The sequence below is a fragment of the Nocardia sp. NPDC057272 genome (genome assembly GCF_042668615.1).
In the GTDB taxonomy this organism is placed as follows: domain Bacteria; phylum Actinomycetota; class Actinomycetes; order Mycobacteriales; family Mycobacteriaceae; genus Nocardia.
Genome location: NZ_JBHUYK010000021.1, coordinates 56,332 through 113,512, shown reverse-complemented (window position 1 = coordinate 113,512; position 57,181 = coordinate 56,332). Strand labels below are relative to the sequence as shown.

Sequence of the window (57,181 nt, the reverse complement as noted above, 5' to 3'; positions counted from 1 at the left end):
GGTGGTGAGGGCGTCGGTGATCCGGCTCAGGCGGGTGTCGTAGCGGTTTTCGTGGATGTGGCGTTCGATGCCCGCTTGCCATTCGGGGGAAAGGCGCGACCAGATCGCGGCGACTCGGGACTGGGCGGCGGGTTCGGATTCGGCGAGTAGTTGCAGCAGTGCGGGCCAGTAGGTGGCGTCGGTGGCGTGCGCGGGCAGGGCGGCTACCGAGGTTTCGTCGAGTTCGGCGAGGGTGGCGGCGATGTGGCGGCGGGCCGGTTCGCTCAGGCGGGCGGACAGGGCGAACAGCCCGCGCCACGGGTCGGCTTCGTCCTTGCCGTCCAGCGAGCGGACCAGCGCGCCGAGCACGTCGGTATTCGCGAATTGCGGGTTCGTCGACAAGGCCCACAGGGCAACAGGATCGAGTCTGCCGATCACGGTGAGCAGCGCGGGCGAGGCGTTCCGGTTGACCGCGGTGAGCAGGAATCGGCCGACCTCGTGTGCGGTGCCGCGGCCGAAGAAGATGTCGCCGAGGGTGCCCGCGATATCGGGGTCGACCTTGCAGAACAGGGCGAGCATCGCGTGATGCAGGGTGGGTGGGCCTGCCAGGACGGTGTGGAGCATGCCCGGCACCCGCTGGCGTGGGCCCGCCAGCAACTGCCGAACGATCCGGCTCAGCGTGTGCGCCGGGTACGCGTAGGCGGCGGTGAAGACCAAGCCCGCGTCATCGAGGACGGTCTGCTCCAATGCCGCGATCAGCGGCTCGTTCACCACTGAGAGGAACCGCGCGGCGGTCACGTAGTCGCGACGCCGCAACAGCTCGTTGATGATGAGGGTGATCGGCTCCGGCCTGCCGTATCGCATCAGCTGTTCGAAGACATTCGGGTCCAGGTACGGCGCTCCGTCGGCCGCGTAGACGGCATCGACCGCGCACAGCGCCTGCGCGCACTTGCGCGGATGTTTGACGCCGACCGCGCCGAGGAATCGGGCGGCGAGCACCGGCGGCACCACCCGCTCGAAGAGCGCGACGCCCACACCCACCGGAAAGATCGGCACGAGCGGGCTGACCCGGCGGAAGGTGTCCGCGTGCTCGGCATGCAGTGCGCGCAGGATCTGCTGCTGAATCGCCGACAGGTGCACCGCGCCGAGACGGGCCAGCGGTGCGAGGCGCTGCGGCGGCACTTTCAGCGTGCGCGCGAGGACCACGAGCTGTGTCTGAGCTTCGAGTTCGGTTTCGATCATCAGCTGCCGAAGAGGATCTTGCGCGAGACTTTACGCAGCGGAGCGGGCATCGCGGTGAGCGCGGCGTCGATCGCCCGGCGCAGCGCCCGCACCTCGTTGGCCCGCGCGGCGCGGAACAGTTCGATCAGCTCCCTGGCCTCGGCCTCGGAGAGCAACTCGAACGCGTGCACCTCCCCGCCGACCTCACGCGCCAGCGCACGTCGATATTCCATACGGACTGACCATGCCCTATTCCATTAGGCCCGTATGCGATTCACCGGAACTTTGTGTGTTCCGACAACACGATGGCCCCTGTCTGCATGGAGCTGACAGGGGCCATCGGGCGAAAGTTTCCGGCTCAGCCGAGCAGGCGCCAGTCCTCGAGACCCTGGTAGAGCGGGACGCTCTGGGCCAGGCGCGACACCCGGCCGCGCAGGGTGTCGACGTCGGAGGTGCCCGCCAGGGCGGCGGCGATGATGTCGGCTACCTCGGTGAACTCGGTGTCGCCGAAACCGCGGGTGGCCAGGGCCGCCGTGCCGATGCGCAGGCCCGAGGTGACCATCGGGGGGCGAGGGTCGAACGGGACGGCGTTGCGGTTGACGGTGATGCCGACCTCGTGGAGGACGTCTTCGGCCTGCTGACCGTCGAGTTCGGAGTTGCGCAGGTCGACCAGGACCAGGTGCACGTCGGTGCCGCCGGTCAGGACCGAAACACCCTTGTCCTTCACGTCGGCGCCGGTCAGACGCTCGGCGAGGATGCGCGCGCCGGACAGGGTGCGGACCTGACGGTCGGCGAACTCCTCGGTGGCGGCGATCTTGAACGCGGCGGCCTTGGCGGCGATCACATGCATGAGCGGGCCGCCCTGCTGACCGGGGAACACCGCGGAGTTGAGCTTCTTGGCGAATTCCTGCTTGGCCAGGATCAGGCCGGAGCGGGGGCCGCCGAGGGTCTTGTGCACGGTGGAGGACACCACGTCGGCGTACGGCACGGGCGAGGGGTGCAGACCGGCGGCGACCAGGCCGGCGAAGTGCGCCATGTCGACCCACAGGTAGGCGCCGACCTCGTCGGCGATCTCACGGAAGCGGGCGAAGTCCTGGTGGCGCGGGTAGGCCGACCAGCCGGCGACGATCACCTTCGGCTTGGCCTTCAGTGCGATGTCACGCACCTCGTCCATGTCGATCCGGTGGTCTTCCTTCGACACACCGTAGGAGTGGACGTCGTAGAGCTTGCCCGAGAAGTTCAGGCGCATGCCGTGGGTGAGGTGACCGCCGTGCGCGAGGTCGAGACCCAGCAGGGTCTCGCCCGGGTTCATCAGCGCCATCAGCACCGCGGCGTTGGCCTGCGCGCCCGAGTGGGGCTGCACGTTGGCGAATTCGGCGCCGAAGAGCTCCTTGGCCCGGTCGCGAGCCAGGGTCTCCACCACGTCGACGGCCTCGCAGCCGCCGTAGTAGCGGCGACCCGGGTACCCCTCGGCGTACTTGTTCGTGAGGACGGAGCCCTGCGCCTGCAGGACCGCGCGCGGCACGAAGTTCTCCGAAGCGATCATCTCGAGGGTGTCGCGTTCGCGGGCGAGCTCGCCCGCCATCGCGGCGGCCAACTCGGGATCGAGCTCACCGAGAGACTGGGTATTCACCGAAGCGGTCGTCTGCGTCACGCCGTCGAGTCTATTGCCGACCGTGTGCGCGCCGAGCACGGGGATACCGCAACACCGTCCCGGCCGCTACCGGAGAGACCGGGGTCACAGCCCGTCTGACCAGGTTCGATAGCCGTCGAACAGGCGAACTCGCTGTTCAACCCCGGCGGCCGCGCCGTCAGCCGGTAGCGACACTCATCCGCCGGATCGCCCCCGGCGTCAGCGGCTCGTCGAGCAGACGCCCGAACCGCTCGACCCGATCCTGGGCGCCGGCCGCACCGTCGAGCCACCCACCGAGCAAGCGGTAACCCTCGACATAGGTGCTGATGTAGGCCCGCCACAGCGGCGAGGACAGAAACCGCAGCGACTGCCGCGCCCGTTCCGGCGTCGCCAGAATCCACCGCTGCAGGAATAGCGCCACCTCGTCCTCGCTGCGATGCTGGTCGTGCAGCAGCAGTGCGGCGTCCTGACGCACGTTCAGCAGTTTCGCCGACGCGGTCGAGAAGCGTTCGGCCCGTTCACCGTCGAAACGAAGGCCGAGGTCGGCGTAGATCTCCTGCGCCCAGACGCCCCAGCCCGGTCCGACGATCGACCGAAGGGCCAGGTCGGCGAGACCCTCGGCCATCAGGCACTGCGGGGTGTTGACCAGGAACAGCGTCTGCTCGTCCTCGCCCGCCGCGACCAGTCCGGCCTCCTTGCGGCAGTGCTCGGTGTGATGACCGGGGTAGGCCTCGTGCGCGATGAGCGCGGGGAGGTTGCCCATGTGCTGTTTGAGGTCGGAGTTGATCGCGACCGTCGAGGCGAAATCGCCCAGGTAGTAGTTGAAGCCGGACCACGGCTTGTCGCCGACCACCTCGTAGGTGACATGCTCGTTGTCGGGCAGCGGATAGCGTTCGCGTACCCGCTCCCGCAGCGCACTCGAGAACGCTTCGACACAGGTAGCGAGCTTTTCCGGAGGGATCTCGCCACCGCGGCGGTAGGCGGCGGCGCGTTCGGCCAACGGTCCGTCGCCGCCGAGCACCTCGTCCATCTGCCGGTGCGCCTCGCGATAGTCGTCGGGGTCGCCCGGTGCGATGTCGACGTCGAAGTAGGCGCGGACCTCGTCGACGAAGCCGATCTGCTCACCGGCGAACTTGCGGGCCGAGCACTCCATCGCCACCAGGTGGGCATCGAGGAATTCGGTGCGCTGAGCCGAGAGCCCGGCATCGGGCAGGGCGGCGCGCAGATCGACGGCGCGCCGGGCCAGCTCCGAGGGCACCGGGACGGGCGCGTTCTCGATATCGCGGCGCAATTGCGGATCGCCGGTGTAGGCGTCGACGAACCCCTCTTCGAGGCGATCGAAAGCCAAACCAAGGCGCAGGTATTCGGTGACAAGTGGATGTGACCCCATCCGCCCGACATTACGTGGTCGATCGGAAAATGGCGTCTTACCTCGGTGTTGTCGCTGGTTACCGACCGGTAGCCAAACCCCCTGTTGCGCGCGGGCAGCGAGCACGGAGCACAATCTCGCTATGCGGTCAGAGTTATCCCGGATCTCACCAGACGGGCAGCCAAGCTGTGCGGATGCGCCCGGACGGAGGGTCGGGTAGGTGGCACGGATGAGTGAACCGAGCCCCTATGTGGAGTTCGATCGAAGCCAGTGGCGCACACTGCGCAAGTCGACTCCCCTGGTACTGACCGAGGACGAGCTGACCGGCCTGCGCGGTCTCGGCGAGCAGATCGACCTCGACGAAGTCGCCGAGGTCTACCTGCCGCTGGCCCGGTTGATCCATCTACAGGTCGCGGCCCGGCAGCGGCTGTTCGCCGCCACCGCCACCTTCCTCGGCGAGAAACATCCCGACAAGCAGGTGCCGTTCGTGATCGGTGTCGCGGGCAGTGTCGCGGTCGGCAAGTCGACCACCGCGCGCGTGCTCCAGGCGCTGCTGGCGCGCTGGGATCACCACCCCCGGGTCGACCTGGTGACCACCGATGGATTCCTTTATCCCACAGCCGAACTCATTCGTCGCGGCATCATGCACCGCAAGGGTTTCCCGGAGAGCTACGACCGGCGCAAACTGCTGCGATTCGTCACCGAGGTGAAGTCGGGCGCCGAAGAGGTGTGCGCGCCGGTGTATTCGCACAAGTCCTACGACATCGTGCCCGACGAGAAGCACTGTGTGCGCCAGCCCGACATTCTCATCGTCGAGGGCCTGAATGTGCTGCAGACCGGTCCGCGACTGATGGTGTCGGACCTGTTCGACTTCTCCATCTACGTCGACGCCCGCATCGAGGACATCGAGAACTGGTACGTGCAGCGCTTTCTCGCGTTGCGCAAGACCGGCTTCGCCGACCCCGACGCGCACTTCCACCACTACGCGGCCTTCGACGACGAACAGGCCACCGCGGCCGCGCGCGATATCTGGCACTCGACCAACCGGCCCAACCTGGTGGAGAACATCCTGCCGACGCGCCCCCGCGCAACCCTGGTGTTGCGCAAGGACTCCGACCACACGATCAACAGGTTGCGGCTGCGCAAGCTCTGATCCGCCCGCGCCCCGACATCGCTCAGCCGGTGGCCGTCGGCGCACCGAGCGAGACGACCTGCTTCGCCAATTCCTCACGGGCATCGCCCTTGTGGACGACCAATACCCCGTGCGGTGTGCCGCGCGCGTCGGTGGGCTCACCGGCGACCACCTCGATCACCGACTCCTGCGTGTGCGGGAGCATGTCGACCACCGGGTACTCCCCGACCGGCGCCCACCCCTGCGCGGCCGACTGCAGCCGGTCGACCATGCTGGGCGCGCCCAGGACATCGGCCCACTTGCGGGTGGCGATCGTGATCGAACCATCGGCGGTCCAGCGCGGGCTGTAGGCCGCCGAGCACTCACCCGGCAGCGTGGGCAGAGCCCGGACGCCGTTGGTGGCGGCGTCGATGGTCGCCACATTGCCACTGCCGCAGGTCGCGCTACGCGCTGTCGCTCCGGCCAGCACGAAGGTGTGCCCATCGGGGCCGGCCGCGGCCGAGAGTCCGGCGTCGATGCCGGGCACCCGCCCCAGCGGCAGGATGACATCGGCGCCGATCGCGTAGAGGTGGCTCTTCTCCCACCACAGGCCGCGCGATTCGACCCGGGCCAGCAGCACGAATTCGTCGGTGGCCGCTACCAGCTTGGCCCCGTCCCACGCGCCACCGGTCAGCGGGCTCGGCGAATCCGGCAGGACGATCTCCCGTTCGGCCGCGGCGGGTTCGGCACCGGCCAGGTCCATGCTCATGATCTCGCCCGGCTCCCGCCACCAGCCGACCACCGATCCACGCAGCGCCACCGCGTCGGTGCAGTCACACGGTATGCGCGTCACCGACCGGTCCCGCACCCCCAACGCGACCAGCGTCTTGCTGCTGGTCTCCACCGCGAAGGCGTATCGCCCGTCCCTGGTGAACATCACCGCGGCCGACGAGTAGCCGAAACTGCCCGGTGCCCGCACGGTTTCGGCACCGCGCACCACCGCCAGCTCGGCGTCGGTGCGATAGGCGAACACCGCACCCTTCGCGGCCTGCTCCTCGGCGGGCGTCAGTCGCGGCGGCGCGGGCTGGTCGACCCCACCGCAGCCCGCGACGACCGCCACGGCACCGCACACGGCGCCGAGCACCACGATCCGCGCCCGCCACCCGCTCGCCTTCGTCGCAATTCCCACAGCTCACACCCCTGCAATGTGTCGTCGGGCCCGGTCTCGCGCAGCAGCCTAGCGGGGGGTGGCGCCGGATCGGGCCTACTCCGCTACAACTTCCAGGCCGCGTCGAGCCTGGTCGCCACGTCGATATTGCGGACCGCCGCGATCTCGGGTTTGCGGATCTCCTGTGCGACGTACCGGGCGACGAACCGGCGGATCTCGTGGTCGACGCTGGCCAGCACCCGCAGCAACTCACCGCGCTTGGAGCTGCTGGCGACATTGACCCGCACATCGCCCGGACGCGGCTCGGCGATATCGATGACCACCCGCAACGGGTCGGCGGTGCGCGCGGTGAGATGCAGATGCACGGTGCCGTCGACCCGGAAACGCGACCGGTCGACCGCCAGATCGAGAACCAGATCCACGCGCAACGGGATGGTCAGTTCGAAGGAGATGAACGCGTCGACGAAACGCAGGATTCGTGGCTGCCCGAGCTCCACCTGCGCGGTGACCTTCGCCAGCCGACCCGGCCCCACGCCTATCGGCCCGAAATCGAAAGCGGCACCGGTGAGTTGGCCGAACGCGTCGGCGATGCGCTGCTCGGAGACGGCGTATTCCAGGAAACGCCTGCCGAATTCCTCATAGCTGATGTAAGAAGGCTGGTCGGGTTCCACTGACCGCAGAGTACGCGACGGTTACGACATCACACGCCGAAACGGCGGTGGCGCGCGGCGTAATCCCTTAGTGCGCGCAGGAAGTCGACACGCCGGAATTCCGGCCAATACGCCTCGGTGAACCAGATCTCCGAATAGGCGCTCTGCCACAACAGGAACCCCGAAAGTCGCTGCTCACCAGAGGTTCTGATCACCAGATCCGGGTCGGGCTGACCGGAGGTGTAGAGATGCTGGCCGATCGCGTCGACCGTAATCGACTGCACCAGATCCTCACCCGACTCGCCCGAGGCGATCTCCTGGCGCACCAGCGACCGCACCGCGTCGGTGATCTCCTGACGGCCGCCGTAACCCACCGCGACATTCACGTGCACGCCGTCGCGCCCGCTCGTTCGCTCGGCAGCCACCCGCAGCCGCTTGGCGATCAACTCGGGGAAACCCTCGAGCGACCCGACGATCCGCACGCTCCAGTTCTGCTCCGGGGCGGACAGTTCCTCGACGACATCGGTGATGACCTCGAACAGGGTCTCGAGCTCGTCGGGGTCGCGGCGCAGATTCTCGGTGGAGAGCAGGTAGACGGTGACCATCTCGATGCCCTGATCGGAACACCAGCCGACGAGCTCGGCGATCTTCAGGGCGCCGACGCGATGGCCGTGGCTCACATCGGTGAACCCGTTCTCACGCGCCCAGCGTCGATTGCCGTCGCACATGACGGCGACGTGGCGAGGGTGCTGCTTGTCTGCCAGCTGCTGCGACAGCCTGGCTTCGTAGATGCGGTACGGCAATCCACGCACCCGACCAAGAAACTCCACGCCCGCACCCTACGCTTGCCCGCCTCCCCGAGTATTTTGCCGGTCGTGAGTAGGGGGTGAGATCCGTGCCGGGCCGACGGCACGGGCAAGGCCGGGTTTCGGGGTGGTCGGGAAGTTACCCATGTCCTCCCGAGATCAGCCGGTCGGGTTTTGTGTGGCCAGGGGCACGTTTGTGGTGTCGAGATAGGCGTTTGACGTACGGTTGGGGCACAACCTACGGTACCGTAGGTTCCGGCTCGGGAGGTTACGTGGACGATGTCCTGACTGAGATCGCCACGGTGATCAAGCCCCGTTTTCGTGGCTGGATCCATACGTGGGCGGTCGGCGTCGCCGCTGTCGCGGTGACGGTGCTCGTGGTGTTCGGGTTCCTCACGTCGTTGACCGCGGGTTGGTCGACGCTGCTCTACGGGATCTCGGTGTGCGCGCTGTTCGGGGTGAGCGCGGTGTATCACCGGGTCACCTGGGCCAGCGTGCGGACGCGGGTGCGGATGAAGCGGGCCGACCATTCGATGATCTTCCTGTTCATCGCCGGTAGTTACACGCCGTTCGCGCTGCTCGGGTTGCCCGGGCGGACCGGGCAGATCCTGCTGGCCGTGGTGTGGGCGGGGGCCGTCGCCGGGGTCGCGTTGAAGTTGCTGTGGCCTACCGCGCCCGCATGGGTGGGGGTGCCGCTGTACCTGTTGCTCGGGTGGGCGATCGTGCCGGTGGTCCCCGAGCTGCTGCACAACGTCGGAGTGGCGCCGCTGGTGCTGCTCGCGGTCGGTGGCGTGATCTACAGCGTGGGCGCTGTTCTCTACGCGACCAAGTGGCCCAACCCCTGGCCCGACTTCGGGCACCACGAGTTCTTCCACGCCGCGACGGTGGTCGCGGCACTGTGTCACTACATCGCGATCTGGCTGGTCGTGCTCGGCTGAACGGCGCGTGCGCGTGGCCGCTACCCGCGCGCCTTCTATGCTCGGTAGTTGTGTCACCCGTCAGCGCAGCTCGTGATGCCCGGGCGTCCTCGGGCGCCGGGCTCGGGCGTGCGCGGTGAACCGGCTGGTCCGGTGGGCGCTGCAGTCCTACTGGGGACTCGCGCTGGTGGTCATCACCGCCAACATGGTCGGGGTCGCGGCCATCTTCCTGGTCAGCTGGGCGGGTGGCGTGTTCACCCGGATCGGCGACGACTGGAGTGACGCGGCGGTACTGATCCTGATCTACCCGGTGCTCGCCTTCTCCCTCGGGATCGGGATCGCGCTCTACGACCGGCGCCGATATATGCGCTGGCTCGACGACAACCGCAAACCGACGCCGGAGGAAGCACGGGTCCTGATCCGGCTACCCGCCGCGATCACCCTGCGCGCGATCATCCTGTGGACACCGGGCGTCGCGTTGACCGTGTGGCTGGTCGACCGGTTCACCGACTATCACAACATCACCGTGCTGCTGGCCGGATTCACGCTCGGCGGGCTGGAGGCGGCGGGCGCGATCTACCTGATCCTGGACCGCCTGATCCGCCCGGCCGTGCCGATCATCACCGCGGTGCTCGGGCCGACGGTGCATCCCAGCTCGACCGTGCTGGTGCGGGTGCTCGTCACCTGGGCGGTATCCAGTGCGCTGCCGGGGCTGATCATCATCGTCGTCCTCAGTGACACGACCACACCGGCCTCCGACCGGGTGCGTGCGGCGTGGTTGTTCTCCATCGTCGCGCTCGGGGTGGGCGCCCTGGCCACCGCGCTGCTCGCGCGCTCGGTGGCCACGCCGATGCGCACGATGTACCGGGCGCTGGACCGGATCACCCGCGGCGAACTCGATGTGCGGGTGCCCGTCAGCAGCGCGAGCGAGATCGGCCGCCTCGAACACTCGGTCAACGAACTCGCCGCCACCCTGCGCGACCAGATGCACACCGAGGACGTCTTCGGCAGGCACGTCGGATCCACGGTGGCCGAACGGGCCCTGTCCGGCAGCTCCGACCTCACCGGCGATGTGCGCATCGTTTCGGCGCTGTTCGTCGACGTCACCGGCTCGGTGCAGCTCTCCGCCGAAATGGCCCCCGAGGATTTCGTCCACAAACTCAACCGGCTGCTCGCCACCGTGGTAGCGGCCACCGAGGACAACGGCGGCCTGGTGAACAAGTTCGCCGGCGACGCCGCGCTGTGCATCTTCGGTGCGCCGTCCGCACTCCAGGACAACGCCACCCCTGCCCTGCGCGCCGCCCGCCGCATCCGCGACGAAGTAGTGGCCACCGGCGAGCTCGATGTCGGCATCGGTGTCGCCCGCGGCCAGGTCTTCGCCGGCGACGTCGGCGCCGACACCCGCCTCGAATTCACCGTCATCGGCGACGCGGTCAACGAAGCGTCCCGCCTCACGTCGGTGGCGAAGGAAGCACCGCGGCGGGTGTTGGTCAGCGATGCGATCTGGCAGGCCGCGACCCCGGCCGAACGAGCCAAGTGGAAGCGCTACAAGGACTTACGGCTGCGTGGGATCCCCGGCCGGACCCGGACCTGGACAGACATCTCACCGAGAAAGTGAGACCCGGGTCCGTTACCGCCGCAGCGAAGCCGTCAGCGCGGCGGGATCGGTGACCGGGAGGTCGCAGACCGAGCCACGGCAGACATAGGCGGCGGGGGCGCCGTTGACGAGGGGGCGGTCGTTCAGAAGAGGTGCGGTGTTCGGTGGGGCCGCGAGGACGATCGAGCCGCCAGGGGCGCAGGCACGGGCAGCGGCCAGGAGTTCCATTGCCGTGGAGGACTTCTCGGTGGCCGCGATGGCCACCTGGTACGGGCCGCGGACCGATGCTTCGGCGACGGAGAGCCAGTTGCCCGCGGTGCGGGGTGCGCGGGCCAGCAGGATCGCGCCGAGGGCGAGGGTCTGGTCGGCGAGTTCGCGATAGCGGATGGCACGGTCGGGGTCGGCGACCGCCGAGGCGGTGAGGAGCGCCTCGGCCAACGCGGAAGCGCCGGACGGGGTGGCGCCGTCGACGGGGTCGCGGGGGCGGGCGACCAGGGTTTCGGCGTCGTCGGCGGTGTCGAACCAGCTGCCGGGGCGTTCGGGGTCGGCGAAGTGGTCGATCGTGTTGTCCAGCAGCAGCTGTGCGGCGGCGAGCCAGTCGGGTTCGCCGGTGGCCTGGTAGAGGGCGAGCAGGCCGGTGACGAACCAGGCGTAGTCCTCGAGGACGCCGGGCGGGGTGCCCGCGACACCGTCGAGGGAGGCGCGTCGCAGTCGGCCGTCGACGAGGTGGACGTCGAGCAGGTAGCGGGCGCAACGCACGGCGGCGGCGATCCACGACGGTTCTTCCAGTGCCGCACCGGCTTCCGCGAGCGCGGTGATGGTCATGCCGTTCCAGGCGGTGACCACTTTGTCGTCACGGGCGGGCTGTGGGCGCCGGGTGCGGGCCTCGAACAACTGGGCGCGCAGTCGATCGAAACGTGACGACTGCTCGGTGTCGACGGGATCGCTGTGGCGGGTGAGCACCGAGGTGCCCTGTTCGAAATTGCCGCCGGTGCTGACGCCGAAAGCGTCGGCGGCCCACATGCCGTCGAGCGGGCCGAGTTCGCCGATCAGCTCGGCCGGCGTCCACACATAGGTCGCACCTTCGACGCCGGGCCCGTCCGGTTCGAGGTGGGTGTCAGCGTCGAGCGCGGAGGCGAAACCGCCCTGTGCCGTGCCGAGATCACCGAGCAGGAATTCGACCGTCTCCCGGGTCACCCTGTGCGGCAACGACTCCAGCGGGGTCACGGGCGCGCGACGCGCGAGATGGGCGTAGGCGCGCAGCAGCAGGGCATTGTCGTAGAGCATCTTCTCGAAGTGCGGCACGAGCCACCCGGCGTCGACCGAGTAGCGCGCGAACCCGCCGCGCAACTGGTCGTAGATCCCGCCACGCGCCATCGCCTCGGCCGTGCGCTCGACCACGTCGAACACCGACTGGTCGCCGGTCCGCTCCCAGTGCCGCAGCAGCCCTTCCAGCAACGCCGACGGCGGAAACTTCGGCGCCCCACCGAATCCACCGTGCGTCGTGTCCTCATCGGCGACGATGGCGGGCACGGCCTTGTCGAGAAGATCAGGGGCAATGGCGAATTCGGCGTCGGGCAGACCCGATGCCTGCGCCTGGAGCGCATCGGTCACCTGCCGCGCGGCCTTGTCCACATCGTCGCGCCGGTTGCGCCAGGTCTCGGTCACCGCGCTGAGCAACTGCGTGAACGACGGCATGCCGCCGCGCGGCTGCTTCGGGTAATAGGTACCGCAGTAGAACGGTGCGCCGTCGGGGGTGAGAAAGCACGTCATGGGCCAGCCGCCCTGCCCGGTCATGGCCACGGTGGCGTTCATGTACACCGCGTCCAGATCGGGACGCTCCTCCCGGTCCACCTTCACGCAGACGAAGTCGGCGTTCATCTGCTCGGCCGTGGCGAGGTCCTCGAAGGACTCGTGGGCCATCACATGGCACCAGTGGCAGCTCGCATAACCGATCGACAGCAGGATCGGCACATTGCGCTCGGCGGCCTCGGCTAACGCGTCGGCATCCCACTCCCGCCAGTGGACGGGGTTGTCGGCGTGTTGACGCAGATAGGGCGAGGTCGCACCGGCCAATCGGTTCACGAGTTCCACCCTGCCATACGCGACAAGCGCCGGCTTCGCCCCATGTGGTGGACGCGCCCTTCGCCCGGCCTGCGGTGCTCAGGCAATTTCTTCGCATCCCCCACGCGGCCCACCGCGCGGTCACGAATCCGCCATCGATTATTAACCTTTCCCGCTGAAATCAACGCGATCGCAACGGTGTTCGACCGCTTCGCCTGGCCGTATACCTAGAACTCGGATCCAGCATCCTGCGTGATTCGCTCGGCCATAGGGGAGTGCATTGTCTGTGCAAGCGGAAACCGGCGAAATTCCGGCTTCCGCGGCAACACGCCGAGCAGTTGTCACAACGGCATGTGTCGCGGTCGCGGTCGCCCAAATGGCGACCACCATCTACCTGCCGAGCATGCCGGCGCTGGGCGCCGACATCGGCGCCGGCGACAGCGTCCTGCAGCTGTCGGTGGCCGTGTTCGTGGTGTTCGCCGCGCTCCCGGTCGTCGCGTGGGGCAGAGCGGCGGAACGGTTCGGCCGGGTACCGGCCTTCGTCGCGGCCGGGCTGTGCTTCGTCCTCGCCAGCGCGGGCCTCGCGCTGATCACCAACGCGCCCGAGTTGCTCGGGCTGCGCGTGGTCCAGGCGATCGGGGCGGGCGGGATCGCGGTGGTCGGCCGGATGATGATCAAGGATCTGTTCACCGGCGCGGAGCTCGCGCGCCAGCTCGCGCTGCTGTCGATGGCGTTCGTCGTCGCGCTCGGTGGCGGGCAGGTGATCGGCGGCATCGTCACCTCGACGGTCGGGTGGCGATACGGGTTCGTCGTGCTGGCCGTGCTGGCCGCGGTGCCGGTCGCCTTCGCCCTGCGCATCTCGCTGCCCCGACGCGAACCGGGGCCGAGAGACAAAGGCACAGCAAGACGCCTGTTCACCGACCGGATCTTCGTCGTCAGCGCGGTAGCGGGCGGCATCGGATTCGCCGTCATCGTGATGATCCAGCAGAAGTCCGCGTTCATCTTCACCGACCGATTCGCGCTCTCACCGTGGGTGTTCGGCCTGTTCGGCGTCTTCTACGGTGCCGCCTACCTCGGCGGCGCGACCTACGTCCGCCGGCGTGTGCGACAGGTGGGAGCGCACGCCATGATGCGGCAGGGCGCCGCGATCATGCTCGCGGGCTGCGTGCTCGTCACCGTCGTGTGGGCCGCTGATCTGCCCCGGGCGATCGCGCTGCCGGTCTTCCTCGCCGGGTACGTCACCACGACCTTCGGCCAGGCGACGCTGTTCCCCAACAGCGCCGCGCACGCTGTCAGCCACCTCGCCACCGGCGCCGCCATCGCCGTCTCGTGGTGCGCGCTGGTGCAGCAGGGCCTCGCGGGCATCGCCTCGCTGGCAGGCCCCACCCTGTCCGGGCTCCTCGCCTGGTCCATCGCCATCACCCTGCTCGCCGCGGTGAACGTACTCGTCGTCGCGGCGCCCGAGAAAACTGACGCACCTTCGCCAACAAAGGAATGAACGGCAGTGGCCAGAAACCAATTCGCAAATATCCGCAGGCAGTTGCAACTGAGCAACACATTCTGGGACGACAGCACCACGCACGGACTGGTCGACATCATCGCCGATGATATGCGCGAGGGAATTGTCCATTCCCGCGACGGTCGAACGATCGTCAACTTCTCGTCCTATTCCTATCTCGGTTTGGACAGCGATCCACGAATCATCGAGGGCGCCCATCGCGGGCTCGACGAAACCGCGACGATCAATTCTTCTATTTCCCGGATGCGCATCCGGCTCGGTCTGCTGGAGGAGGCCGAACAGCGGCTCTCCCGGACCTTCGACGCGCAGGCGGTCACCGTGTCGTCGTGCGCGGCCGCCGCGTGGGCGACCTTGCCGCTGCTCGCCTCCGGTGAGCTCACCGACGGGCACCCGCCGCTGGTGGTCTTCGACAAGAACGCGCACTTCTGCCTGAACGCGATGAAGCCGCTGGTCGCCGACGAGACCGAGTTGGTCACGATCGAGCACAACGACATCGCCGCCTTGGAAGAGTTGTGCCGCACGCATTCCCACGTGGCCTACGTGGCGGACGGGGTCTACAGCACCGGCGGTGGCGCACCACTGGCCGAGCTGCACCGGCTCCAGGATCGCTACGGCTTGTTCCTGTATTTCGATGAGGCGCACGGCATTTCGACATTGGGTAGCCACGGCCGCGGATACGTTCTCGGAGCCTACGAGGGCTGGCGCGAACGGACCCTCGTGATCGCCTCGCTCAACAAGGGTTTCGGCGCCAGCGGTGGCGTGATCTTCTTCGGCGCGGCGGGCGACGCGTCCCGCACACCCACCTTGTTGCGCACGAGCGGCCCGCTGATGTGGTCGCAGCGCGTCAACACCGCCGGACTCGGCGCGATCATCGCCGCCTGCGACCTCCACGACGACGGCACCGTCGACCGGCTCCAGGTCGCGCTCCAGGAGCGGGTCCGCCTGTTCGACTCGCTGGTCGACACCGACCTCGCCGGTGACGGCCTGCCGATCCGATTCGTGAGCATCGGCCAGGAGGACGTCACCGTCGCCGTGGCCAGGGACATGCTCGACGCCGGTTTCTACACCTCGCCGGTGTTCTTCCCGATCATCCGCCGCGGCAGCGCGGGCCTGCGCCTGATGCTGCGGGCCGACCTCGACCCCGACACGATCCGCCGCTTCGCCGACACCCTGAGCTCGAGTCTCGCCGCGCATCAGGACCGGGAGGAACTACCAGCATGACCGCCGTCATCGAGAACACCCTCGGATTCGAAGCCCAACGCGCTCTGCTGCGTGACCACACCGCCGAGATCGTGGCACCGCGCCGGCGCCCAGGCGACGCGAAACTGCCGGTGCGCGAACGGGTCAACCGCATCCTGGATCCGGGGACGCCGTTCCTCGAGATCGGTCGCCTCGCCGCGCACGAGGTCTACGACACCGATCTGCCCGCGGCCGCGCTGATCGTCGGCATCGGCACCATCCACGGCAGGCCGTGCATGGTGTTCGCCAACGACCCGCACGTGAAGGGCGGAACCTTCTATCCGCTCACGATCAAGAAGCACCTGCGCGGGCAGAAACTGGCCAGGGAGTACCGGCTGCCGTGCGTGTACCTGGCGGACTCGGGCGGCATCTACCTGCCGTTGCAGGAGGAGATCTTCCCCGACGAGGAGCACCTCGGAAAGATGTTCCGCAATATCGCGGAGATGTCGGCCCTCGGCTTGCCGCAGATCTCGGCCGTGCTCGGCATCTGCACGGCGGGTGGCGCCTACATCCCGGCGATGAGCGACGAGACCGTGATGGTCAAGGATCTGAGCACCGTCTTCCTCGGCGGGCCGCAGCTGGTGGAGGCCGCCACGGGCGTGGTGGTCGACGCGCAGACTCTCGGCGGCGCCGATCTGCACGTCCGCGAAACCGCGGTGGCCGATCATCTCGCGGCGAACGAACTGGAAGCGCTGGCGATGGTGCGCGACATCGTGTCCCGTACCCCCGGTGACCGTGTGCATCCGCCGGCGTTCGAGGCGCTCGAGCCCGCCGACGATCCAGCGCGGCTCCCGGATCTGATTCCGGCGACCACCAAGAAGGAGATGGACGTCCGCGCGATTCTGCGCTGCGTGGTCGATGCGGGCTCGTGGGTCGAATACCGCAAGGACTACGGCATCACGATCGTGTGCGCGACCGCCCGGATCGCGGGTTACGAGGTCGGGATCATCGCCAATCAGGGCGTGATCTTCCCCGACAGCGCGCTCAAGGCCACCAACTTCATCCAGATCTGCGAACAGCGCCGCATCCCACTGTTGTTCGTGCACAACGTGAGTGGGTTCATGGTCGGCGAGGAGTACGAACGGGCCGGGATCGCCAAACACGGCGCGAAGATGGTGAACGCGGTCTCGTGCGCCACGGTGCCGAAGATCTCGCTGGTGATCGGCGGCAGTTTCGGCGCCGCCAATTTCGCGATGTCGGGGCGGTCGATGGGCGGCCAGTTCATGGCGATGTGGCCGAATGCCCGCTCCACCGGGGTCGGTGGCGAGCAGGCCGCGGCGGTGATGGCGATCCTCAAGCGTGACCGGCTGCGCCGCGAGGGCAAGGAGCTCAGCGCCGCCGAGGAAGCGGCCATCAAGCAGCCGATCATCGACAGCTTCGAGCGCCAATCGCTGCCGACCTACATCGCGGCCCGCATGTGGATCGACGCCGTGGTCGAACCGGAGGACACCCGCTCGTGGCTGGCGCGCTGCCTGTCGCTGGCGCACGAGCGCTGGGACCGGCCGCAGCCCGCGGGTTCGAACTTCGGGGTGTTCCGGCTGTGATCTCTCGACTACTCATCGCGAACCGGGGCGAGATCGCCGCCCGGATCGCCCGTACCTGCGATCGCCTCGGCATCGAGTATGTGACGGTGAGCGTGGCGGCGGACCGGTCGCTCACCTATCACGCGGCGGCGGTGTCGACCGTCACGCTGCCCGAGGGGTATCTCGATATCGGCGCACTGGTGCACGCCGCCACCGAAACCGGTTGCGACGCAGTACATCCCGGATACGGATTCCTGTCCGAAAACGCCGATTTCGCGCGGGCGGTCCGTGCGGGCGGATTGGTGTTCGTCGGCCCGAGTTCGCGGGTGATCGAGACGATGGCCGACAAGTCCTCCGCGCGCCAGATCATGGCCGAGGCGGGTGTGCCCGTGCTGCCCGGCACCGTGCGGGCGAGCGAAGATCTCGATGCCCTGGTGGGCGCGGCGGCCGACATCGGGTACCCGCTGATCGTCAAGCCAGCGGGCGGTGGTGGCGGCAAGGGCATGTCGGTGGTGCGCGCGGCCGCCGGACTGCGCGAGGCGCTGGCGTCTGCTTCCCGCACCGCGACAGCGGCTTTCGCCGACGGCCGACTGCACCTGGAACGGTACGTCGAGCGCGCACGTCACATCGAGGTACAGGTCTTCGGCGACGAATTCGGCCACGCTGTCCACCTTTTCGATCGCGACTGCTCGCTGCAACGGCGGCATCAGAAGGTGATCGAGGAAGCGCCTGCCCCGCGGATTCCCGCCGCGGTGCGCGCGGCCATGTTCGCCGCCGCGGTCCAGGGCACGAAGGCTTTGCAGTACGTGGGCGCGGGCACTTTCGAGTTCCTGCTGGTCGGGGACGAGTTCTTCTTCATCGAGATGAACACCCGGCTGCAGGTGGAGCACACCGTCACCGAGGAGATCACCGGCCTGGACCTCGTGGAGTGGCAATTGCTGGTCGCCGCGGGCGAACCGCTGCCCGCCGACCAGGCGGCTATCGGGTACTCGGGCGCTTCGGTGCAGGTGCGGATGTACGCCGAGGACCCCTTCCGGTCGTTCCTGCCGTGCCCGGGCGAGCTCGAGGTCACCCACTGGCCGGATGTTCGCGTCGAACGCGCCTTCGCCCGCCACCTCGATGTCACCGGCGGGTTCGATCCGATGATCGCCAAACTCGTCGCCACCGGCGCCACCCGCGACGATGCGCTCGCCGCCGCCCGGCGGGCCTGCGAAGACCTTCGCTGGCAGGGCATTTCGACCAACCTCGGCTTCGTCGCACGTGTCCTGGCCGCCCCGATCGTCGCGGCGGCCGAGCACGACACCGCCTATCTGGACCGGATCGATCCGGTCGCCGAGTTCGGCGATCCCGACGAGCTCAGTGCCCTCGCGGTGGCCGCGGCGCTCACCGCCCCCGACCGCGCGACACCCTGGTCGACCGGCGCGCCCGGCGGTGATCGGTCCTGGCTCGATCCCACCGATCGCGACCTCGGCGGTCTCGACCTGTCGGTCGACGGGCGCGCGGTGACGGTGCGAGTCGGCGGCTACGAGGGCGACGCGGTGCTCGTGCGCGCCGAGACCGCCGACCCGAGCGGCCCCGCTGTGCAGACCACCGACCGCAGCGCCACCACCCGGCGCACGACCGAGGTGGGCGTCACCGCTCGACGAACCGACCGCGACACGATCACCGTCGGCTCGACCCCCTGCGTCGTACAACGCGTAGGCGAAGGCTGGATCTGCCAGGTAGCCGGGGTTTCCCGGCAGGTGCGCTACGCCGAATACCGCTCGCTCGGCACGACCGCGACGGATCCCGAGATCCGCTCGCCCATGCCGGGCACCCTCGTGCAGCTCCACGTCGAATCGGGCAACCCGGTCGAGAAGGGACAGCTGCTCGGCGTGGTCGAGGCCATGAAGCTCGAACACGAACTGACCGCCACCCATGCGGGGATCGTCACCGTGACCGCGGCCGAAGGCGCCGTGGTCACCACAGCTCAATCATTGTTTCTCATCGAAGAGAGGGGCGCCGCGCTGTGATGCGACATCGGCGACTACTTGCCACAGCTCTGGTATCGGCGGTGGCCGTGCTGGCCACCGCGTGCGGTGGAACGGACACCGCGGCACGCGAATCGGCGCAACCGGTCAGCGGTGGCTCGTTGACGTGGGGGGTGGAGACCGAACCGACCACGTTGAACCCGCACCTCAACGGGCAGAGCAATACGCACCTGATGTTGCGCAACGTCTTCGAGTCGCTCCTCGCGCGCACCACCGAGGGCGGTTTCGTCTCGTGGCTGGCCACCGGCCACGAGATCTCGCCCGACGGGCTCACCTACACCTTCCCCCTGCGCGAGGGCGTGAAGTTCACCGACGGCAATCCGCTCACCGCGACCGCCGTGGCCCGCAACTTCACCACGATGCAGGACGTGTCCTATTCCGGCGGCTGGTCCGCCGGGCCGCTGTCACATCTGGCCGCGGTCACGGCCCGCGACGAGCGCACCGTGGTGTTCACCCTGAAGGACCCGTACGCGCCGTTTCTCGACTTCGCCGCCGGTTTCCCCATCATCTCCTCGGCCGCGTGGGACAAGCCGCAGCTCAAGGCCGGTGGGCCGGAGATCGCCGGTACCGGTCCGTTCATCCTCGACCGCTACGTGAAGGGTCAGGAACTGCACTTCCGCAAGAACCCCGACTACAACTGGGCGCCACAGAGCGCCAAGCATCAGGGTCCGGCCTACCTCGACGAAGTGACCTACCGTTTCCTGCCAGAGTCGTCGGTGCGCACCGGCGCGCTCACCTCCGGTCAGGTCGACCTCATCGAAGGCGTCTCCGGCAACGACGCCTCGCTGTTCCGGGACAACCCCGACTTCACCTATACGACCGGGCTGAACAACGGCAGCCCGTACACGCTGTACTGGAACGCGACCTTCGGCCCGGCCACCGATCAACGAGTCCGCAAGGCGCTCAACAACTCCGTCGACGTGAACGCGGTGCTGCAGTCGATCTATCGCGGCGAGCGCACCCGCGGCTGGGGCATCGCCTCCAGCGTCGACACGCTGTTCTACGACAAGAGCATCGAGGGCACCTACGGCGCCGACAAAGCCGCCTCGAACCGGCTGCTCGACGAAGCGGGCTGGACGGCAAAAGATTCCGAAGGGTTCCGGACCAAGGCCGGCCAGCGGCTGACCATCGAACTGGTGCAGGCCCAGTCGACGGTGCGCGACCAGCGTGAGGTGCTGTTGCAGGCGGTGCAGGCACAGGCCAAGCAGAACGCGGGCATCGATCTGAAGCTGTCCTATGTCGACCTCGGCACCTACAGCGAGCTCCGCAAGAAGAACGCTTTCGGGTCGATCGCCAACTCCGACACCATCACCGGCGGCATCGATATCGAGAACCACTGGTACCCGCCGACGCCGCTGGGCACGCTGAACTACAGCCGCGCCACCGATCCCGAACTGTCCACCTGGCTGCGGGCCGCCGCCTCGACCACCGACTCCGCCGAGCGGGCGAAGCAGTACGCGCAATTGCAGCGCTTCGCGATCGTCGACAAGGCCTACGGGCTGCCGCTCTACATTCCCGAGAACCAGATCGCGACGGGAGCCCACGTGTACGGCGCGGGATACCGTCCGTACAAGCAGCTCGCGGAGAACGCGTACGACATCTGGGTCGATCGTGGATAGCCACCGATGACGACGGAAGCGATCGCACCGGAGGTCGTGACCACCACAGTGGACAGCGAGGCTCGCACCGGCACAGCCACACGGATCGCGCTGCGGGTGATCACGGGTCTCGGCGTGCTGTGGGGCGCGACCACGCTGTCGTTCCTCGGTGTGCGGCTGGCGCCGGGCGACACGGTCGACGTGTTGCTCGGCGAACAGCAGCGCACCCCGGAGGTCGAGGCGGCCATCCGTGCCGAATGGGGACTCGACAGCCCGGCCGTTGTCCAGTACGCCCGCTACCTGTGGAATGTGGCGCACGGGGATTTCGGGCGTTCCTACGTGTTGCAGCGGCCGGTATCGGAAGTCATCGGCTCGCAGGCCGGTCCCACCTTGGCGCTGACCGGTGCCGCGTTGGTGGTGGCGCTGATGTTCGCGGTCGTCGTCGCGACGAGCACGGCGCAGCGGCGGCGATCACGCGCCATCGCGAATGCGGTGGAACTGGCTCTTGTCTCGACGCCCTCCTTCTGGCTCGGCATCGTGTTGCTGTCGGTGTTCAGCTTCCAGCTGAAGATCTTTCCGGTGGCGGCGAACAAGGGGCTGTCGGCCTTGGTTCTGCCCGCACTCGCCCTCGGTCTGTCGCTGGGCGCGGTGATCTCCCAGGTGCTGCGCGACGGGCTGGAGCGGGCGCTGGACGAACCGTTCGCGGTGACGGTGCGGTCGTGGTCGGTGAGCGAGAGTGCGTTGCGGCTGCGACATGGTCTGCGGCACGCGGCTCTGCCCGCGGTGACGCTGACCGGCTGGCTGGTCGGCGGATTGCTCGGCGGAGCGGTGATCATCGAAGAGGTCTTCGGACGACCCGGACTCGGACGGGTGACCGTCGACGCTGTACTGGCGCAGGACCTTCCCGTGGTGCTCGCGGTCGCGATCCTCTCCGCCTTCGTCTACGTCGTGATCAGCACGCTGGTCGATCTGCTCTATCTGTGGCTCGACCCGCGTCTGCGCCGCGACTCACGCAATGGAGGGAAACGATGACTGTCACCGCGACGCCGCGCGCGGCCGGTCGACTCGGTCTACGCGCACAGGGTTTCGCTGTAGCGCCGGGCGTAGCGGTGGCAGCGCTGACGGTGGGGCTGGTCGCGATCGCGGTGGTCGCCCCGGCCCTGCTGACCGGTGCCGACCCACTCGCCGCCGATCCCCTTGCCGCCCAGCTGCCGCCGAGTGCGCAGCATTGGTTCGGCACCGATCACCTGGGCCGCGACGTTCTCACCCGGGTCATCCACGGCGCGCGCTACTCGCTGCTCATCGGCATCACCGCTGTCGCGATCGCGGTGGTCGCGGGCACGGCGCTGGGTTTGCTGTCCGGGTTGGCGCGCGGGCCGCTCGACGAGCTGATCACCCGGTTCCTCGACGTGGTCTCGGCGTTCCCCGATCTGCTGCTCGCGCTGGTCCTGATCTCGTTCACCGGCCCCGGCACCACGAACCTGATCTTCGCGCTCGGCATCGCCTCGATCCCCCGGTTCGCCCGGGTGGTGCGCGCGCAGACCTTGGTCGTGCAGGAGTCCGGGTATGTCGAACAGGCGAGGACTTTCGGGCTCACCAGGGCAACGCTGGTGCGGCGGCACGTCCTGCCGCACGCGGTCGCGCAGGTCCCGATCCTGGCCACCATCGGTCTCGGCACCGCCATTCTCGGCGCGGCCGGTCTGAGCTTTCTCGGGATGGGCCCGCAACCGCCGGAACCGGAATGGGGCGCGATGCTGGCCGAGGGACGCAACTATCTGCGCAATGCCTGGTGGATCGCGGTGCTGCCCGGCGTGGCGGTGACCGCCACGGTCATCGCGGTGAGCTCGCTCGGTCGGCACTGGCAGCGGCACTACGACGGAAGGCCATCGGTATGAGTCTGATCGCGGTCGAGAATCTGCGAGTCGGGTTCGCGGGCAAGGAGGTGGTGCACGGCATCGATCTGCGGATCGAGCCGGGCGAGGCCGTCGCCCTCGTCGGTGAATCCGGGTCGGGCAAATCGGTGACGGCGCGCGCGCTGGTCGGCCTGGCCGGTCCGGGCGCGGGGGTGCGCGCCGACCGTCTCGAACTCTTCGGGCAGGACGCGCGCGGCCATCGCGATCGGCAGTGGCGGCGAATCCGGGGCAGCGACATCGGATTCGTCCTCCAGGACGCGTTGGTCTCCCTCGACCCGCTGTACTCGATCGGTAGCCAGCTCGCCGAAGCGCAACGCGCGCTGACCGACCTGCGCGGGCAGGCGCTCACGGCCCGCAGCGTGCGACTGCTCACCGATGTCGGCGTCCCCGAACCCGAACTGCGCCTGCGTCAGTATCCCCACGAACTGTCCGGCGGGCTGCGTCAGCGCGTATTGATAGCGACTGCACTGGCAGGGGATCCGCGGCTCATCGTCGCCGACGAGCCGACCACCGCACTCGATGTGACTGTCCAGCAACAGATCCTGGAACTGCTTCGCGCCCGCAAGGCCGACGGCACGGCACTGCTCCTGATCAGCCACGACCTGGCAGTGGTCGCCGAGGTGGCGGACCGGGTGCTGGTGATGCGCGACGGGGAGGTCGTCGAGGAGGGCAGCACGCGCGACGTGCTGACCCGTCCGGAGCACTCGTACACGAAAAAGCTGCTCGCGGCCGTTCCGTCCGCCGCCTCGCGCGGTTCGAAGCTGACGGTTTCCGACCAGCTCGCCGAACCACGCCAGCCCACCGATCCGCCGATTTCATCGCCGGCTCCGGCATCGTCGCGATCGGAGTCCCCGGTCCGCGCCGAACTCCGCGAGCAGTTGCCACCGCGCTCGGTGGACAACACCCGGGTCGTGCTCTCGGTCCGCAACCTGCGCAAGACCTACGGCTCCGGATCGGCCGCCCGCACCGTGGTCGACAATGTCGACTTCGACCTGTTCGGCGGCGAGACTCTGGGCATCGTCGGCGAATCGGGTTCGGGCAAAACCACCACGGCCCGCCTCGCGCTGCGGCTCGTCACACCATCGTCCGGACGGGTGGTCGTCGACGGCGAACCATGGAGTGAGCTCTCCGACAAGGCATTACGTCCATTACGCGGTGCGGCGCAACTGATCGCCCAGGACCCCCTCAGCTCCTTCGACCCCCGCTACACCGTGGAGCGCGTCATCGGCGAAAGCCTCGACACCGTCGATCTGCGGGGCAAAGCCCGCACCCGGCGCGTCCGCGAGATCCTCGACGCGGTCGGCCTCGCCCGCGACCTGCTCGCCCGCCACCCCCGCACCCTCTCCGGCGGCCAACGCCAGCGCGTAGCCATCGCCCGCGCCCTCGCCCCCAACCCCGCCCTCCTGGTCGCCGACGAGCCGCTGTCCGCCCTCGACGTCTCCGTGCAAGCTCAGATCCTCGACCTCCTCGCCGAACTCCGATCCGAGTTCGGCACCGCCCTTCTGCTCATCTCCCACGACCTCGGCGTCGTGCACCACCTCGCCGACCGCGTCCTGGTCATGAAAGACGGCAGGATCGTCGAATCCGGCGAAGCGGATTCCGTCCTGCGCTCACCCCAGCACGAATACACCCGCCAACTCGTCGCCTCGGTCCCCCGCCTCCCCGAGGCCGCCGATCGCCGATGACCACCGCAGAGGCGCCGACCCGAATCCCCGGTCGCGGCGCACCCGGCGACACGTCGATACCCTGGTACGGGTGAGCGTCGATACCCGTTCGAAGATCCGCGGTTCCGCGCGGATACCGACCGCGTGGGCACGGCCGGGCCACATCGGGTACATCGGGCCGGATCTGCGGCCCGATACGCACTCGCCGCCGGTCGCGATGCTCACCGTGGGCCTGGACGGACCGCTGATCGTGCACACCACCCGCGGTCTGATTCGCACGGGCAGTTCCTTCGCGCCTGCCCGCACCGCCCACCGCGTGGTTGCCACGCAGGGGTGGATCCTGGTGTTGTTCATCGACCCGTCGAGTGCGCCCGCGACCATGATTGCCGACGAGATGACCTCCGCGGCAGGCACTTTCGGTCTCAGCCACCGCCGCGAGCGCGAACTCGTCGAGCTGTGTGGCCAGCCCGGCGTCGACCCGGATCTGCTCTACAACCGCGCCATCGCGGGCCCGGCCCTCGGCACGGACGCACGCATCGCCAGGCTCGCCGCCGCGATCCGCGACCAGCCCGCCAACGCGCTGCGCGCCGACCAGATCGCCGCGAATCTCGGCCTGTCCACCGGCCATTTCCTGCACCTGTTCACCCAGCACTGCGGCACCACGTTCCGCGGCTATCAACGCTGGAACCGCATGGTCACCGCGATCGCCAACGCCGTCAACGGCCACGACCTCACCCGCTCCGCCATCGACGCGGGCTTCGCCACCCCCTCCCATTTCAGCGAATCCTTCCGCGCCATGATCGGCCTGCCCGCCACCACGATGCTCGGAGCAGGCATCCACTTCGACCTCGGCACCAGGGCCGTCCAGCGCGGGTGAGCAGATCGTCGGCCACCCACCGACGCCGCACTGCTCGCCTCCCTCCGCGATCAGAGCAGGAGGCGGGCCAATTCCGCGGGCCTGGACATCATGACCATGTGCCCGCCATCCATTTCGACCGGCTCGATCCCCAGCCGGGAGGCGACGAGTTCGCGCATGAAGTCGGCGGGGAAGAATCGGTCGTCGCGCAGCACGATGAACCGGGTCGGCACCTCGGGCCACGACGCCAGCGGCCATGGGGACGCCATCGGGGTATCGGACTGGCCGCGCTCGTATTTCTCCGCCTCGGCCCGCTGCTCGGGAGTGAGCTGGTTGTAGAACACGTCGTCATCGCCCGAGGTCGCGTGTCCGGTGTTGGCCCACCAGTCGCCTGGCGCCTCGCCAGGCGCCGGAATCATCGCCGATACCAACACCATTCGCTTTACCGGTACTCGATCGCACACCAGTGGGGCGGTGAACCCGCCGAACGAGTGCGCCACGACAACCACATCCCGTCGCCCGCCGATCGCCTCGACCACCGCCTCGGCGTATTCCGCCAATCCGGCGCTGTCGTCCTCGCTCGGTAGCGACACGGGTACCGCGTCATGGCCGAGGCCACGCAACTCGTCGGCCACCTGTCCCCAGTAGCCGGCATCGCACCCCGCGCCCGGGATCAGCATGAATACGCTCATGCACCTTGATACCAAGGCCGACCCCGCCTGTCCCGTGAACCCGGTGTCGCGAGGTTGCCGTCGTGGTAGTTCGGCCTGACGAAACCGCTGCTCAGCGGGTGGCGCTGGGGCATGATGAAATGTGGGATCCTCGCCCAGTTCGTCTAGTAGGAAGAACCGAGATGGTGCAGCTCACGCTTTCCGCGCAGCGGGCTGCGCTGGAGCGGGAGTGGGCGATGTGGGTACCGGGCGGGGTGGGAGTCTCGGGGGCGGGAGTGCGCACCGAGGTGGCGCAGTCCTGGTCGCGCTCGTTGCGGACCGTCGATCCGGGGCGCGATCACGCGCCGGTCAGTGAGACCGACATCGGGCCACGATGGGCGGAGTCGCCGCTGCGGGGGCCGGTGACCGAGCTGAAAGAGCAGCTGCACAGTGTCGCCGATGACGCGGGCTACGTCGCGGCGGTCACCGATGCTTCGGGGACGATTCTGTGGACGTATGGCGGACCCGTGATGCGCAGGCGGGCCGAGCAGGTGAACTTCGCGCCGGGTGGTCGATGGGACGAGGCCCACATGGGGACCAACGCCCTGTCGTTGGCGTTGCGCACCGACCAACCGCACACCGTGTTCTCGGCCGAGCATCTCGTCGCGGCCCTGCACGGCTGGGTCTGTTATTGCGCGCCGATCCGCGCCGCCGACGGGACCCTGCTCGGCGTGCTCGACCTGTCGACCACCTGGAAACGCTCACATCCGCTGGCCATGGCCACCGTGCGCACCATGACCAGCGCCATCGAATCGAAGTTGCACGCCGCCGTGCCCGCGCCCGCCGGGATGCGGCTGACCTGCCTGGGCGCCGGCCGGTTGATGCGTGACGGTCAGCAGATCCGGTTGCGGCCACGCCACCTCGAGATCCTGACCCTGCTCGCCCTCGACGACGACGGCTACAGCCACGAACGCCTGCACTACGCCGTCTACGGTGATCGCGCGGTCGGCGCGAGCACGCTCAAATCGGAGATGTCGTACCTGCGCCGCGCCACCGGCGGCGACATCACCAGTCGCGTCTACCGCTTCACCACTCCCCTGTCCTGCGACGCCGTCGATGTGCTGCGCGCCATCGAACGAGGCGACCTGGCCACGGCCGTTCGCCTGTATCACGGCCCGCTGCTTCCCGATTCGGATACACCGGGCATCAGCGAATGGCGCGACTACCTCGAAGTCGCCATGCGTAACGCGGTTCTGAACAGCCCGGACGCGAATCACGCACTGGCATACGGCGACGCCGCCCCCGACGACATCGCCGTCCACGAACACGCCCTCGCCCTGCTCCCCGCCCGCGACGCGCGCCGCGCCGTCGCCACCGCACGCTTGCACAGCGCCCTTCGCGCCTGATCGGTCCGGCTTCAACGTTTCATCAACCCTGAACAGGGATAGTGATGGGCGTCACGATTCACCGGAATCAGCGAGGAGCCACCGCACATGATCTACGCCAAGCCGGGCACCGAGGGCAGCGTCGTCAGCTACGCGCCGCGATACGACAATTTCATCGACGGCAAGTGGATTCCGCCGGTCGAAGGCCGCTATTTCGAGAACACCTCCCCGGTGGACGGGCAGCCGTTCTGCGAGATCGCCCGCTCGAGCGCCGCCGATGTGGAACTGGCGCTCGACGCCGCCCACCGCGCCGCCCCCGCCTGGGGTGAGACCTCGGCCGCCGAGCGCGCCAACATCCTCAACAAGATCGCCGACCGGATCGAGGCCAACCTCGAGGCCCTCGCCGTCGCCGAGACCTGGGACAACGGCAAGCCGGTCCGCGAAACCCTGGCCGCCGACCTCCCCCTCGCGGTCGACCACTTCCGCTACTTCGCCGGAGTGCTGCGCGCGCAGGAAGGGGGCATCAGCGAAGTCGACAAGGACACCATCGCCTACCACTTCCACGAGCCGCTCGGCGTTGTCGCGCAGATCATTCCGTGGAACTTCCCGATCCTGATGGCCACCTGGAAGCTGGCGCCCGCGCTGGCCGCCGGTAACGCGGTGGTGCTCAAGCCCGCCGAGCAGACCCCGGCCTCGATCATGAAGGTCGTCGAACTCGTCGCGGATCTGCTGCCGCCGGGAGTTCTCAACGTGGTCAACGGTTTCGGCGTCGAAGCGGGCAAGCCGCTGGCCTCGAGCCCGCGCGTGGCGAAGGTCGCGTTCACCGGCGAGACCACCACCGGCCGGCTGATCATGCAGTACGCCAGCGAGAACATCATTCCGGTCACCCTCGAGCTGGGCGGCAAGAGCCCCAACATCTTCCTGCCCGATGTGATGGCCGCCGACGACGACTACCTGGACAAGGCGATCGAGGGGTTCGTCATGTTCGCCCTCAACCAGGGCGAGGTGTGCACCTGTCCGTCGCGCGCCCTGATCGCCTCGTCGATCTACGACGAGTTCATGGCCCGCTGCGTCGAACGCACCAAGGCGATCATCAGCGGCAACCCGCTCGACGAGGCGACCATGATCGGCGCCCAGGCCAGCAACGATCAGTTCGAGAAGATCCTGTCCTACATCGACATCGGCAAGAAAGAGGGCGCCGAGGTACTCACCGGCGGCGCGGTCCGCAGCGTCGACGGGCTGTCCGACGGCTTCTACATCGAGCCGACGATCTTCAAGGGCAGCAACGACATGCGCGTGTTCCAGGAGGAGATCTTCGGCCCCGTCGTCGCGGTCACCACCTTCGACACCACCGAGGAGGCACTGTCGATCGCCAACGACACCCTCTACGGTCTCGGCGCGGGCGTGTGGACGCGCGATATGAACACCGCCTACCGCCTCGGCCGCGGCATCAAGGCCGGTCGGGTGTGGACCAACTGCTATCACGCCTACCCCGCGCACGCGGCGTTCGGCGGCTACAAGAAGTCCGGCATCGGGCGCGAGAACCACAAGATGATGCTCGATCACTACCAGCAAACCAAGAACATCCTGGTCAGCTACTCGGCGACGAAGCTCGGCTTCTTCTGATGGTGCGGCGCGTCGACCTCACCGAACAGGCGGCGGCGTTGCTGCGGGACTTGACCGGGCAGCACGGCCCGGTCATGTTCCACCAGTCCGGCGGGTGCTGCGACGGCAGCTCGCCGATGTGTTACCCGCGTGGGGAATTCCGGGTGGGCGGTTCGGACGTGCTGCTCGGGTACCTGCCGGGCGACACCCCGTTCTGGATGAGCGCCGACCAGTTCGAGTACTGGAAACACACCCACCTCACCGTCGACGTGGTGCCGGGCCGCGGCGGCGGATTCTCGCTCGAGGCTCCCGAGGGCGTGCGGTTCCTGATCCGCTCACGCCTGTTCACCGACGAGGAAGCGGCCGCGCTCGAATCGGCGCCGCCGCGAACCGGGTGATCTGAAACACCCGTAATCAGTTCGTTTACACAGGTCAGCGGTGCTCGATACGCACCGCTGACCTGACGGATCCACGGCCGTAACAGTCGTCAATCATTCTTCAACCTTCGACGAGCACCGTGGCCGGTCGAACGCGCATCTGTTTGTTGATGAGGAGCTCGAAGTGAGTACAGAAATCAGCCCCGCCACCGGCGAGGGCGCACCGGTCGACGACTATCTCGCCAAACGCACCCTGCGCAAGGGCTCGGCGGGCTGGGTGCTGCTCGCGGGCCTCGGCGTGAGCTACGTGATCTCCGGCGACTTCTCCGGCTGGAACTTCGGTCTCGCCGAGGGCGGATTCGGCGGTCTGCTGATCGCCACGATCGTCATCGCCGCGATGTATCTGGCGATGGTGCTCGGCATGGCCGAACTGTCCTCGGCACTGCCCGCGGCGGGCGGCGGCTACACCTTCGCCCGGCGAGCGCTCGGACCATGGGGCGGATTCGCCACCGGCACAGCGATTCTCATCGAATACGCGATCGCGCCCGCGGCCATCGCCACCTTCATCGGCGCCTATGTGGAATCGCTGAACCTGTTCGGGATCACCGACGGCTGGTGGGTGTATCTGGCGGTCTACGCGCTGTTCATCGGCATCCATCTGGCCGGGGCGGGCGAGGCGCTCAAGGCGATGTTCGTGATCACCGCGATCGCGCTGGTGGGTCTGGCGATCTTCGCCTTCGCGGCCGTCGGCAAGTTCGACGCGGCCAACCTGACCAACATCGCGGCCGATCCCGAGGCCACCGGATCGTCGTCGTTCCTGCCTTTCGGCTACCTGGGCATCTGGGCCGCCATCCCGTTCGCGATCTGGTTCTTCCTAGCCGTCGAAGGCGTACCGCTGGCCGCCGAGGAAGCCAGCGAGCCGGAGAAGAACGTGCCCAAGGGCATCATCGTCGCGATGCTGCTGCTGTGCGTCACCGGCGCGGTGGTGCTGTTCCTGGTCACCGGCGCGCTCGGTGCTCAGAGCGCGTCCGCCTCGGGCAACCCCCTCGTGGAAGCGCTGGGCGACAGCTCGGCGGCCAAGGTGGTCAACTACATCGGCCTTGCCGGTCTGGTCGCCAGCTTCTTCTCGATCATCTACGCCTACTCCCGCCAGACCTTCGCGCTCTCCCGCGCCGGCTACCTGCCGACGGTCCTGTCGGTGACCAACTCCCGCAAGGCCCCGATGCTGGCGCTGATCGTGCCCGGCATCATCGGCTTCGCTCTCTCGCTCACCGGCAAGGGCGCGATGCTGCTGAACATGGCGGTGTTCGGCGCGGCCGTGAGCTACGTGCTGATGATGGTGAGCCACATCGTGCTCCGCCGGCGCGAACCGAACATGCCGCGCCCGTATCGCACCCCCGGCGGCATCGCCACCACGGGGTTCGCACTGGTCATCGCGGCCGCGTCGGTAGCGGCGACCTTCCTGGTCGATCCGACGGCCGCCCTGTGGACCCTCGGTGTGTTCGTGGCCTTCATGGCCTACTTCGGGCTCTACAGTCGCAAACACCTGGTCGCCAAGTCGCCGGATGAGGAGTTCGCGGCGATCGCCGAGGCGGAATCCGAACTGGAGTAGCACGCCCTGGATACACAGGCCGGCACATTCTTTCGAAAGGGACCCGATGACCGTGTACCGCAGCACAATCGGCGTCACGACCCACACCTTCGACGGTCTGATCGACCTGATGGCGAAGGCCACGCCCCTGCGCAGCGGCGACGAACTCGCCGGCTGCGCGGCCGCCACCGATGCCGAACGTGCCGCGGCGCAGTGGGCCTTGGCGGAGGTACCGCTGACCACGTTCCTGAACGAGGCCCTGGTGCCGTACGAAACCGACGAGGTCACCCGGCTGATCATCGACAGTCACGACCGGGTGGCCTTCGGGCCGATCGCGCACCTGACGGTCGGCGGGCTGCGGGACTGGTTGCTCGCCGTCGCCGCCACCGAGGATTCGGCGGCGACCCTGGCCGCGGTGTCGCCGGGGCTGACGCCGGAGATGGTGGCCGCGGCGAGCAAGATCATGCGCAATCAGGACCTGATCGCGGTGGCCAAGGCGGCCGAGGTGACCGCGGGATTCCGCACCACCATCGGTCTGCCCGGCCGGCTGAGCACGCGGCTGCAACCCAATCATCCGACCGACGATCCGCGCGGGATCGCCGCCGCCACCTTGGACGGGCTGCTGCTCGGCTGTGGCGACGCGGTGATCGGGATCAACCCGGCCACCGATTCGCCGCAGGCCACCGCGGATCTGCTGCATCTGCTCGACGAGGTGCGATCGCGCTTCGACATCCCGACGCAGTCGTGCGTGCTCTCCCATGTCACCACGACCATCGGGTTGATCGAGGCCGGTGCGCCGGTGGACCTGGTGTTCCAGTCCGTCGCGGGCACCGAGGGTGCCAATACCGGCTTCGGCGTGAACATTTCGCTGTTGCGGGAGGGGAACGAGGCGGGACGATCGCTACAGCGCGGCACTGTCGGCGACAACGTGATGTACCTCGAAACCGGCCAGGGGTCGGCGCTGAGCGCGAATGCCCATCTGGGCGTCGGCGATCGGCCCGTGGACCAGCAGACCCTGGAAGCGCGCGCCTACGCCGTGGCCCGGGATCTGCGACCGCTGCTGGTGAACACGGTCGTCGGCTTCATCGGACCGGAGTACCTCTACGACGGCAAGCAGATCATCAGGGCCGGACTCGAAGACCACTTCTGCGGCAAACTGCTCGGCCTGCCGATGGGCGTGGATGTCTGCTACACCAACCACGCCGAGGCCGACCAGGACGACATGGACACCCTGCTCACCCTTTTGGGCGCTGCCGGTTGCGCCTTCGTCATCGCGGTGCCCGGCGCCGACGACGTGATGCTCGGCTACCAGAGCCTGTCGTTCCACGATGCCCTGTATGCCCGCCAGGTCCTGAACCTGCGGCCCGCACCGGAATTCGAGGCCTGGCTGTCCGGCCTCGGCATGCTCGACGCGAACGGCCGTGTGCGACAGGTGGAACCGCTGTCCTCACCCCTGCGAGCCCTGACAGCCACTCGATGAGCGCACCGCGTCAGCCGAACGAACCGCTCACGAACATCGACGCAGAAACGGAACCGCCTGTGACCCCACCTGTTCCGGCCCCACCGGTCGCCGCCGCGCACGAGACGCGATCGCCTGTCGCCGAAGACTTCTGGCGAGATCTCCGGGGCAGTACGCAAGCCAGAATCGGGCTCGGCCGCACGGGCGACGCGTTGCCGACGACCGACGTCCTCGCCTTGCGCGCCGCACACGCCGCGGCCCGTGACGCCGTGCATCTTCCTCTCGATGTCGCGACGTTCACCGAGCACATCGCCGCACTCGGCCTCGGCACTCCGGTCACCGTAGCCAGCAGGGCGGCCGATCGCGCCGAGTACCTGCGCCGCCCCGATCTCGGCCGAGTGCCCGACGATCTCACCCCCGTCACCGCCACCGGCGCGGACATCGGCTTCGTTCTCGCCGACGGGCTGTCCCCCTTGGCACTGTCCGAGCACGCCCCCGATCTCCTCGCCGCCCTGGCAACCGAACTCGGCGACCGCTACACCATGGCCGCACCGGTGATCGCCACCCAGGCCAGAGTGGCGCTGGGTGACCACATCGGCGAAGCCATGGGCGTGCGCACTGTTCTGGTCCTGATCGGCGAGCGCCCGGGCCTCTCGGTCGCCGACAGCCTCGGCATCTACCTGACCCACCTACCGCACCCCGGCCGCGCGGACGCCGAACGCAACTGCGTCTCCAACATCCACCCACCAGACGGCCTCACCTACGCCGACGCCGCCCGCGTGGTGGCAGGTCTGGTCGCGGGTGCCCGCGCACTCGGCCGCTCGGGAGTCGACCTCAAAGACACCTCGCGGACCGATTCGCTGGCCGCGGCCGAAACGCTGACCGTCGACGCGCCGCCGCAGGCACCGTCTCGGTGAGCTGACCCAGACACCAGCGTGACGCGGAGCACGTTCGGCACGAGACGGGGCCGAACGCTCCTTAGAGTGATCCCCATGATCCGCACCGCCGCCCTCGCCCATGTCCGCGACCGCAGGCTGATTCAGACGCGTCCCGAAGGCAAGGATGTCTTCTACATGGCGGGCGGCAAGATCGACCCCGGCGAGACCCCTTTACAGGCGTTACATCGCGAGATCGAGGAAGAACTGGGCGTCGGCCTGGCCGGGGTCGCCGAGTTCGGCGTCTTCGAGGCCGAGGCTTTCGGGCACCGTCGCAACACCGGCCTGCACATGACCTGTTTCCGTGCCGAACTCACCGGCGAACCCCACGCCACCGGCGAAATCGCCGAATTCCGCTACTTCACCGTGAGTGAATACGCCGCGATGGAGCACGTCGCGCCCGGTTCGATGATGGTGTTCCGGCGCCTGCACGAACTCGACCTGATCGACTGGTAGTTCGCGCACGGCGTCGATTGGGTATCGGCAGAAACGAACCTGTGAACAGTGACGATCCCATAGTCGTGAACCTGCCGATAACCACCGCGCCGATGACAGTGTCCGAACGCCGCGCCGCCCTACGTCAGCTCGTCGCGTTGTTCGGCCTGATGAACACGATGATCGAGTTGAGTGCCGGCGGCGCGCCGCGGTCGGTGGCCGAACACGCCGCCACCGCGCGCGACCTGGTCGGCGAACTCGTCGCCGACCTCGCCGCAGCGCGCTAGGAGTTCTGCTTCGGCTCGGATTCCTCGACGGCGATCACACCGGGCTCGGTGCCGTCGTCGGCCTTCTGATCCGGTTCCGGGTGCTCGGGTTCGAACGTTTCCGGCAGGCCCTTGAGATGCTTGTTCATCGAGCGGACCAGCAGCACCGTGCCTGCCAGCAGGATCAGGATGACCAGCAGGCCGAGCGGGGAGGCCTTGCCGAACTCGGGGCCCGTCGGTTGCTGTGCGAGGTAGACCAACATCACCGGTCGTTGTCCTCGATGCCGGCGAACAGGTCGGTCTCCGGGATGGCGGTGGACACGCGCGTCTTGGCCAATTCGAACTCCTCGGTCGGCCAGAGCCGCTGCTGCATCTCCAACGGGATCGCGAAGAACGCGCCGTTGGGATCGATCTGGGTCGCGTGCGCGCGCAGGGCGTCGTCACGCTGGGGGAAGTATTTCGAGCATTCGATCTGGGTGGTGACGCGGCCCATGATGTCGCCGCGCTCCGACATGTACTGCTTCATCCGGTCCAGCCACTCCTGCAGCGGGAACGGTTCACCGATGCGCTCGTACTCCTCGGCGAAGGCTTCCAGGCGCTTCATGCTGAAGCCGTGGTCGTAGTAGAGCTTGAGCGGTGTCCACGGCTCGCCCGCCTCGGGGAACTTCGTGGGATCGCCCGCCGCCTCGTACGCGGCCATCGAGACCTCGTGGCAGCGGATGTGGTCCGGGTGCGGGTAGCCACCGTTCTCGTCGTAGGTGGTGATCACCTGCGGCTTGAACTCGCGGATCACGCGCACCAGCGCCTCGGTGGATTCCTCCAGCGGCACCAGCGCGAAGCAGCCCTCCGGCAGCGGCGGCAGTGGGTCGCCCTCGGGTAGGCCCGAGTCGACGAATCCCAGCCAGTGCTGACGCACGCCGAGCGCGTGCGCGGCCGCGGCCATCTCCTCGCGCCGGACCTCGTTGATCCGGTCCAGCACGCCGGGGGTGTCCATGGCCGGGTTCAGGATGCTGCCGCGCTCACCGCCGGTCAACGTCACGACGAGCACCTCGACGCCCTCCGCGGCGTACCTGGCGGTCGTCGCGGCGCCCTTGCTCGATTCGTCGTCGGGGTGGGCGTGCACTGCCATGAGGCGAAGGCCACTCACTTCTCGTTCACCGTCGCTCTCGCTCGCGGGTGTCAGATGTCGTTACCTATAGTTCCATCCGACCCCCTGTTTGTTCCGACCACCCCCGGGAGCGCGAAAACGATGACCGAGCCCGCACCGGACTCCGCCGCGACCTCGGCCGCCGCAGCGGCGCGACACGCCGATCGATATGGCACGAAACCACCTGCGCGTCGCCTGTGGCTGATGGTTTTGCTCGGAGTCGGCGTGGTGGCGGCCGGCTTCGCGGTGGCCTATCTCGGCTTTCAGAAATATGGCCCGAAGGCGATCGAGACCGAGCAGCTGGGTTACGTGGTCGTCGACGACGCCACGCTGGACATGCGGATCAAGGTCACCCGCGACGACCCACAGCAGGCCGTGGTCTGCTTCGTGCGGGCGATGGACCGCGACGGCACCGAGGTGGGCCGGCGCGAGATACTCGTACCGGGCTCGGACTCGACCAGCGTGCAGGTGAGCACTACGGTGAAGTCGTCGGCACGCGCTTCGGCGGGCGATATTTATGGTTGCAGCGACCAGATTCCTGGGTATCTGCGCACCAGCGAATAGTGAGCCTGCGCCGCAAATAGCCCGCCTGACTAGGCTGACCTGCATTTTTGTGAGACATGCTAAAATGGGCTGATACACGGTTCCGGGGTTCGGAGCCGTGTTTGCTGCATTGGCGGCCAGCGGTGCTGTTTGCGGGTATCGGGTTCACCCCCAGGATCGCTCCAGCCGTCGGGCTGGTGCATGCCCTCCTCCGGGAGGTTTCGCGCTGGTTTCAGGGAATCCCGGTGCGCCGGGAACAACTACTAGGGAGTGATCGAGATGACCGAGAATGTGACCTGGCTTACCCAGGAGTCGCACGACAGGCTCAAGGGCGAGTTGGACTCGCTCATTGCCAATCGTCCGGTCATTGCCGCCGAGATCAACGAGCGCCGCGAAGAGGGCGACCTCAAGGAGAACGGTGGCTACCACGCCGCGCGTGAAGAGCAGGGTCAGCAGGAGGCGCGTATCCGCCAGCTGCAGGAACTGCTGAACAACGCCAAGGTCGGCGTCGCCCCCACCAAATCCGGTGTGGCGCTGCCGGGCTCGGTCGTCACCGTCTACTACGACGGCGACGAGGGCGATACCGAAACCTTCCTGATCGCGACCCGCGAAGAGGGACTCGGCGCCACCGGCCTCGAGGCCTACTCGCCGAACTCGCCGCTGGGCGGGGCGCTGATCGACGCCAAGGTGGGCGAGACGCGCGAGTACACACTCCCCAACGGCAACACCATGAAGGTGACGCTGGTCAGCGCGGAGCCGTACCACAGCTGATCTCGCTGAACCCGTACGTTCAGAACCCGAACGCAAGCGGCCGCATCCGGATACCGGATGCGGCCGCTTCGTCATGTGTGTCGGGTCCCGCTCAGCTCAGCGCCTGTTCGACATCGGCGAGGAGATCGCTGATGTCTTCGATGCCGACCGAGAGCCGGACCAGGTCGGCGGGGACTTCCAGCGCCGAACCCTCGGTGCTGGCGTGGGTCATGGCACCGGGGTGTTCGATGAGCGATTCGACACCGCCCAGCGATTCGGCCAGCGTGAAGATCTCGGTCCGCGAGCAGAACTTCAGCGCCGCTTCCCGGCCACCGGCCAGGCGCACCGAGATCATGCCGCCGCTGCGGCGCATCTGCTTCTGCGCGATCTCGTAGCCGGGGTGCGTGGGCAGACCGGGGTAGATGACCTGCGAGATGGCCGGATGGTTGGTCAGGAACTCCGCGATCACCTCGGCGTTGTCGCAGTGCTTCTCCATGCGCACGGCCAGGGTCTTGATGCCGCGCATCGTGAGGAAGGCGTCGAACGGGCCGGGGACCGCGCCCGCGCCGTTCTGCAGGAACGCGAAGTCCTTGTCGAGGTCGGCGCTGTTGGTGATCAGCGCGCCGCCGACGACATCGGAGTGACCGCCGAGGTACTTGGTGGTCGAGTGCAGCACCACGTCGGCGCCGAGCAGCAGCGGCTGCTGCAGGTACGGGGTGGCGAACGTGTTGTCCACCACCAGCTTCGCGTCGGCCTCGTGGGCGATATCGGCCAGCGCGGGGATGTCACCGATGCTCAGCAGCGGGTTGGTCGGCGTCTCGATCCACACCAGCTTGGTGTTGGGGCGGATGGCCGCGCGCACCGCGTCGAGGTCGGCGATGTGGGCGGGCGAGTGCTCGATGCCCCACTGGCTGAAGACCTTGTCGATGAGCCGGAAGGTGCCGCCGTAGGCGTCGTCGGGGATCACGATGTGATCGCCGGGGCGCAGCATGGCGCGCAGCGCACAGTCGGTGGCCGCCATGCCCGAGGCGAAGGCACGCCCGTAGCTGCCCGATTCGAGGGCCGCGAGGTTGGCTTCCAGCGCCGTGCGGGTGGGGTTGCCGGTGCGCGCGTACTCGTAGCCACCGCGCATGCCGCCGACGCCGTCCTGGGCGAAGGTGGAGCTCGCGTAGATGGGCACGTTGACCGCACCGGTCTGAGGATCGGGTTCGTATCCGGCGTGCACGGCCCTGGTGGAGAATCCCAGCTCACTCATCACCTCAGACTAGTTGGCCTGCTCCGGGTGCGATCGCGGGGGTATCGGGCTGGTCGAAGTGTCGGTTTCGGGGCTGGTACTGCGGTTAAGCTCACGCCATGGTCACTGTCGAAGAGTTGTTCGCCATCGATCCGTTGCTGTCGTCGGAGGAGCGCGAAATCCGCGACACAGTGGCGCGATTCGGGGAACGCAGGCTGCGACCGCACCTGGCCGACTGGTTCGAGGAGGGCACCTTTCCGGTCCGCGAGATCGCACCGGAACTGGGCAAGCTCGGGCTGCTCGGCATGCACCTCGACGGCTACGGCTGCGCGGGCGCGTCGGCCACCGCGTACGGCCTCGCGTGCATGGAACTCGAAGCCATCGACTCCGGCGTGCGCAGCATGGTGTCGGTGCAGGGCTCGCTGGCGATGGCGGCCATTCATTTCTTCGGTTCCGAAGAGCAGAAGCAGCAGTATCTGCCCGCGATGGCGGCCGGTGAGGTGATCGGGTGCTTCGGGCTCACCGAACCCGATTTCGGGTCCAACCCCGGCGGCATGCGCACGCGGGCGCGCCGCGACGGTGACGACTGGGTCCTGAACGGGTCGAAGATGTGGATCACCAACGGGTCGGTGGCCGACGTCGCCGTCGTCTGGGCGTATGCGGAGGAGCCCGGCGCGGACAAGCCGCGGGTGCGCGGCTTCCTGGTGCCCGCGGGCACACCGGGTTTCACCACCCGCGAGATCCATCGCAAGCTGTCGCTGCGCGCATCGATCACCGCCGCACTGGATTTCGACGACGTGCGCCTGCCCGCCGATGCCGTGCTGCCCGAATCACGAGGGCTCAGTTCGCCGCTGGCGTGCTTGAGCGAGGCGCGATTCGGCATCATCTTCGGTGCGCTCGGCGCCGCGCGCGACTGCTTGAGCTCCGCGATCGATTACGCCCGCACCCGCGAGGTGTTCGACAAGCCGCTCGCGGGCTATCAGCTCACCCAGGCCAAACTGGCCGATATGGCGCTCGAACTCGGCAAGGGACAGTTGCTCGCCCTGCACCTGGGCCGATTGAAGGATCGGCACGAGATCACCGGCGAGCAGATCAGCGCGGGCAAGCTGAACAGCACACGCGAGGCCATCGCGATTGCTCGCGAATGCCGGACGATCCTGGGCGCCAACGGGATCACCCTCGACTACCCGGTGCTGCGGCACGCCAACAACCTGGAGTCCGTGCTGACCTACGAGGGCACCGCCGAGGTGCACCAGCTGGTCATCGGCAAGGCGCTCACCGACGCCAACGCGTTCCGGTAGCTCAGGTTCGGGCCGACAGGCTCGGCCTCGGCGCGGGCCTGATCATGCCGCCGGCGAAGGCCGCGGCGAGCATCACGATCACCACGGTGAGCACGGTCAGCGCGATCGGCACGGTGATCGCTGCGGGAATGCCGAGCACGGTCAGCCCGGCCACACTGCCGCAACCCCAGAAGATCGCGGCGGCGAGACGACCGAGCAACGGCGCGTAGGGTGAGCGGCGCCAGGCGCGGGAAATCCTCGACTGCGCCGAATACCCTGCGCTAGCAGCGATTACCGTGCTCATGCCGAACAGGTGAACGGCCGGGTCGGTGACCTGCACTGCGGATCCCTTCGCTCGCCGAGCTGGTTTGCCGAAAGTTGTCTCGGAACGGTTATACCCATTCAGAGTCCATCCGACGCCCGGTTCACGCAAGTCCGCGATCTCGATCACATCTCGCCGGCTACGCCCTCGTCGCAGAGGTCGGCGCGGGCAGTTCCAGATTCTCGCGGTAGGTCGCGCCCAGATAATCGGTGTCGAGCAGCTTCCGGCGACGCAGCTCGGGCAGCAGACCGTTGACGACGAAATCGTGGGTGCGCTCGTCGGTGAACCCGCCGAGGGAGATCACGTCGAGCACATTCGCCCGATAGCGCTCCTCGATCGCGTCGGCCAGCTGTTCGGGCGTGCCCGCCGCCGCCCAGTGGCCGGTGTCCTTGGCGGCGATGACGAGTTCCCGCAGCGTCGCGCCGGAGGCGGCGAGCTTGGCGAATATCTCGACCCGCCCACGGCGCCGGTGCACCGAATCCAGTTGCGGCAGCAGCGTTTCCGGAATGGGTTTGTCCAGCGGCAGCTCGGACAGGTCGATGCCGCCACCCAGCATGTCGGCCAGTTGGCGGCGCCCCGCCTCGAAATCGGTGGCTTCCGCGGCCTCGCGAACCAACCTGCGGGCTTCTTCCTCCGTCGCTCCGTAGGTGGCGTGGAAGGAACTGAAGATGAGCGGAAGCCCGTCCGGCCTGCCCAACTCGGTGGCGCGGGTGCGGATCTTCTTCGTATAGGTGATCGCGTCCTCGAGCGTCGAGAGCGAGGTGAACACCACCTCCGCGAACCGTGCGCCGAGTTCGACGCCGCCCGCGGATTGACCGGCCTGGAACTGCACCGGCCTGCCTTGGGGCAGCGGCGGGATGTTCAGCGGGCCGCGGACCGAGAAATGCTGTCCGGCGAAGTCGATCGGCCGCACGAGCGATTCGTCCAGGATCGCGCCCCCCGCGCCGTCCGGCCGCAGCGCGCCCGGTCGCCAGCTGTCGAACAGCGCGTTGACCACCTCGATGGATTCCGTGGCGCGCGCGTAGCGCTGCTCCGGGCTCGGTAGCTCGCGGTCGCCGTAGTTCTCCTCGCCCAGCGACGAGGTCACCGCGTTCCAGGCCGCGCGGCCGTTGCTGATGTGGTCGAGCGTGCCGAAGAGCCGGGCCAGGTTATAGGGATGATGGAAGGTCGTGGACACGGTGGCGATCAGGCCGACATCGGTGGTCACCGCGCCGAGGGCGGCGAGCTGGATCAGTGGTTCCTGCGCGCCGATCGCCCCCTGGGCGCCGAAACCGAGCAGGTCCGCCGCGAAGATCGCACCGATCTTGTTCTGCTGTGCGATCCGCGCGATCCGGATACCTTCCTCGAGCGTGGAACGGGTCGGGTCCAGTGCCGCGGCGTACACATCGCGCGATCCGCTGACCCCGGTGACGGTCTTCAATTTCCGACGTTCGCTGCCCATGCTCGACAGTCCAGCAGGGTACTGGGCGAGCGACCATGGTTGCGCTCAACCGAATTCGATCGACCGTGGAAATGTTGCGCCCTATTCGCCCGGTCACGCTATTGATCTTGAATCGATCCAATTTCATCAGCGACGGAGAGATTGCTACCATATTGCAATGTTTGCGCCAGGTCCCGCGTTGCTCGAACTCTCGGCGCAACGACAATTACAGCAGTTGAACACCGAGTTCGGAGCACCCGCGGCTGCCGTCGCCGCGGTGGTACCCGGACTGTCCGCCCAGCTCGACCAGCATGCCGCCGCGGTGCGCGACATTCTCGATCTCGGCGTCGACGATTCGGCCCGGGTGCCGCTCGTCATTCTGCTCGCCGGTTATGTCCGCGGACTGCTCGACCATTTCGCCGAGCGGGCCGACGGGTTCTTCGCGGGTGCGCCGGACAACTGGCACGACGCCGACTGGCTGCAGTTACGCCTGGCCGCGGTGTGCGCGTACGCCGCCGACTGATACCCCACCCACGACATCGGCGCACCGCCGCCCGAAGGTGACGGTGCGCCGATGGCCGTTGATTACCGCACGTGATTACCGCACGGTTTCGCCGCCCCAGCCCGGCTCTCCTCCGGGGTAGGTCGCGCCGGGCGTGACCCGCGCCTGCTCGGCCGCACTCGGCGCCACCTGCTCGCCCTGCCGCAGGGCGTCCTCACGGCCACGCTGGTAGGCCTGGGCATGCCCCTTCATCGCGGGCATCTCCGATTCCAGGTTGCCGAGCCAATTGCTCCAGCGCTGTTCCATGGGCCTGACCAGGCCGCCGCCGACGCCGACCACCAGGATGCCGCCGATGGTGGCGAGCACGGCGATCAGGACCGGGGTGGTCACCGAGGTCGCCACACCGATCTGGTTCAGCGCGGCGATGATGCCGATACCCCAGATGAACACCGCCGCGATCCGGCCGAGCATGTGCCCATAGGACAGCCCACCGAGCGCGTTGGAGACGAGATCGCTCACCGCGTGAGCGATCGCCGCGGCGATCACCACGATGACGATCGCGACCACCGCCTTGGGCAGCCACGCCACGATGCTGGTGAGCAGCGCACTGACCGGGTTCGGCCCGAACACCGCGAAACCGAGCTGCAACGCGATCAACAGAATCGCGTAATAGGCGATCTTGGCGATGATGTCGGAGGCGTCATATTTACTGCGGGACATCATTTTCCGCAGTTCGCCACGTTCGACGAGCTTGTCGAATCCGACACGTTCCAGCACCGCGTTCACGATCTTGGCGACCACCTTCGCGATGATCCAGCCGACGAGAAGAATGGCGATGAATGCCACCGCTTTGGGGACGAACTGCGCGACCGAACTCCATGCGTCGGTCAAGCCCTGCTGGAAATCTATCGCAATGACGGAGGTATCCACGGCCTATCCTTTCGCTCATTCCGATCAGTGCGGCTGAATTGCCGATGCACCTGTTTTTGCTGTTTACCCAGGTAATTCTCATCGAATCCGCACAGTTGCGATAAATTTGCTCACGGCCGGTCAGAGCCACTGTGACCCACGGATCTCGGTGGGGGCGCGCGGCCGGCATGCCGGCGGCCGGGCGGGTGCGCCGGACCGGGAGGCCACCGCGGCGGTTCTGGACGGCGTGCCGATCGGCGCCGGTCCGAAATTCGGTTGCCCGGTTCTCGACCGCTTCCTAGAGTCGATCGCATGTCGTGCCACTACTTCATTCGTCTCCGCTACAACCGGGCTCTGGCCCGCTAGCGGACGCGGATAACTTCATCGGCGTCCACCGGCGCGCCCAGGGCCCTTCGAGACTCATTCGACTCGAAGACCCGAAGGGGCAACTGCCGTGGCGCAGGATTTCGCACATCGAAACTACTCACACACTCAGCGCAAGGTCACCGGCAAGAGTGGCGGTCGGACCGCCCGTGACCACGCGAGAAGAACACTGTCCCAGAACTTTCTGGTGGATCGTGCCGCCGTCGACTCGATAGTGGCGGTGGCCGATCCGGCGGGAACAGTTCTCGAGCCCGGTGCGGGCGAAGGCGTTCTCACGCACGCACTGGCTCGCCGGGGCGCTCAGGTCACCGCGTACGAGATCGATCCACTGCTCGCGGCCAAGCTCTCGGCACGAACCCGGTCCGAGGACGGAATCCGCGTCGTCCGTGGCGATTTCACCAAGGCCAGGGCTCCCCGTGAGCCGTTCGCCGTGGTGGGCAACATCCCCTTCTCCGTGACCGCCGAGATCGTCGACTGGTGCCTGACCGCACCGGCCCTGACCTCGGCGACACTGCTCACCCAACGCGAATACGCCCGCAAACGCACCGGCGACTACGGCCGCTGGAGCCTACTGACCGCGACGACCTGGCCGTGGTTCAGCTGGGAACTCCACGGGCAGGTACCTCGCCACAGCTTTCGCCCGGTCCCGTCTGTCGATTCGGCGATCTTGCGGATCACCAGGAGACCGGAACCACTTGTGCGACAACAGGATTCCTACACCGAGCTGGTGCGAACCGGCTACTCCGGTATCGGTGGCACGGTGCGCGCTTCGCTGCGTACCCGCTACCGAGGCGTCGACGACGCGTTGAGCGCCACCGGCATCGACCACAACACTGTCGTCGCCCATGTCCACCCGGAACAGTGGGTGGATCTGCACTCGATGCTCACCTGCTGACGGGAGTCGGTGCTGCCTTCATTTGTGCGGGCAGCACCGACTCCCCCATGCCGCGCTGTCAGGGGATGACGACCGGTCCGGTGAGCGGTGACGGGTCGTCGGCCCAGCGGTGGCCGATCTCGCGGGGGGTGATGTTCTCGTCGGTCCATGCGATCAGCAGCTGTGCGACCTTGTCGTGCATGGTGGTGCGGAGCCGGTCGAAGGAGGTGTCCGGGACGTCGTCCACTTCGCCGAGCAGCAACCACCACGCCCAGGCCACCGCACCGGCGTTGGCGACGAAATCGGGCAGTACCGGGACGCCGCGGGCGGCGAGCATGGCTTCGGCTTCCGGGGTGGTGGCAGCGTTCGCGGCTTCGACGACGACGCGGGCCCGGATGTCGTAGGAGTTGTCCGGCGTGATCGCATACGAGATCGCCGCGGGCACAAGGATATCGACGTCGGCGGACATCACGGCGCCGCGCGGCATCTCCTCGATGCCCGCGGGCAGGCGGGACCGGTCGATCTCGCCGTAGCCGTCGCGCAGTTCCAGCAGCGCCGGAATGTCGAGGCCCTCGGCGCAGTACAGGGTGCCCGCGGCATCGGCCACCGCGGTGATCTTCATCCCGGCCTCGTGCAGGTAGTACGCCGCCGCCCCGCCCATGGTGCCCACGCCTTGGATCGCGGCCGTCGTGTCGGCAGGCGCCTGCCCCCACTGCACCGCCGCGGCCAGACAGGCGTGCGCGACACCGAAACCACCGATGACGTCACCGAGCAGGAAGCCGCCGTCGACCGCGGCGTTGAGCCCGCTGCGGACCCGCGCCAGCGTCGCCGCCGGGTCGGCGGAGCGCCGGATCGCGGCGTGGAAGCTCTGGTCGAGGTCGAGCTTGTCGAAGACCGTGTCGATCAGGTGCTGCGGAACCCCCAGGTCCTCGGCGGTCACCCAGTGCGTGTCGAGCCACGGGCGCATCGCCTCACAGAACCGCTCCAGCACGTCCACCGCACGCGGATCCTTCGGATCGAAGTCGATCCCGCCCTTGGCGCCGCCGATCGGGAGGTCGAAGGTGGCGGTCTTGTTCGCCATGCCGCGCGCCAGATCCTCGACCTCACGCAGCGTGCAACCGGCGCGCATCCGGGTGCCGCCGGTGGCCAGGCCGCCGCGCAGGGTGTGGACGACAAGGTAGCCGACCGCGTCGGTGAGCGAATCCGTCCAGTGCAGACGCAGGTACGGCTCGCAACGACGGTTCGCGGGAGTGATGGCCGGGTCCGCCGATGTGCCCGCAACGCCGTGCGTCACCTGCGGCGTACCTGTGCCCGGGTCCAGCATCGTCATGGTGCCCACCTCCTCATTCGTCGTGATCGCCCGTGGCGGACCTCGTCGTCCCCGGTAGCACCAAGCCTGCGCGGCCCCTGGCCGCGCGTCTATTTACGGTTCGTTCACGGCACCCTTCACGGTTCCTGCACAGTGCATACGCTCGGTGCTATGGACCTGTCTCTGGCCCGCTTGCGAATGTTGCGCGAACTACACCGCCGCGGCACCATCACGGCCGCCGCGGCCGCTCTGCACTACACCGCGTCGGCGGTCTCCCAACAGCTCGCGCAGCTCGAACGCGACGCGGGCACCCGGCTGTTCGAACGACGAGGGCGCCGAGTGCAGCTCACCGACCTCGGGATCGTGCTGGCCGAGCACGCCGAAGAGATCCTGGCCGCGGTCGAGCGCGCGACTCAGGCGCTCGAGGAAGCGGGCGGATCGGTGACGGCGAAGATCACCGCCGGAGTGTGGGCGTCGGTGGCCTCCGGCCTGCTCCCCGACGCGCTCACCACCCTCGCCGCCTCACACCCGGGCATTCTGGTGCGCACCACCGAACTCGCGCCGGAGTCGACGGCGGCCGCGGTCCGTGACGGCACGCTGGACCTGTCGTTCGTGCTCGACTACTCGAACTATCCGATGACCTGGGACCGTGGCCTGGAGCGGGCGATCATCGGCGTCGAACGGATCCACGCCGCCGTCCCGGCCGGCGCGGTGCCCGCCGCAGGCGTGACCCTGGCCGAGTTGTCCGAGCATCCGTGGATCATCGCGCCCGCCCGATCGCACTTCGGGCACGCGGCGCGGCTGGCGTTCCAGTCCGCCGGGCTGCGGCCGCGCATCGACCACGAGCTGGAGGAGCAGGCGACCTCGATGGCGATGGTCGCGGCCGGACTCGGTGTGACGCTGGTGTCGGATCTGGGTCTGGCGTTGCGCCCACCCGGGGTGGATATCGTCGCGCTCGGCGACGCCCTCACCCGCACGGTGTCGCTGGCCTACCGCACCAACTCGGCGGGCCGGGCAGCGCTGCTGCTGGTGGTGGACGCGATCCGGACCGCCGCGGCGAAGAAGGGACTCGCCCCCGATATCCGCACCGCACCCACCGTGCGCCGGACCTCAGATGCTGCCGGTGCTCAGGAAACCGAGTAGATCGTGGCGGGTGATGACGCCGACGGGCTTACCGTCTTCGACGACCATCAGCGCGTCGGAATCCGACAGTGCCTTGGTGGCGGTCGAGAGAGGCTCGCCCGAGCCGATCAGCGGGAACGACGGGCTCATGTGCTGGGCAACGGAGTCGGTGAGATTGGCGCGGCCTTCGAAAACCGCCGAGAGCAGGTCGCGTTCGGTGACGCTGCCCGCGACCTCACCGGCCATGACCGGCGGCTCGGCGCCGACGACGGGCATCTGGGAGACGCCGTATTCGCGCAGGATCTCGATGGCGTCGCGCAGGGTTTCCGACGGGTGGGTGTGCACCAGGTCGGGCAGGGCGCCGGACTTGCCGCGCAACACGTCGCCGACCAGCGGTTCCGGGCCGGCTTCCAGCGGAGTCTGGAGGAAGCCGTAGGAGCTCATCCACTTGTCGTTGAAGATCTTCGACAGGTAGCCGCGGCCACCGTCGGGCAGCAGCACGACCACCACGGCGTCGGGATCACGGCGGGCGACCTCGATCGCGGCGACCACGGCCATGCCGCAGGAACCACCGACCAGCAGACCTTCCTCACGAGCCAGGCGCCGGGTCATCTCGAAGGAGTCCGCGTCGGAGACGGCGATGATCTCGTCGGGGATCGACGCGTCGTAGGCAGTGGGCCAGAAGTCCTCGCCGACACCTTCGACCAGGTAGGGGCGGCCGGTGCCGCCGGAGTACACCGAGCCCTCCGGATCGGCGCCGATGATCTTGACCTTGCCGCCGGAGACTTCCTTGAGGTAGCGGCCGGTACCCGAGATGGTGCCGCCGGTGCCGACGCCCGCGACGAAGTGGGTGACCTTGCCTTCGGTGTCGGCCCAGATCTCGGGACCGGTGGTCTCGTAGTGGCTGTCGGGGCCGCCCGGGTTCGAGTACTGGTTGGGCTTCCAGGCGCCCTCGATCTCCCTGACCAGGCGATCGGAAACGTTGTAATAGCTGTCGGGGTGCTCCGGCGGCACGGCGGTCGGGCAGACCACGACCTCGGCGCCGTAGGCACGCAACACGTTGCGCTTGTCCTCGCTGACCTTGTCCGGGCACACGAACACGCACTTGTACCCGCGCTGCTGGGCGACCAGCGCCAGGCCGACACCGGTATTCCCCGAGGTCGGCTCCACGATCGTGCCGCCCGGCTTCAGCAGTCCGTCCTGCTCGGCGGCGTCGATCATCTTGACCGCGATCCGGTCCTTGGAGCTGCCGCCCGGGTTCAGGTATTCGACCTTCGCGGCCACCAGGCCCGCGTTGGGGCCGACCACCGAGTTCAGCCGAACAAGGGGGGTGTTGCCGATGAGATCGACGACATGATCCGCGATGCGCATGGTGCCGAGGGTAGCCGAGCACTTGCGCCCGACGCCGAGCGGAGGGGCGCCCACCAGGCCGCAAGTGGCCGACATCTCCGTTCATCGCGATCTCCGTCGTAGAATTTTCGAATGTGAGCGCACCTCGAATCAGCTGGCGGACGGCGGCCGTGACCGGAGCGACGACGGTGCTCGCCGGATCGAGCGCCGGAACTGTCTCCTGGGCGACGTATCGATTGCTGATGACGCAGGCGGGTGCGGCGCGCGCGGTGATCGGCCGCGATACCTCCAAGCCGCCAGAGGCCGATGGCGTGTACGCGCCGGGCGCGAGCCTGCCGGAACCGTGGCGTAAGACGACGCCGGTCGACCTGCACCTGATGATCTTCGGCGACTCCACCGCGGCCGGGCTCGGCTGCCTCGGCGCCGCCGATGTGCCGGGGGTCCGGTTGGCCCGCGGGTTGGCAGAGGCCACCGGCCTGCGCATCCGGTTGAGCACCAAGGCCATCTCCGGCGCCACCTCGAAGGGCTTGGCCGGACAGGTCGACGCGATGTTCGTCGCGGGGCCGCCGCCGGACGCGGCGGTGATCCTGGTCGGCGCCAACGACATCACCAAGAAGCACTCCATCCGGGCTTCGGCGCGCAGGCTGGCCGCCGCGGTGTCGCGGCTGCGCGAGGCCGACGCGCTGGTGGTGGTCGGCACCTGCCCGAACCTGGGCACTGTCACCGCGATCCAGCAACCGCTGCGCACGATCGTCGCGAACTGGAGTGTGCGGCTGGCCAAGGCGCAGACGGTCGCGACCACTATCGCGGGCGGCATCGCGGTGCCGATGGGCTCGCCGCTGGTCGCCTCGGAGTTCCGCGCCGCGCCCGAAATCCTCTTCGCCACCGACGGATTCCACCCGTCCGCGGCAGGCTACGAATTGGCCGCCGCGCAGCTGCTTCCCGTGCTGATCGCGCAGGTGCGCGACCGCCCTGCTCTTCCCGTCGCGCAGCTGGAGACGTAGATTCGAGAATGACCGGCATGTAAACAGCCGTTCACGTCGAACAACGCGAAAAGGAGTCCTCATGCCCGAGGCCGTCATCGTCAGCACCGCCCGTTCCCCCATCGGCCGTGCCGTCAAGGGGTCACTGGCGGGAATGCGCCCGGACGACCTGACCACGCAGATGATTCGCGCCGCGCTGGCCAAGGTGCCTTCGCTCGACCCGACGCAGATCGACGACATCATCCTCGGCACCGGCTCTCCCGCCGGTGAGGGCGGCTTCGGCATGGGCCGCATCCTCGCCATCCAGCTCGGCCTCGACGTGGTCCCCGGCACCACCGTGCAGCGCTACTGTGCGTCGTCGGTGCAGACCACCCGGATGGCCTTCCACGCCATCAAGGCAGGCGAGGGTGACGTGTTCATCTCCGCCGGCGTGGAGACCGTCTCGCGCTACGCCCGTGGCTCCGCCGACAGCTCCCCCGACACCAAGAACCCCGAGTTCGCCGAGGCCGAGGCCCGCACCGCCGAGACCGCCCAGGGCGGCAAGGGCGCATGGCACGACCCGCGTGAAGACGGCCTGCTCCCCGACGCCTACATCGCGATGGGCCAGACCGCCGAGAACGTCGCGTCGCTGACCGGCATCTCGCGCGAGGACCAGGACCACTGGGGCGTGCGCTCGCAGAACCGCGCCGAAGAGGCCATCAAGGCCGGTTTCTTCGAGCGGGAGATCACCCCGGTGACCCTGCCCGACGGCTCGATCGTGAGCAAGGACGACGGCCCGCGCGCCGGCGTCACCTACGAGGCGGTCAGCCAGCTCAAGCCGGTGTTCCGTCCCGACGGCACCGTCACCGCCGGTAACTGCTGCGCGCTCAACGACGGCGCCGCGGCGCTGGTGATCATGAGCGACACCAAGGCCAAGGAGCTGGGCCTGACCCCGCTGGCCCGCATCGTCTCCACCGGTGTCTCCGGCCTGTCGCCCGAGATCATGGGCCTCGGCCCGGTCGAGGCCGTCAAGCGCGCGCTGGCGATCGCGGGCAAGTCGGTCTCCGACATCGACCTGTTCGAGATCAACGAGGCCTTCGCCGTGCAGGTGCTCGGTTCGGCACGTGAGCTGAAGATCGACGAGGACAAGCTCAATGTCTCCGGCGGCGCGATCGCGCTGGGCCACCCGTTCGGCATGACCGGTGCCCGCATCACCACCACCCTGCTGAACAACCTGCAGACCTACGACAAGCAGTTCGGCGTGGAGACCATGTGCGTCGGCGGCGGCCAGGGCATGGCGCTGGTCATCGAGCGTCTCAGCTGAGATAGCAGACCAAAAAAGCGGCCCACCTCGATGAGGTGGGCCGCCTTTTGTGTCGTCGATCAGTCGCGCTGGAAGTAGCTCAGCAGGCGCAGGATCTCGACGTAGAGCCAGACCAGGGTGATGGTGAGGCCGAGGGCGACACCCCAGGCGGCCTTCTCGGGGGCCTGGGCGCGGATCAGCTGGTCGGCGGCGTCGAAGTCGAGCAGGAAGCTGAACGCGGCGATGGCGATGCAGACCAGGCTGAACACGATCGCCAGGGCGCCACCGTCGCGCAGGCCGAAGCCGCCGTCGGTGAAGAAGCTCGCGATCAGGTTGCCGACCATCAGCACCAGCACGCCGACCATCGCACCGATCAGCATGCGGGTGAAGCGGGGGGTCACGCGGATGGCGCCGGTCTTGTAGACGACGAGCATGCCGAAGAACACGCCGAACGTGCCGAGCACCGCCTGGCCGATGAGGGCGCTACCGCCCACACCGCCGAATTCGGTGTCGGTGAACATCAGCGACAGCGCGCCGAGGAACAGGCCCTCGAAGGCCGCGTAGGACAGCACGATGGCCGGGTTGTCCATCTTGCGGCCGAAGGTCGCGATCAGGACGAGCACCAGGCCGACGATGGCGCCGCCGATGACGAACAGTGGCGCCAGCGACGGGTTCGCGCTGGACAGCGCGAAGGAGATGATCGCCGAGACGGTCAGCACCGCGAGGGTGATGCCGGTCTTGGTGACCACGTCGTCGATGGTCATCGCGCGGGTGGCAGGGGCCTGCTGGAATTGCTGGCCGTACTGCTGCCCGTATTCGCCGTACTGCTGGTTGCCCAGCTGGCCCGCGCCGGCTACGCCCGAACCGAAGTTCGCGTAACCGCCGACACCCTCCTGGCGGGGAAGGTTCTTGAACACCGGATTCGATGAGGTACGCACCGTGCGCCTTTCTTGGAGTTACGAGTCGCTGTACAAGCTCCAACTGCCCTGTTCAACGCGCCACGATCGGACAAAGTTCCCAGCGATCCGGTCCAGGACCACACCGCCCGCCCGTTCGGACAAATCGGACTCTACCGCTTTCGGGTCGCCCTATCGTTGTACGTCGCGCAGACCACGAACGGACCGCGTGACCGTGAACTTCTGGTTCCGGCCGATCACATCGGTGCGCCCGACCATCCGCTCCACCACGCCGCGATAGTTCAGGTGCGAGTTGTATACCGTCCACAGTTCTCCGCCGGGCCGCAGCACGCGGCCGGTCTCCACGAACATCTTGATGGCCGAACCGGTGTGCACGGCCGCGCCGACATGGAAGGGCGGATTGCACAGCACCAGGTCGGCGCTGTTGTCGGCGGCCGAGGACATGGCGTCGTCGCGCACCACCGTCACCCGATCGCCGACGCCGTTGGCCTCGGCGGTGGCCCTCGCCGAGGCGACGGCGGCGGCGGACTGGTCGGTGCCGACCACCCGGATGTGCGGGCGCGACTTGGCCAGCGCGACCGCGAGAATGCCGGTGCCACAGCCGAGATCGACGGCATCGCGCGCGTCGGGCTTCATCCGGTCCATGTGCTCGAGCAGGAAGCGGGTGCCGATGTCGAGGCGCGAGCCCGAGAAGGCCGCACCGAACGCGACGACATCGCCGTCGATCTCGATGACGTGCTCGCGCACCGGGAACCGGGGTTCGCCCACCGGCAGCGGTTCGCCGACCACCAGCACGCGCGACTTCTGCCGACCCCGGCCAGCGCGGACCTGCGCGAAGAATTCGGCGAGTATCTCGTTCATGGCCGGAGTGAGGTACTTGTCGCGACCGCCCGCGAACACCACCACATCGTCGGCGGCGTAGCGGGCGATGGCCTCGGCGATCTCGGCGACACCGGACAGCATCCGCGGCAACCGCATCACGACCACGCGCGCCCCGGACAGCAGGTCGGCGTCGAGGGCGTGGGCGGTGTAGCGATCGGTGAGACCGAGGGTCTTGGCATTGGCCGCCAGCGCCGATTCGCCGGTGATCAGGTCCTGGTGCACGCGAATACCGGCGAGTCCGTGCTGCGCGGCGATCCCGAGGGTGAGCGCGCCGTAGGCGTCGCCGATCACCGCAACCTCACCGCTACCCGCGGCCGCGAGGGCATCGGCGGCTGTGTCGAGGATCAGTCGGTCGGCGGCGTCGACGGCATAGAGGTTCGGCGCCTCCACATCCGGATACCGGCGTAGTCGGTCGAATACGTCCTCAACACTGTCCACCCGGCAAGTGTGCTAGATCGTTGCCCCACCGTCACATCCGGCCCCGGTATCGACCGGCGAGGTGGCTCCGGACGGGTCGTCGTGGGATGTATTTCACTGAGCACTAACAGGTTCCATCGATTCGCGACGGCCTGGCAGATCGCTCCGGATTCGCCGGCCTCACGAATTTCGTTGTTTCCCAATGCTTCGCCGAAGGCCACCACCCGGCCCGCGCCGGAACCGATCACCGCAGGTCGCGCTAACCGCGGAACTGGTACGCGTTCACCGAAAATCCAGGCCCCGACCTGCGCGCATCAACAGCAACAGCTCCCATTTCGAAGTAATCAGCAAACTTTCGGTAGCCCGAACACGCCCCGTGTTACTTCGCCCACCACGCCGCTGTCCCTGCGTAGCATCAGCCTCATGCGCAACGCCCTCGTGTTCGTGCTGATCGCCGCGGCCGCGGTGTCGGTATCCGGCTGCGGCACCGACGACGCACCGGCCGCCGCGCCGCCGACAACAACGAGCACCACCAGCACGTTCGCCGACGCCACCGGCGAAGTGCCGACCGACGCGAGCCCGAAGTCCGGCGCGGCCTCCCCGGGCGCGGCACTGACCGTCACCGATATCCGGATCGGCAGGCAGCCCGGCTTCGACCGCGTGGTCTACGAGCTCGGCGGCATGGGGTCCCCCGGCTGGCAGGTGGCCTACACCGACAGCGCGGTGCAGGACGGCAGCGGCAAGACCGTCGACGTGGCAGGACGCGCGATTCTCGAGGTGCGCATTCTCGGCTCGGCGTATCCGTTCGACTCGACCGTCCCCCCGTTCGCCGGGCCCGATCCGGTGACCGATCCGGGCGCGCCGACCATCACCGGTGTCTACAAGAAGCTGGTCTACGAGGGCGTCACCCAGTCGTTCATCGGCCTCGACGCCGACCAGCCACCGTTCTCCGTCACCGCTCTCGCCGATCCCCCTCGCCTGGTCGTCGACATCGCCACCCCGTAATCCCTACCCCTACCGGGTATCACGCCGGCGATCGCTAGACTGGTCGCCGTGATGGACCAGCAGCCCGCGCGCGCACCCGGCATTGCCAGGGCGCTCGCCGTGCTGATGCTGCTCGCCGGGATCGTCGCCATGCACTCAGCGGTCTTCGGCACCGCGCACGCGAGCGACAGTGCGCACGGCCCGCAGGCTCCGGTCGCCACCGACCACTCGGATCCGCGTCCGGCGGCGGCTCCGACCGGCGAGCACGCCGGGGTCCTCGCGATCGACCACTCCGCGCAGGACATCGCGGTTCTCGCCGGAGCACCGTCGACGGACTCGACGGTGCTCATCGCCGCCCCCGCCGACCCGCACACAGGCTGCGGCGCGGCGGGCTGTGATGAGCACGCCGCCGTCCACGCCTGCGTTTTCGTCCTGGCCGCACTCGCCATCGCACTGACCCTGGTCCTGCTCTACCGCCTCGGCGACACCTCCGAAGCCGCTCGGCAACCGTCGACGGCATGGCGCGGCCGACGCGAACGCCCACCACCATGGACCGTCCTCACCCTGTCCCAACTGGCGATTCTGCGGATCTGACAGGCACGGCACCCGCGTGCCCTGCCAGTTTCGACATCCCACCCGAATCCCCAGGAGGATCACCATGTCCATCAGCCGTACCCACGTCCTCGTCGCCGCTGCCGCCACCGTCTTGTTCGCGGCGGGTTGTAGCGACGACAGCACCACCACGCACACCACCGAGCACTCCACCACCACCACCGCGACCAGCGCGGCCGCGAGTACCGACTTCAACGATGCCGACGTCACCTTCTTGCAGATGATGTACCCGCATCACGCGCAGGCCGTCGAGATGGCGAAGATGGTGCCGAGCCACACCCAGAACCAGCAGCTCATCGCACTGGCCGCCCAGGTGGAGAAGGCACAGGCGCCGGAGATGCAGCAGATCACCGATCTGCTCGCCGGTTTCGGCAAGCCCGCGCCGAGCGCGACCGAAGGGCACGGCGGGCACGACATGCCCGGCATGATGACCGACGCGCAGATGAGCAGTCTGCAGGCCGCGAACGGCGCCGATTTCGACCGGCAGTGGCTGGAGATGATGATCGAGCACCACGAGGGCGCGGTCGGGATGGCCCAGACCGAGCTGAACGCCGGCGTGAATCCGCAAACACGCCAGCTCGCGACGGCGATCGTGGCCGATCAAGAGGCTGAGATCGCCACCATGCGCGGCATGCTCGGACAGAACTGACCGGGTGCGGCGCCGGGCCCGGCACCCCGGCGCCGCGTCTCGGTTCGTCATCGAAATCGTCACCGCGACCTGACGTCACCCGGAAGTTGCCAGTACGGTCGATATGTTCGGCTCCGGCCCAACCGGTGCCTGCAATCTCGAGGCAGGAGAGAGAAATGCGAGTACTGGAACGGCTGGGGCTCGGAACCGCGTTCGCGGCCACCGCGACCGGAGTGATCTTCCTCGGCGCCTGCTCCCAGCAGGTGCCGGGCACCGCCGAGGTGAACCAGAGCGAGCTCGCCTCGTACACCTCCGAGGTGGCGGCGTCCTCGGCGGCGGCGGCATCGTCGAAAGCGGCGAAGATCGAGGCGGCCAACGACACGGCGTGCGACGGCCTGCGCTCGGCCAACAAGACCTCGGTGACCTCGTTCAACGCCTACATCGCGGCATCCAACGATCAGGCACCCGATGCCGACGCCAAGGCCACGGACGCGGTCACCACCCTGCGCAACAGCGCCAAGGACCTCGACCGCAAGATCACCGCCGATGTGATCACCGATCTGTCCGCACCGCTGCGCGCCTACATCGAGAAGACCAATACCCTCGCCGACACCCTCGAACGCCGGGCGCCCACCGACGAACTCAACGGCGTGATCGATATTTTCAACACGTCCAAGGACGAAGCGATCGCGGCGTGCACGCCGTACGGCAGCTGAGTTCCCCCGTAACAAGAACGTGATCGTTCACGATTCCCCTCCGGACACACCATCTGGAGGGTTGCGTGCAGGGCTATCTGAAATACGTTGTGGCAGCGACGATTACCGTGATGACCCTGATTTCGGGGGCATGGCTCCCGAGTCCGGCGACGGCCGACCCGGTCACCGCGAAGCAGTGTGAGGTCACCACCGGCCGCACCCCACAGTCCGCGACACCGGCCGAAGCCGCGCTCGACCCCGCCGTGCTGGCCGCCGCCATGGCGCGGGCCACCGACGTGACCCGCTTCAACATCCAGCTGTACCGCAACAACTGCCTGATCGCGACGGGCCCGCGCAACGCCGAATCCGGTGGGGTGGCGTGGAATCTGTGGAGCGGGACCAAGAGTGTCGTGGCACTCGTCGCCGGGGCCGCCGTCGACGAGGGGCTGCTGCGGATCGACGAGCCGATCGGGCGCTATCTGCCACCGGGTCTCGGCGACGCCGCGCACCGGGAGATCACCGTGCGCAATCTGCTCACCGAGTCCTCCGGCATGGAAGTCGCCGTGGCGGCGGAGGGCGCGACAGGGCTGGCGCAACTCGATCCCAATGTCGTCGCCCAGGCACTCGCGATGCCGATCGAACGCCCGCAGGGCACGATGTTCCGCTACAGCCAGCGCGCGGTGGACCTGCTGGTCTACGTGGTGCAGCAGGCGGTCGGCGAGGATTTCCAGATCTTCGCGCAGCGAAAGCTGTTCGACCCGTTGGGCATCGCCCGCAGCGACTACTACTGGGCCCGTGACCGTGCCGGAAACACCTACGGCCACGCGCATTTGATCCTGCCGCCGGACGACTTCGCGAAACTCGGCCTGCTCGTGGGCAATCGGGGCCGCTGGAACGACCGGCAGGTGATCTCCGAGGACTACATGCGCGCGGCCGTGTCACCGTCGCCGAGCATGCCCTGCTACGGCTTCCTGTTCGTGATCAACGGCGCACCGTGCCGGCTCGAGTTCCCCGGACTGCCCGACGACGCCGTGAAGATGTCGGGCATGCTGCGCAACGACAGCTTCATCGTGCCCAGCCTCGGCCTGGTGCTGAATTGGACCGGTGTCGCGACGGTGGGCAGTTCGACCACCTACACCCACGACGTGATGCGCACGCTCGTCTCCGCGTTCCGCGACCAGCAGATCCCCGATCCCGGCGAGTATCGGGAACGTCCCGATGTGAGCGTGACCGATCCGATGATCGCCCGGCCCGATGCCTTCTTCGGCACGCTCGGCGTCGGCCCGTACGCCTACCCCGGATGCAACTTCCTCGACTGCCTCGGCGAAACTCCGAAGGCCCCGTTCGCGGATTCGCCACCGGGATGCGTCATCCTGGGATGCGTCGGCACCGACCCGCGCACACCGGGAATCCGCTGATCCGGGTGTAGATCTCTGGGCACCTCGGCGCCCGTCGCGTATTCTCGTTTTCACCGGATAGGACCAGTAGGGACCGGTCGGCCTACCAGGAAAAAGGAGCCACTGGCGATGCCCGCACCGCTGCGCGACAGCGCAGTGCCCAAACACGAACAGCTGCGCGCGATCCTGCTGCAGAAGTGCACGCGCGAGCTGCAGCCGGGCGATCTGCTGACCAGCGAGCGCAATCTGATGCAGGACTACGGCGTCAGCCGGATCACCGTGCGCGAGGCGGTCGGTCAGCTGGTGAACGAGGGATATCTGGTCCGGGTTCGCGGCAAGGGGACTTTCGTCGCGCACCGGCCCGTGCAGTCGCGGCTGCACCTGGCCTCGTTCACCGAGGAAATGCGCGCGCTCGGCCACCATCCGACCACCCTGGTGCTCGTCGCCGAGGAGGCGGTAGCGCCCGAGGCCACCGCCCGCGCGCTGCGTCTGCCGCAGGGCGTGCTCGCCTATCACGTGCGCCGATTGCGCCTGGCCGACGACGATCCGGTCAGTGTCGACGATGCCTGGTTCAACCCCGAACTGGTGCCCGGCCTGATCTCGCACGATCTCACCGGCTCGATCTACCGGACCACGGCAGACCGCTACGGCAGGCCGATCGAACGCGCCGTGCAGACGGTCGACGCCCAGGCCGCCGAAGCCGGTGTCGCGGCGCTGCTCGGTGTCAAGAAGGGCGCTCCCGTACTGCATTTCGACCGGGTGTCGTTCAGCGCGGAGGTGCCGATCGAGCACACCCAGAGCTGGTACCGCGCCGACCGCTACCGCGTTCAGATGGAAGTGGGCCAGCGGCCACAGGCGTAGCGGACCACGCCGATCTGGTGTGAAATCAGCGTATTTCAGTTACCGTCTGGGAGCTATCACAGCGAAGCTCTCGGAGGTATCACCCATGTCCATCCGTCAAAACACCGCCGCCAGGGCAGGCCTGCTGGCCGTGCTCGCCGCGGGAACCCTGCTCGGCACCGCCGGCACCGCCAACGCGGTCGGCAGCGCCGACTGGGATCTGCTCCCCTCCGGTTCGGTCGTGATCGGCCCACCCACCGGCAGCTCGATGGGCTCGGTCGACGTCGGTAGCGGCACCGGCTCGTTCGACGCCGACCTCGGCTCCAGCGCCCCGCCCCCGCCTTCGACGGGCTCGGCCGCGCTGCCGATCTTCGGACGCTGACCCGTCCCCGCGCCGCCGTGGCCGACTGATCGGTCACGGCGGCCGGTGCCCCGGTCGCTTGGGGCACAGCCTGTTTCGAATCGGGAAAACCGGGCATGCGGCTATTGTGGGTGCCCGCCGGCATTCCACAGTCCCGACACCGAACAAGGTGAGATCTGATGATTATTCTCGGCGCAATTCTTCTCATAGCTGGACTCGTATTCGGCATCCCCCTCCTCACCACGGTGGGAGTCATCCTCCTCGTGGTCGGCCTCGTCCTGGCATTGGTCGGTAGCACCGGGCGTGTTATCGGCGGCCGTCGGCACTACTACTGACCATGCGCAGAATCCGTCGAACCAGAGGACCAGTCATGGCAGGCAGTAGTTCACGCATCATTTCGATCGTTGTGCTGGTGTGGTTACTGATCGGAATCCTGGCCGCGGGCCAACGCGGCTACTACACCGAACGCGATCAGAA

General features: G+C 68.0%; 56 protein-coding genes (2 of these 56 running past the window's edge). 37 read left to right on the top strand and 19 right to left on the bottom strand.

Features of this window, described 5'->3' with window-relative positions; all coding sequences use genetic code 11:
* The 4 genes from ACFULV_RS25270 to ACFULV_RS25255 all read right to left on the bottom strand — a co-directional run.
* A protein-coding gene (locus ACFULV_RS25270) for a hypothetical protein (RefSeq protein ID WP_378636306.1) crosses the window boundary here: on the bottom strand, positions 1-1,221 show its 5' portion. 78 nt of this gene lie to the left of the window's left edge; only the first 1,221 of its 1,299 coding nucleotides appear in the window; its start codon is at positions 1,219-1,221; its stop codon lies off the left edge, out of view.
* A complete protein-coding gene (locus ACFULV_RS25265) occupies positions 1,221-1,433 on the bottom strand; it encodes a hypothetical protein (protein WP_378636305.1) in 213 nt (70 codons plus the stop codon). Before ACFULV_RS25265 ends, ACFULV_RS25270 begins: the two co-directional genes overlap by 1 nt.
* 125 nt (positions 1,434-1,558) lie before the next feature.
* The gene (gene glyA, locus ACFULV_RS25260) at positions 1,559-2,854 is read right to left on the bottom strand and encodes a serine hydroxymethyltransferase (RefSeq protein ID WP_101468461.1); all 1,296 of its coding nucleotides are present in this window, start codon (positions 2,852-2,854) and stop codon (positions 1,559-1,561) included.
* 157 nt (positions 2,855-3,011) lie between these two features.
* Positions 3,012-4,223 carry a DUF885 domain-containing protein gene (locus ACFULV_RS25255; RefSeq protein WP_378660756.1) on the bottom strand — a complete coding sequence of 404 codons (1,212 nt, stop codon included), beginning with the start codon at positions 4,221-4,223 and terminating at the stop codon, positions 3,012-3,014.
* A gap of 199 nt (positions 4,224-4,422) precedes the next feature.
* Here ACFULV_RS25255 and coaA point away from each other — a divergent pair, with 199 nt between their 5' ends.
* Complete coding sequence (coaA, locus tag ACFULV_RS25250; RefSeq protein ID WP_101465876.1) at positions 4,423-5,355, top strand: type I pantothenate kinase; 933 nt, start codon at positions 4,423-4,425, stop codon at positions 5,353-5,355.
* A gap of 22 nt (positions 5,356-5,377) precedes the next feature.
* Here the strand turns inward: coaA and ACFULV_RS25245 are convergent, their stop codons facing one another.
* The 3 genes from ACFULV_RS25245 to ACFULV_RS25235 all read right to left on the bottom strand — a co-directional run bounded on the left by ACFULV_RS25245 (position 5,378) and on the right by ACFULV_RS25235 (position 7,961).
* A complete protein-coding gene (locus ACFULV_RS25245; protein ID WP_378636298.1) occupies positions 5,378-6,502 on the bottom strand; it encodes a hypothetical protein in 1,125 nt (374 codons plus the stop codon).
* An 83-nt stretch (positions 6,503-6,585) separates the two neighbouring features.
* On the bottom strand, positions 6,586-7,152 hold the full coding sequence (locus ACFULV_RS25240; RefSeq protein WP_378636297.1) for a hypothetical protein: 567 nt from the start codon (positions 7,150-7,152) through the stop codon (positions 6,586-6,588).
* Between the two features lie 29 nt (positions 7,153-7,181).
* Positions 7,182-7,961, bottom strand: coding sequence for an isoprenyl transferase (locus ACFULV_RS25235; RefSeq protein ID WP_378636294.1), 780 nt, complete (start codon positions 7,959-7,961; stop codon positions 7,182-7,184).
* Between the two features lie 248 nt (positions 7,962-8,209).
* On the opposite strand from ACFULV_RS25235, the gene ACFULV_RS25230 reads away from it, so the two are divergent.
* Positions 8,210-8,875, top strand: coding sequence for a hemolysin III family protein (locus ACFULV_RS25230; protein WP_378636292.1), 666 nt, complete (start codon positions 8,210-8,212; stop codon positions 8,873-8,875).
* A gap of 115 nt (positions 8,876-8,990) precedes the next feature.
* The gene (locus tag ACFULV_RS25225; protein ID WP_378660753.1) at positions 8,991-10,472 is read left to right on the top strand and encodes an adenylate/guanylate cyclase domain-containing protein; all 1,482 of its coding nucleotides are present in this window, start codon (positions 8,991-8,993) and stop codon (positions 10,470-10,472) included.
* A 12-nt stretch (positions 10,473-10,484) separates the two neighbouring features.
* On the opposite strand, the gene ACFULV_RS25220 is transcribed toward ACFULV_RS25225, so the two are convergent.
* Positions 10,485-12,536 (bottom strand): thioredoxin domain-containing protein, encoded by a 2,052-nt coding sequence (locus tag ACFULV_RS25220; protein WP_378660750.1) that lies wholly within the window; start codon positions 12,534-12,536, stop codon positions 10,485-10,487.
* 265 nt (positions 12,537-12,801) lie between these two features.
* Between ACFULV_RS25220 and ACFULV_RS25215 the strand changes: the two genes are divergently transcribed.
* The 9 genes from ACFULV_RS25215 (at position 12,802) to ACFULV_RS25175 (ending at position 24,878) form a co-directional block, all read left to right on the top strand.
* Positions 12,802-14,013: an MFS transporter gene (locus tag ACFULV_RS25215; protein WP_378660798.1), complete on the top strand. Its 1,212-nt coding sequence runs from the start codon at positions 12,802-12,804 to the stop codon at positions 14,011-14,013.
* A gap of 6 nt (positions 14,014-14,019) precedes the next feature.
* On the top strand, positions 14,020-15,255 hold the full coding sequence (locus tag ACFULV_RS25210) for an aminotransferase class I/II-fold pyridoxal phosphate-dependent enzyme (RefSeq protein WP_378660747.1): 1,236 nt from the start codon (positions 14,020-14,022) through the stop codon (positions 15,253-15,255).
* On the top strand, positions 15,252-16,817 hold the full coding sequence (locus ACFULV_RS25205) for an acyl-CoA carboxylase subunit beta (protein ID WP_378660744.1): 1,566 nt from the start codon (positions 15,252-15,254) through the stop codon (positions 16,815-16,817). The genes ACFULV_RS25210 and ACFULV_RS25205 overlap by 4 nt, the downstream gene beginning before the upstream one ends.
* Entirely contained in the window at positions 16,814-18,808 is a 1,995-nt protein-coding gene (locus tag ACFULV_RS25200; protein WP_378660742.1) for a biotin carboxylase N-terminal domain-containing protein, read from the top strand. Before ACFULV_RS25205 ends, ACFULV_RS25200 begins: the two co-directional genes overlap by 4 nt.
* Entirely contained in the window at positions 18,808-20,445 is a 1,638-nt protein-coding gene (locus tag ACFULV_RS25195; RefSeq protein WP_378660795.1) for an ABC transporter substrate-binding protein, read from the top strand. The genes ACFULV_RS25200 and ACFULV_RS25195 overlap by 1 nt, the downstream gene beginning before the upstream one ends.
* Before the next feature lie 6 nt (positions 20,446-20,451).
* Entirely contained in the window at positions 20,452-21,456 is a 1,005-nt protein-coding gene (locus ACFULV_RS25190; protein ID WP_378660739.1) for an ABC transporter permease, read from the top strand.
* The gene (locus ACFULV_RS25185; RefSeq protein ID WP_378660736.1) at positions 21,453-22,319 is read left to right on the top strand and encodes an ABC transporter permease; all 867 of its coding nucleotides are present in this window, start codon (positions 21,453-21,455) and stop codon (positions 22,317-22,319) included. Before ACFULV_RS25190 ends, ACFULV_RS25185 begins: the two co-directional genes overlap by 4 nt.
* Positions 22,316-24,022 (top strand): dipeptide ABC transporter ATP-binding protein, encoded by a 1,707-nt coding sequence (locus tag ACFULV_RS25180; RefSeq protein ID WP_378660733.1) that lies wholly within the window; start codon positions 22,316-22,318, stop codon positions 24,020-24,022. Before ACFULV_RS25185 ends, ACFULV_RS25180 begins: the two co-directional genes overlap by 4 nt.
* Positions 24,023-24,092: 70 nt before the next feature.
* Positions 24,093-24,878: a helix-turn-helix domain-containing protein gene (locus ACFULV_RS25175; RefSeq protein WP_378660730.1), complete on the top strand. Its 786-nt coding sequence runs from the start codon at positions 24,093-24,095 to the stop codon at positions 24,876-24,878.
* 50 nt (positions 24,879-24,928) lie between these two features.
* Here ACFULV_RS25175 and ACFULV_RS25170 read toward each other — a convergent pair whose 3' ends face one another.
* Entirely contained in the window at positions 24,929-25,549 is a 621-nt protein-coding gene (locus ACFULV_RS25170) for an alpha/beta fold hydrolase (protein WP_378660727.1), read from the bottom strand.
* Positions 25,550-25,710: 161 nt separating this feature from the next.
* Between ACFULV_RS25170 and ACFULV_RS25165 the strand changes: the two genes are divergently transcribed.
* From ACFULV_RS25165 to ACFULV_RS25130, 8 genes are all read left to right on the top strand, one after another.
* A complete protein-coding gene (locus ACFULV_RS25165; RefSeq protein WP_378660725.1) occupies positions 25,711-26,913 on the top strand; it encodes a transcriptional regulator in 1,203 nt (400 codons plus the stop codon).
* A gap of 87 nt (positions 26,914-27,000) precedes the next feature.
* Positions 27,001-28,518 carry an aldehyde dehydrogenase gene (adh, locus tag ACFULV_RS25160; protein ID WP_378636258.1) on the top strand — a complete coding sequence of 506 codons (1,518 nt, stop codon included), beginning with the start codon at positions 27,001-27,003 and terminating at the stop codon, positions 28,516-28,518.
* Entirely contained in the window at positions 28,518-28,895 is a 378-nt protein-coding gene (locus ACFULV_RS25155; RefSeq protein WP_378660722.1) for a DUF779 domain-containing protein, read from the top strand. Before adh ends, ACFULV_RS25155 begins: the two co-directional genes overlap by 1 nt.
* 163 nt (positions 28,896-29,058) lie before the next feature.
* Positions 29,059-30,486: an ethanolamine permease gene (gene eat / locus ACFULV_RS25150; protein WP_378636254.1), complete on the top strand. Its 1,428-nt coding sequence runs from the start codon at positions 29,059-29,061 to the stop codon at positions 30,484-30,486.
* A 46-nt stretch (positions 30,487-30,532) separates the two neighbouring features.
* Complete coding sequence (locus tag ACFULV_RS25145; RefSeq protein WP_378636252.1) at positions 30,533-31,945, top strand: ethanolamine ammonia-lyase subunit EutB; 1,413 nt, start codon at positions 30,533-30,535, stop codon at positions 31,943-31,945.
* 59 nt (positions 31,946-32,004) lie between these two features.
* A complete protein-coding gene (gene eutC / locus ACFULV_RS25140; protein ID WP_378660719.1) occupies positions 32,005-32,841 on the top strand; it encodes an ethanolamine ammonia-lyase subunit EutC in 837 nt (278 codons plus the stop codon).
* A 75-nt stretch (positions 32,842-32,916) separates the two neighbouring features.
* Positions 32,917-33,315, top strand: a complete 399-nt coding sequence (locus ACFULV_RS25135; protein WP_378636247.1) for an NUDIX domain-containing protein — start codon at positions 32,917-32,919, stop codon at positions 33,313-33,315.
* Between the two features lie 92 nt (positions 33,316-33,407).
* Positions 33,408-33,581: a hypothetical protein gene (locus ACFULV_RS25130; RefSeq protein ID WP_378660716.1), complete on the top strand. Its 174-nt coding sequence runs from the start codon at positions 33,408-33,410 to the stop codon at positions 33,579-33,581.
* On the opposite strand, the gene ACFULV_RS25125 is transcribed toward ACFULV_RS25130, so the two are convergent.
* Positions 33,578-33,823 carry a hypothetical protein gene (locus ACFULV_RS25125; protein ID WP_378636354.1) on the bottom strand — a complete coding sequence of 82 codons (246 nt, stop codon included), beginning with the start codon at positions 33,821-33,823 and terminating at the stop codon, positions 33,578-33,580. The genes ACFULV_RS25130 and ACFULV_RS25125 overlap by 4 nt on opposite strands.
* Positions 33,823-34,689 carry a mycothiol conjugate amidase Mca gene (gene mca, locus ACFULV_RS25120; protein WP_378636242.1) on the bottom strand — a complete coding sequence of 289 codons (867 nt, stop codon included), beginning with the start codon at positions 34,687-34,689 and terminating at the stop codon, positions 33,823-33,825. The genes ACFULV_RS25125 and mca overlap by 1 nt, the downstream gene beginning before the upstream one ends.
* A 120-nt stretch (positions 34,690-34,809) precedes the next feature.
* Here mca and ACFULV_RS25115 point away from each other — a divergent pair, with 120 nt between their 5' ends.
* Positions 34,810-35,271 (top strand): DUF4307 domain-containing protein, encoded by a 462-nt coding sequence (locus ACFULV_RS25115; protein WP_378660713.1) that lies wholly within the window; start codon positions 34,810-34,812, stop codon positions 35,269-35,271.
* Between the two features lie 258 nt (positions 35,272-35,529).
* A complete protein-coding gene (greA, locus tag ACFULV_RS25110; RefSeq protein ID WP_056813695.1) occupies positions 35,530-36,021 on the top strand; it encodes a transcription elongation factor GreA in 492 nt (163 codons plus the stop codon).
* Between the two features lie 91 nt (positions 36,022-36,112).
* Here greA and ACFULV_RS25105 read toward each other — a convergent pair whose 3' ends face one another.
* Complete coding sequence (locus tag ACFULV_RS25105) at positions 36,113-37,255, bottom strand: cystathionine gamma-synthase (RefSeq protein ID WP_378636236.1); 1,143 nt, start codon at positions 37,253-37,255, stop codon at positions 36,113-36,115.
* A 98-nt stretch (positions 37,256-37,353) separates the two neighbouring features.
* On the opposite strand from ACFULV_RS25105, the gene ACFULV_RS25100 reads away from it, so the two are divergent.
* A complete protein-coding gene (locus ACFULV_RS25100) occupies positions 37,354-38,535 on the top strand; it encodes an acyl-CoA dehydrogenase family protein (protein WP_378660710.1) in 1,182 nt (393 codons plus the stop codon).
* Position 38,536: 1 nt separating this feature from the next.
* On the opposite strand, the gene ACFULV_RS25095 is transcribed toward ACFULV_RS25100, so the two are convergent.
* The gene (locus tag ACFULV_RS25095) at positions 38,537-38,818 is read right to left on the bottom strand and encodes a hypothetical protein (RefSeq protein WP_378660706.1); all 282 of its coding nucleotides are present in this window, start codon (positions 38,816-38,818) and stop codon (positions 38,537-38,539) included.
* Positions 38,819-38,975: 157 nt separating this feature from the next.
* Positions 38,976-40,277, bottom strand: a complete 1,302-nt coding sequence (locus tag ACFULV_RS25090; protein ID WP_378660703.1) for an NtaA/DmoA family FMN-dependent monooxygenase — start codon at positions 40,275-40,277, stop codon at positions 38,976-38,978.
* A gap of 157 nt (positions 40,278-40,434) precedes the next feature.
* Here ACFULV_RS25090 and ACFULV_RS25085 point away from each other — a divergent pair, with 157 nt between their 5' ends.
* Positions 40,435-40,779, top strand: a complete 345-nt coding sequence (locus ACFULV_RS25085) for a DUF6401 family natural product biosynthesis protein (RefSeq protein ID WP_378660699.1) — start codon at positions 40,435-40,437, stop codon at positions 40,777-40,779.
* A gap of 75 nt (positions 40,780-40,854) precedes the next feature.
* On the opposite strand, the gene ACFULV_RS25080 is transcribed toward ACFULV_RS25085, so the two are convergent.
* Complete coding sequence (locus tag ACFULV_RS25080; protein WP_378660697.1) at positions 40,855-41,688, bottom strand: hypothetical protein; 834 nt, start codon at positions 41,686-41,688, stop codon at positions 40,855-40,857.
* A gap of 433 nt (positions 41,689-42,121) precedes the next feature.
* Between ACFULV_RS25080 and erm the strand changes: the two genes are divergently transcribed.
* Positions 42,122-42,946 (top strand): ErmE/ErmH/ErmO/ErmR family 23S rRNA (adenine(2058)-N(6))-methyltransferase, encoded by an 825-nt coding sequence (gene erm, locus ACFULV_RS25075; protein WP_378660695.1) that lies wholly within the window; start codon positions 42,122-42,124, stop codon positions 42,944-42,946.
* 58 nt (positions 42,947-43,004) lie between these two features.
* Here erm and ACFULV_RS25070 read toward each other — a convergent pair whose 3' ends face one another.
* Positions 43,005-44,255, bottom strand: coding sequence for a Glu/Leu/Phe/Val dehydrogenase dimerization domain-containing protein (locus ACFULV_RS25070; RefSeq protein WP_378660693.1), 1,251 nt, complete (start codon positions 44,253-44,255; stop codon positions 43,005-43,007).
* A gap of 150 nt (positions 44,256-44,405) precedes the next feature.
* Between ACFULV_RS25070 and ACFULV_RS25065 the strand changes: the two genes are divergently transcribed.
* Positions 44,406-45,377, top strand: coding sequence for a LysR substrate-binding domain-containing protein (locus tag ACFULV_RS25065; protein ID WP_378636219.1), 972 nt, complete (start codon positions 44,406-44,408; stop codon positions 45,375-45,377).
* Here ACFULV_RS25065 and ACFULV_RS25060 read toward each other — a convergent pair.
* Positions 45,345-46,727 (bottom strand): cystathionine beta-synthase, encoded by a 1,383-nt coding sequence (locus ACFULV_RS25060; protein WP_378636216.1) that lies wholly within the window; start codon positions 46,725-46,727, stop codon positions 45,345-45,347. The two genes, ACFULV_RS25065 and ACFULV_RS25060, sit on opposite strands and share 33 nt — an antisense overlap.
* Before the next feature lie 113 nt (positions 46,728-46,840).
* Between ACFULV_RS25060 and ACFULV_RS25055 the strand changes: the two genes are divergently transcribed.
* Together ACFULV_RS25055 and ACFULV_RS25050 are read left to right on the top strand one after the other, a co-directional pair.
* Positions 46,841-47,710, top strand: coding sequence for an SGNH/GDSL hydrolase family protein (locus tag ACFULV_RS25055; RefSeq protein ID WP_378636213.1), 870 nt, complete (start codon positions 46,841-46,843; stop codon positions 47,708-47,710).
* Between the two features lie 61 nt (positions 47,711-47,771).
* Positions 47,772-48,992 carry an acetyl-CoA C-acetyltransferase gene (locus ACFULV_RS25050; RefSeq protein WP_378660691.1) on the top strand — a complete coding sequence of 407 codons (1,221 nt, stop codon included), beginning with the start codon at positions 47,772-47,774 and terminating at the stop codon, positions 48,990-48,992.
* 59 nt (positions 48,993-49,051) lie between these two features.
* On the opposite strand, the gene ACFULV_RS25045 is transcribed toward ACFULV_RS25050, so the two are convergent.
* On the bottom strand, positions 49,052-49,909 hold the full coding sequence (locus ACFULV_RS25045; protein WP_378636207.1) for a Bax inhibitor-1/YccA family protein: 858 nt from the start codon (positions 49,907-49,909) through the stop codon (positions 49,052-49,054).
* A 150-nt stretch (positions 49,910-50,059) separates the two neighbouring features.
* A complete protein-coding gene (locus ACFULV_RS25040; RefSeq protein WP_378636204.1) occupies positions 50,060-51,208 on the bottom strand; it encodes a class I SAM-dependent methyltransferase in 1,149 nt (382 codons plus the stop codon).
* Positions 51,209-51,610: 402 nt separating this feature from the next.
* On the opposite strand from ACFULV_RS25040, the gene ACFULV_RS25035 reads away from it, so the two are divergent.
* The 9 genes from ACFULV_RS25035 to ACFULV_RS24995 form a co-directional block, all read left to right on the top strand.
* On the top strand, positions 51,611-52,192 hold the full coding sequence (locus ACFULV_RS25035; protein ID WP_378660689.1) for a hypothetical protein: 582 nt from the start codon (positions 51,611-51,613) through the stop codon (positions 52,190-52,192).
* Between the two features lie 48 nt (positions 52,193-52,240).
* Positions 52,241-52,765: a hypothetical protein gene (locus ACFULV_RS25030; RefSeq protein WP_378660686.1), complete on the top strand. Its 525-nt coding sequence runs from the start codon at positions 52,241-52,243 to the stop codon at positions 52,763-52,765.
* A gap of 64 nt (positions 52,766-52,829) precedes the next feature.
* The gene (locus ACFULV_RS25025; protein ID WP_378660683.1) at positions 52,830-53,432 is read left to right on the top strand and encodes a DUF305 domain-containing protein; all 603 of its coding nucleotides are present in this window, start codon (positions 52,830-52,832) and stop codon (positions 53,430-53,432) included.
* Between the two features lie 155 nt (positions 53,433-53,587).
* Positions 53,588-54,127 (top strand): hypothetical protein, encoded by a 540-nt coding sequence (locus ACFULV_RS25020; RefSeq protein ID WP_378660681.1) that lies wholly within the window; start codon positions 53,588-53,590, stop codon positions 54,125-54,127.
* Positions 54,128-54,237: 110 nt separating this feature from the next.
* Positions 54,238-55,524 (top strand): serine hydrolase domain-containing protein, encoded by a 1,287-nt coding sequence (locus tag ACFULV_RS25015; protein ID WP_378660678.1) that lies wholly within the window; start codon positions 54,238-54,240, stop codon positions 55,522-55,524.
* 108 nt (positions 55,525-55,632) lie between these two features.
* Positions 55,633-56,364, top strand: coding sequence for a GntR family transcriptional regulator (locus ACFULV_RS25010; protein ID WP_378660675.1), 732 nt, complete (start codon positions 55,633-55,635; stop codon positions 56,362-56,364).
* Positions 56,365-56,449: 85 nt separating this feature from the next.
* Positions 56,450-56,725, top strand: coding sequence for a hypothetical protein (locus ACFULV_RS25005; RefSeq protein ID WP_378660673.1), 276 nt, complete (start codon positions 56,450-56,452; stop codon positions 56,723-56,725).
* Positions 56,726-56,883: 158 nt separating this feature from the next.
* Positions 56,884-57,039: a DUF6131 family protein gene (locus ACFULV_RS25000; protein WP_378636181.1), complete on the top strand. Its 156-nt coding sequence runs from the start codon at positions 56,884-56,886 to the stop codon at positions 57,037-57,039.
* A 35-nt stretch (positions 57,040-57,074) separates the two neighbouring features.
* Positions 57,075-57,181, top strand: partial view of a hypothetical protein gene (locus ACFULV_RS24995; protein WP_378660670.1) — the 5' portion only. The gene runs 106 nt beyond the window's last position; the window shows 107 of its 213 coding nt (coding positions 1-107); its start codon is at positions 57,075-57,077; its stop codon lies off the right edge, out of view.

Coding starts and splice junctions, on each gene's coding strand:
- ACFULV_RS25060 (WP_378636216.1), bottom strand. CDS start 46,727: ATGCGCATCGCGGATCATGTCGTCGATCTCATCGGCAACACCCCCCTT.
- ACFULV_RS25100 (WP_378660710.1), top strand. CDS start 37,354: ATGGTCACTGTCGAAGAGTTGTTCGCCATCGATCCGTTGCTGTCGTCG.
- ACFULV_RS25170 (WP_378660727.1), bottom strand. CDS start 25,549: ATGAGCGTATTCATGCTGATCCCGGGCGCGGGGTGCGATGCCGGCTAC.
- adh (WP_378636258.1), top strand. CDS start 27,001: ATGATCTACGCCAAGCCGGGCACCGAGGGCAGCGTCGTCAGCTACGCG.
- ACFULV_RS25095 (WP_378660706.1), bottom strand. CDS start 38,818: ATGAGCACGGTAATCGCTGCTAGCGCAGGGTATTCGGCGCAGTCGAGG.
- ACFULV_RS25015 (WP_378660678.1), top strand. CDS start 54,238: ATGACCCTGATTTCGGGGGCATGGCTCCCGAGTCCGGCGACGGCCGAC.
- ACFULV_RS25145 (WP_378636252.1), top strand. CDS start 30,533: ATGACCGTGTACCGCAGCACAATCGGCGTCACGACCCACACCTTCGAC.
- ACFULV_RS25035 (WP_378660689.1), top strand. CDS start 51,611: ATGCGCAACGCCCTCGTGTTCGTGCTGATCGCCGCGGCCGCGGTGTCG.
- ACFULV_RS25205 (WP_378660744.1), top strand. CDS start 15,252: ATGACCGCCGTCATCGAGAACACCCTCGGATTCGAAGCCCAACGCGCT.
- ACFULV_RS25070 (WP_378660693.1), bottom strand. CDS start 44,255: ATGACGATGCTGGACCCGGGCACAGGTACGCCGCAGGTGACGCACGGC.
- ACFULV_RS25065 (WP_378636219.1), top strand. CDS start 44,406: ATGGACCTGTCTCTGGCCCGCTTGCGAATGTTGCGCGAACTACACCGC.
- ACFULV_RS25025 (WP_378660683.1), top strand. CDS start 52,830: ATGTCCATCAGCCGTACCCACGTCCTCGTCGCCGCTGCCGCCACCGTC.
- greA (WP_056813695.1), top strand. CDS start 35,530: ATGACCGAGAATGTGACCTGGCTTACCCAGGAGTCGCACGACAGGCTC.
- ACFULV_RS25185 (WP_378660736.1), top strand. CDS start 21,453: ATGACTGTCACCGCGACGCCGCGCGCGGCCGGTCGACTCGGTCTACGC.
- ACFULV_RS25125 (WP_378636354.1), bottom strand. CDS start 33,823: ATGTTGGTCTACCTCGCACAGCAACCGACGGGCCCCGAGTTCGGCAAG.
- ACFULV_RS25115 (WP_378660713.1), top strand. CDS start 34,810: ATGACCGAGCCCGCACCGGACTCCGCCGCGACCTCGGCCGCCGCAGCG.
- ACFULV_RS25135 (WP_378636247.1), top strand. CDS start 32,917: ATGATCCGCACCGCCGCCCTCGCCCATGTCCGCGACCGCAGGCTGATT.
- ACFULV_RS25090 (WP_378660703.1), bottom strand. CDS start 40,277: ATGGGCAGCGAACGTCGGAAATTGAAGACCGTCACCGGGGTCAGCGGA.
- ACFULV_RS25265 (WP_378636305.1), bottom strand. CDS start 1,433: ATGGAATATCGACGTGCGCTGGCGCGTGAGGTCGGCGGGGAGGTGCAC.
- mca (WP_378636242.1), bottom strand. CDS start 34,689: ATGGCAGTGCACGCCCACCCCGACGACGAATCGAGCAAGGGCGCCGCG.
- ACFULV_RS25010 (WP_378660675.1), top strand. CDS start 55,633: ATGCCCGCACCGCTGCGCGACAGCGCAGTGCCCAAACACGAACAGCTG.
- ACFULV_RS25180 (WP_378660733.1), top strand. CDS start 22,316: ATGAGTCTGATCGCGGTCGAGAATCTGCGAGTCGGGTTCGCGGGCAAG.
- ACFULV_RS25195 (WP_378660795.1), top strand. CDS start 18,808: ATGCGACATCGGCGACTACTTGCCACAGCTCTGGTATCGGCGGTGGCC.
- ACFULV_RS25005 (WP_378660673.1), top strand. CDS start 56,450: ATGTCCATCCGTCAAAACACCGCCGCCAGGGCAGGCCTGCTGGCCGTG.
- ACFULV_RS25000 (WP_378636181.1), top strand. CDS start 56,884: ATGATTATTCTCGGCGCAATTCTTCTCATAGCTGGACTCGTATTCGGC.
- ACFULV_RS25255 (WP_378660756.1), bottom strand. CDS start 4,223: ATGGGGTCACATCCACTTGTCACCGAATACCTGCGCCTTGGTTTGGCT.
- ACFULV_RS25050 (WP_378660691.1), top strand. CDS start 47,772: ATGCCCGAGGCCGTCATCGTCAGCACCGCCCGTTCCCCCATCGGCCGT.
- ACFULV_RS25085 (WP_378660699.1), top strand. CDS start 40,435: ATGTTTGCGCCAGGTCCCGCGTTGCTCGAACTCTCGGCGCAACGACAA.
- ACFULV_RS25190 (WP_378660739.1), top strand. CDS start 20,452: ATGACGACGGAAGCGATCGCACCGGAGGTCGTGACCACCACAGTGGAC.
- ACFULV_RS25020 (WP_378660681.1), top strand. CDS start 53,588: ATGCGAGTACTGGAACGGCTGGGGCTCGGAACCGCGTTCGCGGCCACC.
- ACFULV_RS25155 (WP_378660722.1), top strand. CDS start 28,518: ATGGTGCGGCGCGTCGACCTCACCGAACAGGCGGCGGCGTTGCTGCGG.
- ACFULV_RS25130 (WP_378660716.1), top strand. CDS start 33,408: ATGACAGTGTCCGAACGCCGCGCCGCCCTACGTCAGCTCGTCGCGTTG.
- ACFULV_RS25105 (WP_378636236.1), bottom strand. CDS start 37,255: ATGAGTGAGCTGGGATTCTCCACCAGGGCCGTGCACGCCGGATACGAA.
- ACFULV_RS25165 (WP_378660725.1), top strand. CDS start 25,711: ATGGTGCAGCTCACGCTTTCCGCGCAGCGGGCTGCGCTGGAGCGGGAG.